Origin of the sequence: Dietzia sp. KRD202 (assembly GCF_017168155.1) — a bacterium.
Lineage (GTDB): Bacteria > Actinomycetota > Actinomycetes > Mycobacteriales > Mycobacteriaceae > Dietzia > Dietzia kunjamensis.
Genome location: NZ_JABFAN010000018.1, coordinates 261,575 through 314,025 on the forward strand (window position 1 = coordinate 261,575; position 52,451 = coordinate 314,025).

At 70.6% G+C, this 52,451-nt stretch carries 50 protein-coding genes, 4 tRNA genes and 1 riboswitch; of the genes, 29 read left to right on the plus strand and 25 right to left on the minus strand.

Going from position 1 to position 52,451, the window contains the following annotated elements; translation table 11 throughout:
* Positions 1–99: 99 nt before the first annotated feature.
* Both rph and J1M64_RS15100 read left to right on the plus strand, forming a co-directional pair.
* Positions 100–900: a ribonuclease PH gene (gene rph, locus J1M64_RS15095; protein ID WP_206474615.1), complete on the plus strand. Its 801-nt coding sequence runs from the start codon at positions 100–102 to the stop codon at positions 898–900.
* A 2-nt stretch (positions 901–902) separates the two neighbouring features.
* Positions 903–1,556 carry a non-canonical purine NTP pyrophosphatase gene (locus J1M64_RS15100; protein ID WP_067719897.1) on the plus strand — a complete coding sequence of 218 codons (654 nt, stop codon included), beginning with the start codon at positions 903–905 and terminating at the stop codon, positions 1,554–1,556.
* 58 nt (positions 1,557–1,614) lie between these two features.
* Here the strand turns inward: J1M64_RS15100 and J1M64_RS15105 are convergent, their stop codons facing one another.
* The 5 genes from J1M64_RS15105 to J1M64_RS15125 form a co-directional block, all read right to left on the minus strand.
* Positions 1,615–2,136 carry a response regulator gene (locus tag J1M64_RS15105; RefSeq protein ID WP_067719896.1) on the minus strand — a complete coding sequence of 174 codons (522 nt, stop codon included), beginning with the start codon at positions 2,134–2,136 and terminating at the stop codon, positions 1,615–1,617.
* A complete protein-coding gene (locus J1M64_RS15110; protein WP_206474617.1) occupies positions 2,133–4,181 on the minus strand; it encodes an ATP-binding protein in 2,049 nt (682 codons plus the stop codon). Before J1M64_RS15110 ends, J1M64_RS15105 begins: the two co-directional genes overlap by 4 nt.
* A complete protein-coding gene (locus J1M64_RS15115; protein WP_096905844.1) occupies positions 4,178–5,590 on the minus strand; it encodes a DASS family sodium-coupled anion symporter in 1,413 nt (470 codons plus the stop codon). Before J1M64_RS15115 ends, J1M64_RS15110 begins: the two co-directional genes overlap by 4 nt.
* Before the next feature lie 68 nt (positions 5,591–5,658).
* Entirely contained in the window at positions 5,659–6,033 is a 375-nt protein-coding gene (locus J1M64_RS15120; protein ID WP_206474619.1) for a DUF3817 domain-containing protein, read from the minus strand.
* A complete protein-coding gene (locus J1M64_RS15125) occupies positions 6,030–6,608 on the minus strand; it encodes a hypothetical protein (RefSeq protein ID WP_206474621.1) in 579 nt (192 codons plus the stop codon). The genes J1M64_RS15120 and J1M64_RS15125 overlap by 4 nt, the downstream gene beginning before the upstream one ends.
* Positions 6,609–6,667: 59 nt before the next feature.
* Here J1M64_RS15125 and J1M64_RS15130 point away from each other — a divergent pair.
* From J1M64_RS15130 to J1M64_RS15140, 3 genes are all read left to right on the plus strand, one after another.
* Positions 6,668–6,749, plus strand: a tRNA-Leu gene (locus J1M64_RS15130).
* 43 nt (positions 6,750–6,792) lie between these two features.
* Positions 6,793–7,338 (plus strand): CAP domain-containing protein, encoded by a 546-nt coding sequence (locus J1M64_RS15135; RefSeq protein WP_206474623.1) that lies wholly within the window; start codon positions 6,793–6,795, stop codon positions 7,336–7,338.
* A gap of 31 nt (positions 7,339–7,369) precedes the next feature.
* Positions 7,370–7,894: a DUF421 domain-containing protein gene (locus J1M64_RS15140; protein WP_206474624.1), complete on the plus strand. Its 525-nt coding sequence runs from the start codon at positions 7,370–7,372 to the stop codon at positions 7,892–7,894.
* 40 nt (positions 7,895–7,934) lie between these two features.
* Here J1M64_RS15140 and J1M64_RS15145 read toward each other — a convergent pair whose 3' ends face one another.
* Both J1M64_RS15145 and J1M64_RS15150 read right to left on the minus strand, forming a co-directional pair.
* Positions 7,935–8,441: a gluconokinase gene (locus J1M64_RS15145; protein WP_256820736.1), complete on the minus strand. Its 507-nt coding sequence runs from the start codon at positions 8,439–8,441 to the stop codon at positions 7,935–7,937.
* Positions 8,442–8,455: 14 nt separating this feature from the next.
* Positions 8,456–9,331, minus strand: coding sequence for a maleylpyruvate isomerase family mycothiol-dependent enzyme (locus J1M64_RS15150; protein WP_206474626.1), 876 nt, complete (start codon positions 9,329–9,331; stop codon positions 8,456–8,458).
* 45 nt (positions 9,332–9,376) lie between these two features.
* Between J1M64_RS15150 and J1M64_RS15155 the strand changes: the two genes are divergently transcribed.
* Positions 9,377–10,762 carry a glucose-6-phosphate dehydrogenase gene (locus J1M64_RS15155; RefSeq protein WP_206474628.1) on the plus strand — a complete coding sequence of 462 codons (1,386 nt, stop codon included), beginning with the start codon at positions 9,377–9,379 and terminating at the stop codon, positions 10,760–10,762.
* 54 nt (positions 10,763–10,816) lie between these two features.
* Here J1M64_RS15155 and J1M64_RS15160 read toward each other — a convergent pair whose 3' ends face one another.
* Both J1M64_RS15160 and J1M64_RS15165 read right to left on the minus strand, forming a co-directional pair.
* The gene (locus J1M64_RS15160) at positions 10,817–10,963 is read right to left on the minus strand and encodes a methionine/alanine import family NSS transporter small subunit (protein ID WP_082924111.1); all 147 of its coding nucleotides are present in this window, start codon (positions 10,961–10,963) and stop codon (positions 10,817–10,819) included.
* Positions 10,964–10,966: 3 nt separating this feature from the next.
* Entirely contained in the window at positions 10,967–12,601 is a 1,635-nt protein-coding gene (locus J1M64_RS15165) for a sodium-dependent transporter (RefSeq protein WP_206474630.1), read from the minus strand.
* A gap of 170 nt (positions 12,602–12,771) precedes the next feature.
* Here J1M64_RS15165 and J1M64_RS15170 point away from each other — a divergent pair, with 170 nt between their 5' ends.
* The 3 genes from J1M64_RS15170 (at position 12,772) to J1M64_RS15180 (ending at position 23,724) form a co-directional block, all read left to right on the plus strand.
* Entirely contained in the window at positions 12,772–13,341 is a 570-nt protein-coding gene (locus tag J1M64_RS15170) for a hypothetical protein (RefSeq protein ID WP_069389772.1), read from the plus strand.
* A 327-nt stretch (positions 13,342–13,668) separates the two neighbouring features.
* On the plus strand, positions 13,669–23,154 hold the full coding sequence (locus J1M64_RS15175) for a type I polyketide synthase (RefSeq protein WP_206474631.1): 9,486 nt from the start codon (positions 13,669–13,671) through the stop codon (positions 23,152–23,154).
* A gap of 24 nt (positions 23,155–23,178) precedes the next feature.
* Positions 23,179–23,724 carry a holo-ACP synthase gene (locus J1M64_RS15180; protein WP_206474633.1) on the plus strand — a complete coding sequence of 182 codons (546 nt, stop codon included), beginning with the start codon at positions 23,179–23,181 and terminating at the stop codon, positions 23,722–23,724.
* Positions 23,725–23,993: 269 nt separating this feature from the next.
* Here the strand turns inward: J1M64_RS15180 and J1M64_RS15185 are convergent, their stop codons facing one another.
* Entirely contained in the window at positions 23,994–24,782 is a 789-nt protein-coding gene (locus J1M64_RS15185) for a TetR/AcrR family transcriptional regulator (RefSeq protein ID WP_154830494.1), read from the minus strand.
* A 7-nt stretch (positions 24,783–24,789) separates the two neighbouring features.
* The gene (locus J1M64_RS15190; RefSeq protein WP_120286354.1) at positions 24,790–25,296 is read right to left on the minus strand and encodes a peroxiredoxin; all 507 of its coding nucleotides are present in this window, start codon (positions 25,294–25,296) and stop codon (positions 24,790–24,792) included.
* A 151-nt stretch (positions 25,297–25,447) separates the two neighbouring features.
* Between J1M64_RS15190 and J1M64_RS15195 the strand changes: the two genes are divergently transcribed.
* Positions 25,448–25,723, plus strand: coding sequence for a DUF3618 domain-containing protein (locus J1M64_RS15195; protein WP_067719851.1), 276 nt, complete (start codon positions 25,448–25,450; stop codon positions 25,721–25,723).
* 304 nt (positions 25,724–26,027) lie between these two features.
* On the opposite strand, the gene J1M64_RS15200 is transcribed toward J1M64_RS15195, so the two are convergent.
* A tRNA-Lys gene (locus J1M64_RS15200) sits at positions 26,028–26,100 on the minus strand.
* A gap of 201 nt (positions 26,101–26,301) precedes the next feature.
* On the opposite strand from J1M64_RS15200, the gene J1M64_RS15205 reads away from it, so the two are divergent.
* Both J1M64_RS15205 and J1M64_RS15210 read left to right on the plus strand, forming a co-directional pair.
* Positions 26,302–27,534 carry an Ig-like domain-containing protein gene (locus J1M64_RS15205; protein ID WP_206474634.1) on the plus strand — a complete coding sequence of 411 codons (1,233 nt, stop codon included), beginning with the start codon at positions 26,302–26,304 and terminating at the stop codon, positions 27,532–27,534.
* Between the two features lie 4 nt (positions 27,535–27,538).
* Positions 27,539–27,751 carry a hypothetical protein gene (locus tag J1M64_RS15210; protein ID WP_182634137.1) on the plus strand — a complete coding sequence of 71 codons (213 nt, stop codon included), beginning with the start codon at positions 27,539–27,541 and terminating at the stop codon, positions 27,749–27,751.
* Positions 27,752–27,839: 88 nt separating this feature from the next.
* Here the strand turns inward: J1M64_RS15210 and J1M64_RS15215 are convergent, their stop codons facing one another.
* The gene (locus J1M64_RS15215; protein WP_206474636.1) at positions 27,840–29,087 is read right to left on the minus strand and encodes a cation:proton antiporter; all 1,248 of its coding nucleotides are present in this window, start codon (positions 29,085–29,087) and stop codon (positions 27,840–27,842) included.
* A 109-nt stretch (positions 29,088–29,196) separates the two neighbouring features.
* Between J1M64_RS15215 and J1M64_RS15220 the strand changes: the two genes are divergently transcribed.
* Positions 29,197–30,186, plus strand: coding sequence for a DUF2804 domain-containing protein (locus J1M64_RS15220; protein ID WP_206474638.1), 990 nt, complete (start codon positions 29,197–29,199; stop codon positions 30,184–30,186).
* Between the two features lie 73 nt (positions 30,187–30,259).
* Positions 30,260–31,117, plus strand: coding sequence for a hypothetical protein (locus J1M64_RS15225; protein ID WP_241261580.1), 858 nt, complete (start codon positions 30,260–30,262; stop codon positions 31,115–31,117).
* A 121-nt stretch (positions 31,118–31,238) separates the two neighbouring features.
* On the opposite strand, the gene J1M64_RS15230 is transcribed toward J1M64_RS15225, so the two are convergent.
* The 3 genes from J1M64_RS15230 to cmrA form a co-directional block, all read right to left on the minus strand.
* Positions 31,239–31,311: transfer RNA gene (locus J1M64_RS15230), tRNA-His, on the minus strand.
* Between the two features lie 98 nt (positions 31,312–31,409).
* Positions 31,410–32,078 carry an oligoribonuclease gene (gene orn, locus J1M64_RS15235; RefSeq protein WP_096905813.1) on the minus strand — a complete coding sequence of 223 codons (669 nt, stop codon included), beginning with the start codon at positions 32,076–32,078 and terminating at the stop codon, positions 31,410–31,412.
* A gap of 45 nt (positions 32,079–32,123) precedes the next feature.
* Positions 32,124–32,942: a mycolate reductase gene (gene cmrA, locus J1M64_RS15240; protein ID WP_206474640.1), complete on the minus strand. Its 819-nt coding sequence runs from the start codon at positions 32,940–32,942 to the stop codon at positions 32,124–32,126.
* Positions 32,943–33,062: 120 nt separating this feature from the next.
* Here cmrA and J1M64_RS15245 point away from each other — a divergent pair, with 120 nt between their 5' ends.
* Complete coding sequence (locus J1M64_RS15245) at positions 33,063–34,469, plus strand: MFS transporter (protein ID WP_206474778.1); 1,407 nt, start codon at positions 33,063–33,065, stop codon at positions 34,467–34,469.
* An 18-nt stretch (positions 34,470–34,487) separates the two neighbouring features.
* Here J1M64_RS15245 and J1M64_RS15250 read toward each other — a convergent pair whose 3' ends face one another.
* Complete coding sequence (locus J1M64_RS15250; RefSeq protein WP_206474642.1) at positions 34,488–35,165, minus strand: HAD family hydrolase; 678 nt, start codon at positions 35,163–35,165, stop codon at positions 34,488–34,490.
* Between the two features lie 133 nt (positions 35,166–35,298).
* Between J1M64_RS15250 and J1M64_RS15255 the strand changes: the two genes are divergently transcribed.
* Entirely contained in the window at positions 35,299–36,288 is a 990-nt protein-coding gene (locus J1M64_RS15255; RefSeq protein ID WP_067719842.1) for a TIGR03557 family F420-dependent LLM class oxidoreductase, read from the plus strand.
* Positions 36,289–36,366: 78 nt separating this feature from the next.
* On the opposite strand, the gene J1M64_RS15260 is transcribed toward J1M64_RS15255, so the two are convergent.
* Positions 36,367–36,996, minus strand: a complete 630-nt coding sequence (locus tag J1M64_RS15260) for a cysteine hydrolase family protein (protein WP_119192386.1) — start codon at positions 36,994–36,996, stop codon at positions 36,367–36,369.
* Between the two features lie 118 nt (positions 36,997–37,114).
* Here J1M64_RS15260 and J1M64_RS15265 point away from each other — a divergent pair, with 118 nt between their 5' ends.
* The gene (locus J1M64_RS15265; protein ID WP_163376849.1) at positions 37,115–38,068 is read left to right on the plus strand and encodes a GlxA family transcriptional regulator; all 954 of its coding nucleotides are present in this window, start codon (positions 37,115–37,117) and stop codon (positions 38,066–38,068) included.
* A 119-nt stretch (positions 38,069–38,187) separates the two neighbouring features.
* Here the strand turns inward: J1M64_RS15265 and J1M64_RS15270 are convergent, their stop codons facing one another.
* The 3 genes from J1M64_RS15270 to J1M64_RS15280 are packed head-to-tail and all read right to left on the minus strand — an operon-like array spanning position 38,188 to position 40,804.
* The gene (locus J1M64_RS15270; RefSeq protein ID WP_206474643.1) at positions 38,188–39,243 is read right to left on the minus strand and encodes an ABC transporter substrate-binding protein; all 1,056 of its coding nucleotides are present in this window, start codon (positions 39,241–39,243) and stop codon (positions 38,188–38,190) included.
* Entirely contained in the window at positions 39,240–40,019 is a 780-nt protein-coding gene (locus tag J1M64_RS15275; RefSeq protein WP_206474645.1) for an ABC transporter permease, read from the minus strand. The genes J1M64_RS15270 and J1M64_RS15275 overlap by 4 nt, the downstream gene beginning before the upstream one ends.
* Entirely contained in the window at positions 40,016–40,804 is a 789-nt protein-coding gene (locus J1M64_RS15280; protein ID WP_307872456.1) for an ATP-binding cassette domain-containing protein, read from the minus strand. Before J1M64_RS15280 ends, J1M64_RS15275 begins: the two co-directional genes overlap by 4 nt.
* 33 nt (positions 40,805–40,837) lie before the next feature.
* A riboswitch (TPP riboswitch) is annotated at positions 40,838–40,935 on the minus strand.
* Between the two features lie 311 nt (positions 40,936–41,246).
* Between J1M64_RS15280 and J1M64_RS15285 the strand changes: the two genes are divergently transcribed.
* The 10 genes from J1M64_RS15285 to J1M64_RS15330 all read left to right on the plus strand — a co-directional run bounded on the left by J1M64_RS15285 (position 41,247) and on the right by J1M64_RS15330 (position 47,705).
* A complete protein-coding gene (locus tag J1M64_RS15285) occupies positions 41,247–42,401 on the plus strand; it encodes a site-specific integrase (RefSeq protein WP_206474648.1) in 1,155 nt (384 codons plus the stop codon).
* 251 nt (positions 42,402–42,652) lie between these two features.
* The gene (locus J1M64_RS15290) at positions 42,653–42,853 is read left to right on the plus strand and encodes a helix-turn-helix domain-containing protein (protein WP_206474650.1); all 201 of its coding nucleotides are present in this window, start codon (positions 42,653–42,655) and stop codon (positions 42,851–42,853) included.
* 2 nt (positions 42,854–42,855) lie between these two features.
* Positions 42,856–43,119 carry a hypothetical protein gene (locus J1M64_RS15295; RefSeq protein WP_206474652.1) on the plus strand — a complete coding sequence of 88 codons (264 nt, stop codon included), beginning with the start codon at positions 42,856–42,858 and terminating at the stop codon, positions 43,117–43,119.
* 2 nt (positions 43,120–43,121) lie between these two features.
* Positions 43,122–45,206: a bifunctional DNA primase/polymerase gene (locus J1M64_RS15300; RefSeq protein ID WP_241261644.1), complete on the plus strand. Its 2,085-nt coding sequence runs from the start codon at positions 43,122–43,124 to the stop codon at positions 45,204–45,206.
* On the plus strand, positions 45,199–45,447 hold the full coding sequence (locus tag J1M64_RS15305) for a hypothetical protein (protein WP_206474655.1): 249 nt from the start codon (positions 45,199–45,201) through the stop codon (positions 45,445–45,447). Before J1M64_RS15300 ends, J1M64_RS15305 begins: the two co-directional genes overlap by 8 nt.
* Complete coding sequence (locus J1M64_RS15310) at positions 45,444–45,737, plus strand: WhiB family transcriptional regulator (protein WP_206474657.1); 294 nt, start codon at positions 45,444–45,446, stop codon at positions 45,735–45,737. Before J1M64_RS15305 ends, J1M64_RS15310 begins: the two co-directional genes overlap by 4 nt.
* A 112-nt stretch (positions 45,738–45,849) precedes the next feature.
* Positions 45,850–46,029: a hypothetical protein gene (locus tag J1M64_RS15315; protein WP_206474658.1), complete on the plus strand. Its 180-nt coding sequence runs from the start codon at positions 45,850–45,852 to the stop codon at positions 46,027–46,029.
* Positions 46,026–46,265, plus strand: a complete 240-nt coding sequence (locus tag J1M64_RS15320; protein WP_206474660.1) for a hypothetical protein — start codon at positions 46,026–46,028, stop codon at positions 46,263–46,265. The genes J1M64_RS15315 and J1M64_RS15320 overlap by 4 nt, the downstream gene beginning before the upstream one ends.
* Positions 46,258–46,728, plus strand: a complete 471-nt coding sequence (locus J1M64_RS15325; protein ID WP_206474662.1) for a hypothetical protein — start codon at positions 46,258–46,260, stop codon at positions 46,726–46,728. The genes J1M64_RS15320 and J1M64_RS15325 overlap by 8 nt, the downstream gene beginning before the upstream one ends.
* 128 nt (positions 46,729–46,856) lie before the next feature.
* On the plus strand, positions 46,857–47,705 hold the full coding sequence (locus J1M64_RS15330; RefSeq protein ID WP_206474664.1) for a phage major capsid protein: 849 nt from the start codon (positions 46,857–46,859) through the stop codon (positions 47,703–47,705).
* A gap of 715 nt (positions 47,706–48,420) precedes the next feature.
* Here J1M64_RS15330 and J1M64_RS15335 read toward each other — a convergent pair.
* The 4 genes from J1M64_RS15335 to J1M64_RS15350 all read right to left on the minus strand — a co-directional run bounded on the left by J1M64_RS15335 (position 48,421) and on the right by J1M64_RS15350 (position 49,734).
* Positions 48,421–48,657, minus strand: coding sequence for a hypothetical protein (locus J1M64_RS15335; RefSeq protein WP_206474665.1), 237 nt, complete (start codon positions 48,655–48,657; stop codon positions 48,421–48,423).
* Between the two features lie 53 nt (positions 48,658–48,710).
* Complete coding sequence (locus J1M64_RS15340) at positions 48,711–49,241, minus strand: hypothetical protein (protein ID WP_206474666.1); 531 nt, start codon at positions 49,239–49,241, stop codon at positions 48,711–48,713.
* On the minus strand, positions 49,238–49,516 hold the full coding sequence (locus J1M64_RS15345) for a hypothetical protein (protein WP_206474667.1): 279 nt from the start codon (positions 49,514–49,516) through the stop codon (positions 49,238–49,240). The genes J1M64_RS15340 and J1M64_RS15345 overlap by 4 nt, the downstream gene beginning before the upstream one ends.
* Positions 49,517–49,661: 145 nt before the next feature.
* A tRNA-Arg gene (locus tag J1M64_RS15350) sits at positions 49,662–49,734 on the minus strand.
* Positions 49,735–49,842: 108 nt separating this feature from the next.
* Between J1M64_RS15350 and J1M64_RS15355 the strand changes: the two genes are divergently transcribed.
* Complete coding sequence (locus J1M64_RS15355) at positions 49,843–51,873, plus strand: cytochrome c oxidase assembly protein (protein ID WP_206474669.1); 2,031 nt, start codon at positions 49,843–49,845, stop codon at positions 51,871–51,873.
* A 169-nt stretch (positions 51,874–52,042) separates the two neighbouring features.
* Positions 52,043–52,451, plus strand: a 409-nt coding sequence (locus J1M64_RS15360) for a single-stranded DNA-binding protein (protein ID WP_206474671.1), incomplete at its 3' end; no start/stop codon positions are given.

Sequence of the window (52,451 nt, forward strand, 5' to 3'; positions counted from 1 at the left end):
TCGAGCGGGCCACCGGGGCCGGCCCCGGGATCGACATCGAGCGCGACGTCGCGCTCCGAAGTCGCACCATCGTCGAGGCGAACCTCAAGGATGCCGACGATGTGGCGACGGTGCTCGACCTCATCGAGCATCAGCAGAGCAGACGGACGCGGCGACGCCGACCTGCGGGACGTGACCATCACGCGGGGGTTCACCTCGCACCCGGCGGGGTCGGTCCTCGTCACCTTCGGGCAGACCCGCGTCATGTGTACGGCAAGCGTCACCGAGGGCGTGCCGCGGTGGCGCAAGGGTTCGGGCCTGGGGTGGCTCACGGCGGAGTATGCGATGCTGCCGGCCGCGACCCACGAGCGCTCGGGCCGGGAGTCGGTCCGCGGCAAGGTGGGCGGTCGCACCCACGAGATCAGCCGTCTGGTGGGCCGCTCCCTGCGGGCCTGCATCGACCTGTCCGCGCTGGGGGAGAACACGATCGCCCTGGATTGCGATGTCCTGCAGGCCGACGGCGGGACACGGACCGCGGCGATCACCGGCGCGTACGTGGCCCTGGCGGACGCGATCACGTGGCTGCAGGCCAAGGGCGCGGTCACCGGCAACCCGCTCACCGGGGCGGTCGCCGCGGTGAGCGTCGGCGTCGTCGACGGCCGCGTCCTGTGCGACCTGCCCTATGAGGAGGATTCGCGGGCCGAGGTGGACATGAACGTGGTGTGCACCGACGGCGGCAAGCTCATCGAGGTCCAGGGGACCGCCGAGGGCGCGGCGTTCGGCCGCGACCTGCTGGACGCGATGCTCGACTCGGCGCAGGCCGGCTGCGAGCGACTGTTCGAGATGCAGCGCGAGGCCCTCGCGGCGCCCTACCCGGGCGAGTTGCCGTCGCCGCCGGCTGCACGGAACCGAGGGCGGTAGTCGTGACCGTTCGCCTGGTGGTCGCGAGCCGCAATGCCAAGAAGCTGGCCGAGCTGCGCCGGGTGCTGGAGTCGGCGGGGATCGTCGGCATCGAGCCGGTGGGACTGGACGAGGTGCCGGAGTACCCGGAGGAGCCCGAGGACGGCGCCACCTTCGCGGACAACGCGCTGATCAAGGCCCGATCCGGTGCGCAGGCGACCGGCCTGCCGTGCCTGGCGGACGACTCGGGACTGGCGGTGGACGCCCTCAACGGCATGCCCGGGGTCCTGTCGGCGCGCTGGGCCGGGCGGCACGGCGACGACGCCGCGAACAACGCGCTCCTGCTCGCGCAGCTGGCGGATGTGCCGGAGGAGCGCCGGGGAGCGGCGTTCGTCTCGGCGTGCGCGCTGGTCGGTCAGGGCGTCCCGCACGCTGCGGGCTCGCCTGCTGCTCAGGACGGGGTGGGCGAGATCGTGCAGGAGGGCCGCTGGCCGGGCCGCGTGTTGCGGCAGTCGCGTGGTGAAGGCGGGTTCGGGTACGATCCGCTGTTCATGCCCGAGGGGTCCGACCGCGCCGCCGCCGAGCTCAGCCCGGAGGAGAAGGACGCGGCCTCGCACCGTGGCCGGGCCCTGCGCGCCCTGGTGCCGGCGCTGCGGGTACTCGCCGAGCGGGCCTGACGGCGGCATCCGACCGGCGCACGCTGGCCGACGCGCGCCGGTCGGATGCCGGTGCCGACTAGAGCTCGCTGCGTCCGCGCACGGCCTCCAGTGCCCGCTCGGTCTCGAGCACGCGCAGGTGGGGGACCGGGTCGGCGCCCGACCACAGGACGTACTCGGTGAGCTGCCGACGTACGAGTGCTCGTAGGTCGTCGGGGTTCCACGGCTTGGCGACGTAATAGTCCAGCCCGCCTTCGTTGACCGCGCGGATGGTGTCGGCGTGGTCGGCCTGGCCGGTCACCAGCACGGTCCGCACGTGTGGGTGCCGGCCCGAGGCCATGAGCTCCACGAGGAAGTCGGTCCCGGAGCGTCCGGGCAGCCGGTGGTCGGCCAGGACCAACGCGAGCACGTCGCCGTCAGCCGCGACCTCGTCCAGCACGGCGTGGGCGTCGGGCACGTCCTCGGCGGGTTCTACGCGGGCGATGTCGGCGAACGGCGCGAGATCGGCCTCGAGTGCCTCGCGGACCTCGGGTTCGTCCTCGAGGACCAGGATCGTGAGTCGCGGGTCGGGGACGGCTCGGGCGGATCGGGCGTGCGTCACGTCAGGGGCTCCTCGCTGTGGTCGGCGGCGGGCAGGGTCACCCGGAATGCGGTGTGCCCCGGCCGGGAGTCGAGGTCGATCACGCCGTCGTGGTCGAGCACGATCCGGTGGCTGATCCCCAGCCCCAGGCCCAGCCCGAAGCGTATGCGTCCGGATTTGGTCGTGAAGTGGGGCTCGAAGATCTTGTCGCTGATCTCGTCCGGCACGCCGGGGCCGTTGTCCGTGACGGTGACGATCACCTCGCCGCCGTTCGAGGCCCCGGCACCGATCCGGACCCGGGGGTCGGGCGGGGCCTGCGGGCCGGTGAGGACGTCGGCGGCGTTGGTGAGCAGGTTGATCCACACCTGGGTCAGCTGGCCTGGGTGGGCGGTGACGTCCGGCAGGCCCTCGGCGATGTCGCGGACCACCTGGACCCCGGGCAGACGGTGGGCGGTGATGCGCAGCGCGTCGTCGATGGTCGTGGCGACGTCGGTGGGGACGTAGGCGGCGTCGAGCGGGCGCATGGACGAGCGCAGCGAGGACACGAGGTCGGCGATGTGATCCACCGCGAGGTCGAGGTTGCGGGCCGCCGAGCCGATCGCCGCCGCCGTGACGACGGCCTCGCGCGTACCGGGTGACGACGACGAGAGGGCCCGGAGCGTCTCGTCGTCGTCCAATCCGGCGGCCACCACCCTGCGGGTGGTCTCGGCGTCCGGCAGCACGGCACGGACCCGCCGGCGCGCGCTGCGCAGTTCGGCCGTGGGGCGCGCCTTCGCGGTCCGCGCGCGGCGGAGCGCCCTGGTCACCAGCTCGGCGTCCCCGCCGCGGGCGACGAGGGTCTCGAGGTCGGCCAGCAGGTGGTCGCGGGCGCCCTCGAGGGCGGCCAGCGGGTTGTTGAGCTCGTGGAACAGCCCGGCCGCCATCTGTCCGATCGCGGCGGCGGAGGCCTGGCTCATGAGCTCGACGCGGGCCTCGGACAGGGCGTCGAGGGCGTCGGCGAGCCGCTCGCGCTCCTCGTGCAGGCGCACCGCGAGTTCGGTCTCGGTGAGGCGCTGTGACTCGGCGTGGCGGAGCCGGTCGTCGAGTCCGTGGACGGCGGCCACGCCCAGTGCGGTCCCGACGCGGGGGCTGCGGGTCAGGGCGGTGACGAGTTGTTCCTCGGACAGGTGCACGAGCGCGCAGTCGGTGAGGGTCCGGGTGGTGTGCAGGGCGGTGCGGTCGCCGACGAAGCCCGGCAGCCCGATCAACGGGCCGCCACGGTAGGGGTTCTGGCCCTCGGGGAAGGGGCGGCCCGGGATGAGGACCTCGACCTCGCCGCGCAGCAGGATGTAGAGCCCACCGAGCCGGGCGTCGCGGCGGGACAGGACGACGCCGGGCGGAAGCTCGATCCGCGGGCGGGGGCCGAGGGACTCCTCGAGCGCGTCCACGAGTTCGGCGACGGCGGTCCGCCGCGAGCCCCGCAGCGACGGCAGCAGTTCGGCGGCCCGCGGGTGCACTCCGGGTATCCCGGTGGGGGCGCGGTGGCGCAGGGCGGCGTGCTCGGGCCCGCCCTCGGCGTCCCGGCGGCGCCCGGCGTCCAGCCTGGCCCACCAGGTGAGGATCCGCGGGCCCAGTTCGCCGGGCGCCCACGGCACCGCCACGACGCCGTCGAGCAGGCCCGCGTCGACCGCCCGCTCGATCCCGGTGACCGTGGCGCCGGAGGTGACCACGAGCAGTCGCGGCGGCGGATCCTCCGGCCCGGAGGCGGAGACGACCGCGCTGAGGATCGCGTCGGGATGGTGCTCGTCGCCTACCGCGACCACCACCTCCGGACCGGCGGCGGTGCCGCCGAGCGCGGCGACGAGCCGGGACGCGGCCGCGGGATCGTCGGCGCGGTGGACGATCACCTCGGCCGCATCCGCGCCGGCCGGGCTGGCCGTACCCGCGCTGGCCGCGCTGGCCGCGCTGTCGATCTCGCGGGCGACGGCGGCGGCGACCGGGCCGTGGCCCACCACCAGAATCGGCCGGAGGGGCCGGCCCTCGTCACGGGTGATCGGGCGCGGCGGGGTCGTGTCGCGGGCGGTCATGTCAGGCCTGTCAGGGACCACCAGGCGGGCATGACGAACGCCACCAGCACCAACCCGACCACGCCGACGACGATGCCGATCGCGGCCATGTCCTTGGTACGGATCTCGCCGGTGGCGTAGGCGATCGCGTTGGGCGGGGTGGACACCGGCAGAGCCATACCGAGGCCGCAGACGACGGCCAGGGCCACGGCCAGGATCACCGAATCCGAGCCGACGGTCACCGCCAGGCCCGGCACCAGCGGGATGAGCAGATTGGCCGTGGCGGAGTTCGAGATGAGCGTGCCCAGGAGCAGGGCCAGGGTGAGCAATCCCAGTGTGACTGCCAGCCCCGGCAGGGTCGCCCAGTCGACCAGCCCGATCATCCACTCGTCGAGCCCCGTGGCGGCGACCCCGCTGCCCAACGCGATCCCGCCGGCGACCAACCACAGCACCGGCCACTGCAGGCGCCGCAGGTCCTCGCCGGTCATCACAGAGGTGGCCAGCAGCACGGTGACGGGCAGGAACGCCACCGTCGCCGCCGGGATACCGTGCGCGGCCTCGGTGAGCCACAGCACCACGGTGAGTCCGGCGACCACGTAGAACAGGACCGCCCGGGGACGCGTGTCGAGGTCCACTCGCACGTCGATGTCCACGGCCACGCCACGGTCGAGGTAGCGGACCGACAACACGGCCCATGCCACGACCAGCAGGACCATGACCAACGGTCCGGTCGCCAGCAGCCAGTCGACGAAGGTGATGCGGATGCCCTGGTCCGCGAGGGTGCCCACCGCGATCGCGTTGGGCGGCGAACTGACCGGGGTGAGCAGGCCACCCACCGTGGCGGCGACGGGGATGCTCAACGCCAGCCCCGCACGGGCGGCGGGGGACGGGGACACCGCCAGGACGGGGATGAGGACCGCGAGCATGGTGGCGGTGGTGGCGGTGTTGGACATGAACGCCGAGAGCACGGCGGTGATGAACATCAGTCCGAACACGGTGAGCCGGAGGTTGCCGCGGAACGGCCGCAGCATCACCGCGGTGAGGTTGCGGTCCAGTCGGTATTTGGCGGCGCCGTCAGCCAGGAGGAAGCCGCCCAGGAACAGGATGATGACGGGGTGGGCCAGGGTGGCGTAGATCGACTCCGCCGTGGGTGCCTCGAACGCGGTGTCACCGAAGCCGACCAGAGCCTCGTCGGAGATGAGCAGGACCTGCAGGAAGATCACCAGGACCGCCGTGGCGACCAGGGGGATCGCCTCGGTGACCCACAGGATGACCGCCACGGAGAACACCGCCAGCATGCGCTGGGCGGGCGGGTCGAGGCCCGGGAGATCGGCGAACAACACCGCGACCGGGACCAGGACGGCGAGCGCCAGGCCGACGCGCTGCACCGTAGTCCCGGGCAGGCGCCTGGCCGCGGCGATCACAGGCATGTCAGACCAGCACCGTCATCTGAGGTCACGGTCACGGCTGGTCGGCATCGCGTCAGATCACGGGCGGATCAGACCGCGTACTCGGCGTGGACGTCGCGGGTCCGCTTGTTCTCGAACCAGAACGACAGGAACGGGATCGTCCCCGCCAGCGCGGTGAGCAGGGTGCGCGACGCGGGCCAACGGGCCTTGATCGCCAGGTCGAGCGTCATGAACAGGTACAGGATGTAGAACACGCCGTGCGCCTGCCCGATGTAGGTGAACCAGTCCGGGGCGTCCGACGAGTTCTCCAGGATCAGGTACTTGTAGATCATCTCCACCGTGAGCACCAGGAGCCAGACACCGGTGATCCAGGCCAGCACACGGTAGCGCTTGAGCGCCCCGGCGATCTTGCCGCCGGGATCCGGCTTGCGGTTGTCGGTCTGCTGGGTGGCTGCGGCGGTCATGAAGCAGGCTTCTCCTGGTGAGTGCCGTCGACCCGGTCTCTCCGGGCGAGTTCGGCGAGATAAGAGTTGTAGGCGTCCAGGCCCTCGTCCCGGACCGCCTCGTCCCGGGCGGGTCGACGCGTCGGCAGCAGGTCCGAGGGGATCTCCGTCATGACGGGGCCGCGGCGCCGGCCGGTTCGGTTCTTCCCGGTGGTCGCAGTGACCCCTGAGGGCCGGCCGACCTCGTCGTCGCCGTCTTCGTCGTCTTCCGCGTCGTCCCCCGCGCGGTGACCCCCGTCGACGCCGTCCGCGGCGGCGATCCGGTCACCCTCGTCGGCCTCCATGCGCACGTACTTCAGGTACGCGTAGACGAGGAACCCGGCGAGGAACGGCCACATGAACGTGTACCCGAGGTTCTGCGCGGTCCCGGTGGCCTCCTGGTAGCGGGCGAGCTGCCACAGCCCCATGCCCATGCAGAAGATCGCCCCCAGGACGACGAACGCGATCCACGCCGGGCGGTGCTTGACCCTGGTCCGCGCCGGGTCGCCGGAAGCCGTGGCACTTCCGGTCGCGTGGGAGCCAAGGGTGTCGGACACGCCTCCACGGTACCGCTGACCACACGGTAAACTCATCTCGCCCGGTACCCCCGGGTGACGCGCCCGTGGCGGAATTGGCAGACGCGCTGGATTTAGGTTCCAGTGTCTACGGACGTGGGAGTTCAAGTCTCCCCGGGCGCACTGGTCTTTCCACTCGGATCGGGTGATCAGGATGAGGAACCGGATGGCCGCGAGAGCAGCGGCCGCGTCGCTGATCCTGGCGGTCTCGATGGCGGTGGCCGGCTGCGCGCAGGTGGATGTCGCGGTGGACCGGGGCCTCTCGTCGAAGGCCCCCGGGGATCAGGCTGCGGTCGAGCCCCCGGCGGAGCCGTCCCCGGTGGAAGCGGAGACGAACGTACAGCGGAGCGAGAACGGCCTTCCGCCCCTGGACGCCAGCGAGAGGCTCCGCGACAGCGCCTGTGCGAAAGCGGACGACATGATCGCGAGGGACTACTGGGGGCACACCGCGCCTGACGGCAGCGGCGGCCCGTCCACGTTCTTCCGGGAGGCCGGTGTCGACTACTCCAGAGCTGCCGAGAATCTGTTCTATTCGTCCACGGGCGGTCCGGATCCGGTCGCCAACTGGATGCAGAGCCCGGGCCACAGGGAGAACATCCTCGACCCGGACCTCACCCGCGTGGGTGTCTGCCTGCGGACGGCCGCGTACCAGGGTCTCCCGGAGGCTCATCTCTACGTCCAGCACTTCGCCACTCCGATGTCGGAGAGGTAGAGGGAACCGTCGTGGTCGGTACGGTCCGGGCATGTGGTTCGACAACTGGTCCGACATCCTCCGGATACTCCTCGTGGGCACCGCGGCGTACATCTTCCTCGTGGTGGCGATCCGGGCGTTCGGCAAGCGCACCCTCGCGCAACTCAACGCCTTCGACTTCATCGTCACCGTCGCGCTGGGTTCGACGCTGGCGACCATCATCCTCAGCTCCGACGTGTCGTGGGCCGAGGGCGCGGTCGCACTGGCGCTGCTCGTCCTGCTGCAGTACGTCGTCTCCCAGCTGAGGCGACTGCCGGGCGGGCGTAAGGCCCTGACCGCACAGCCGACTCTGCTCGTCCGCGACGGGGTCATCCTCGACGACCAGCTGGCGCGGCACCGGCTCACGCACGCCGACATCCGCCAGACCCTCCGCTCCTCGGGAATCGGGGACCTCGGCGAGGCCGTCGCCGTCATCCTGGAGAGCGACGGGAGCAGGAGCGTCATCACCGGTTCGCAGCTGGGCAACGGCTCCGTTCTCGACGACGTCCCGGGGTGGCCGCGACGCGACGCGGACTGACCCGCCGGCGAGGGGGCGCGCCAGCGGGCCAGAACAGGGGTCAGAGAGCGGCGAGGACCTCGTCCGCGATCTCGGACGCCGGCAGCGTGATCGGGCAGACGAGCCCGTTCTCGTCGGCCTCGAGTGGCTCCACGGTGCTCAGCTGGGACTCGAGGATTCGCCGGGACGCGAAGTGCCCCCGGCGGGCGGCGAGTCGGGCCGCGATGAGCTCGGGGTCGGTGCCGAGTTCGACGAAGAACACCGGGCGCTCCACCTGCCGCAGCGTGTCGCGATAGGCACGTCGCAGCGCCGAACACGCGACGACGAGCCCCGGGCCGCTGCCCGTCGACCGGTCGCGTTCCCGCATGCCGTCCCGGACCGCGGCCAGCCAGGGCGCGCGGTCATCGTCGGTCAGGGGCTCACCGGCGCTCAGCTTCCGGCGGTTGGCGGGCGGATGCACGTCATCGGCGTCGAGGAACGGCGCACCGAGGCGTTCGGCGATCACACGGGCGACCGTCGACTTCCCGGCGCCCGAGACGCCCATGACGACGATGTGAGGTCCGGACACGGGCGACGACGGCGTCAGATGGTGAAGGCCAGCGACCCGAGGATCGTCCGGCCCAAATCCTCGTCGCCACTGATCTCCACGCCGCTGCCCGGCTCGGCGACGATCCGGCCGGTCGCCGCGCGGACGAAGGTCGGGGTGTCGAAGACCAGTTCCACGGTGGGCTGCGCGGTGTCGTCGACGTCGGCGAGGGCTGCGCGTCCGTCCACGACGACATCGGTGGCCAGCGGCAGATCGGTGCCCGCCTCACCCGTGACGCGGAACCGGACCCGGGAGCCGTCCGGCGCGGCGGCCTTCTTGCCGACGATGCGGGGCAGGGCAGTCACGATCTCCCCGACCGCGAACCGGCCGATGTCGCCGCCGAGGTGATGCTGCATCCCGATGGCCTGCCGGATGTCGTCCTCGTGGATCCAGCAGTCGAAGACCCGCACGCCCATGAAGCGGCGGAACGGGACGCGGCCGACGGGGGAGTCGGTCTCGGCCTCGAGGTCTGGGGCGCTCATCTCGGAGAGCTGCTCCGTGCGCTCGGCGACGACGTCGCGGAAGTCCTCGAATGCGTCCTCGACAGCCAGCGGGCGCGCCTCCTGTACGAACTTCTCGTTGAGCTCCGCGATCGGGTTGAGCACGTACTCGCGGGCGGAGGCGGGCAACTCGATGTCCGGGACCGCCTCACCGGCGAGCATGTGCTCGGTGCCCGCCACGTGTGCCACGACATCTCGGACGGTCCACCCCGGCAGAGGGGTCGGTGCGATCCAGTCGTCTCTCTTGAGCCCGGCGAGCAGTTCGTCGAGGCGCTTCCACTGCTGGATGAGGTGACGGATCTCCTCGGGGGCCTGCCCGGCGGGCGCGGCGGCGGGGGCGTCGGTCGTGACATCGGGGCTGTTGGTGTCCATGGTCACACGCTACTGCGGCGCCGCCCCGCGGGTAGCGTCTGCGGCATGTCGCCGACCACGACCGACCGTCCCACCCTCGCGATCCTGGGAGCCGGTGGCGACCTCACCGAGCGACTCCTGCTCCCCGGGTTGGGGACCCTGCTCGCCACGGATCCCGACCGTGACGTCACCGTCATCGGCTCCGGGCGTTCCGGGATGGACGACGGTGACTGGCGCGACCTCGTCCGCGGTGCGTTGCGCGCCGGAGACCGCTCCCCGGAGCAGGTCGACGGGATCGTGGACTCGACCCGGTTCGTCGAACTGGACGTGACGGACGCCGAGGCCTTCTCCGACTTCATCGACGGGCTGGACGGACCGGTGGTGCTGTACTTCGCCCTCCCACCGGCCGTCACGGCCGCAGCGTGTGAGGGCCTGCGCGGGCGCCCACTGCGCGACGACGTGCGGTTCGCGCTGGAGAAGCCGTTCGGCGACGACCTCGCCTCGGCGCGCAGGGTGAACGCACTGCTCACCGACCTCGTGCCCGAGGACCGCGTGTACCGGGTCGACCACTTCCTCGGGGAGGCGACCGTGCTCAACATCCTCGGCATGCGGTTCGCCAATCGCATCATGGAGCCGGTGTGGACAGCGGAACACGTGGAGCGCATCGACGTGGTCGCGGACGAGACGCTCGCCCTCGAGGGCCGCGCCGGGTACTACGACTCCGCGGGCGCGCTCGTCGACATGCTCCAGTCCCACCTGCTGCTGGTGATGGCGCTGGCGACGATGGATGCACCCGCGCGCCTCGACGCCACCGAACTCCACGACCTCATCGTCACCACGCTGCGTGCGACGCGCGTGTGGGATGGCGATCCGCTCGTCTCCTCGCGCCGGGGCCGCTACACCGCCGGGCGGGCGGGTGGCAGGGACGTGGTGTCCTACGCGGATGAGGACGGCGTCGACCCGGCTCGGGGGACCGAGACGTTCGCCGAGGTCGTCCTGGAGATACGGAACCAGCGGTGGGCCGGGGTGCCGGTGTTCCTGCGGTCGGGCAAGGCGCTGGGTGAGGACTCGATGCGGGTGACGGTGGCGTTCCGGCCGCCGCGCCACGTGCCCGGGGCGTTCTCGGGGGGTGTTCCGCCGACCCGGCTGACGATCGGGATCGCGCCCGACCGGGTGTCCCTCGACCTGGCGACGAACGCGGCCGACGACCGGTTCACGCTCGAGAGCACCCGCCTGGCCGCTGACCTGGGGGACAGCGAGCTGCTGCCGTACGGGGAGGTCCTCGGACGCATCCTCGACGGCGACCGACTGCTGACGGTCCGCGGTGACGTGGCCGAGGAGTGCTGGCGGATCCTCACTCCGGTGATCGAGGCGTGGGAGGCCGGCGGGGTCCCGCTCGAGGAGTACGAGGCGGGTTCCGACGGCCCGGCGGTGGGCGACCGCCGGGAATGACCCGGCCCCGGGTCCGTGGGCGGAACCGGGGCCGGGAGCTGCGGTTGGGCGGGGTCAGCCCCTGCCGCGTTCCGCCGCTTCTCGGACGGCACCCTCGTCGACCCCGTCGGGGTGGCTCACGTAGTGGACGATGCTGGCGACGAGTCCGCCCCAGATCACGAGCAGGAACAGGACCATCATGATGATCGCGGGAGCATCCATTGCTCAGGCCTCCTTGGTCTTGCGGGGGGACGCCGTCGCACCGGACGGGCGGTCGGCGGCGGGAGGGGTGAGGCCCTCCTCGTAGGCGAAGTCGCTCGGATCGTCGTCGACCGTCGGGGGGCCGTCGAGCTGACGGGACCCGCGCCACGGCAGGAGGGACAGGACCACCGACAGCACGAGGATCGTGGCGATCATGCCCCAACCCCAGACGCCGAGGACGGATGCCTCGTACCCCTCGTACGGTTCGGAGATCAGGGTCATGATCTCGCGGATGAGGGAGTAGCCGAGCACGAGCGGCGTGATGACGGCCAGGCACACGATCCAGAACGTGCCCACCCTCCACGAGGACACCGAGTTGAGGTGGTCACGCAACTGCGGGGCGAGGCGCATGCCGAAGATCACCACGACCAACGCGATGAGCGAGATGCCGACGATGCCCAGACTGTTGACGAACTTGTCGAGGATGTCGAGATTCTGCAGGCCGGTCTCTGTGGGCATGAGAAGCAGGGAGATGGCGGCCATCGGGACACCCACCGCCAGCGTGGCCGCGGTGCGCGAGGACCCGATCTTGTCCTGGAAGGACGAGATGACCACCTCGGTGATGGAGATCAGGGACGTGAGGCCCGCCAGGATGAGGCAGACGAAGAACACGACGCCCCAGATCGGCCCGCCCGGCATCTGCGAGATGAGGGCGGGGAAGGCGATGAACGCCAGGCCCGGGCCGCCCCCGACATCGTCCCAGCCGGCTCCCGCCGACGTGGTCACCAGGAAGCCGAGGGTGGCGAAGACGCCGATGCCCGCGAGGACCTCGAACGCCGAGTTGGAGAAGCCCACGACCAGACCGGAGCTGGTGAGGTTGGTCTTGCGCTTGAGGTAGGACGAGTAGGTCAGCATGATGCCGAAGCCGACCGACAGGGAGAAGAAGATCTGACCGTAGGCGGCGATCCACACGGACGGCTCCGTGAGGACGCCCCAGTCGGGCGTGAAGAAGTTGTTGAGACCCTCGAGCGCGCCGTCGAGGAAGAGGGAGCGGACCACCAGGGCCGCGAACAGAGCGACCAGGAGCGGGACGAAGAACATCGCGGTTCGTCCGATGCCCTTCTGCACGCCGGCGAGGAGGACGCCGAGGGTGACGATCCAGACCACCGCGAGGACGATGGCGATGCCCGGCACGAAATCGATGCCGAACCCACTGCCCGCGCGGAGGAAGTCCTCGGCGAAGAAGGTCGCGGACTCCTCGTAGGTCGAGCCCCACCGCTCATCGACGGAGAACCAGGCGTAGCTGGCGGCCCAGGCGATGATGACCGCGTAGTAGACCGCGATGACGAAGGAGACCAGGACCTGGATCCACCCGATGGGTTCGGCGAACCGGTTCATCCGCCGGAAGCTCAACGGGGCGGATCCGCGGAAGCGGTGACCGATGGCGTAGTCGAAGAACAACAGGGGGAGACCCGCGGTGAGAAGTGCCACCAGGTAGGGCAGCAGGAAGGCGCCGCCACCGTTGTCGTAGGCGACGAACGGGAAGCGCCAGATGTTGCCCAGGCCGATGGCGGAGCCGATGGCGGCGAAGACGAAGACGGAGCGACGGGAGAACGTCTCCCGCGGCTTCACCCCGCTTCGGGTGGTTGGTCGTGTCATGGGACGACTCCTTGTCGACGGGCGGGCCCGCGGGCCCGCGCGGTCCTGTCATGGGACGGTGCGTGCGTCCCCGGCGTGTACCAACTTCTAGCCCGGCCGTTGCGTGTTGGTGACCGGATCGACGCAATCGCTGCATCGAGATGTGTGACTCGTGGGAATACGGTAAGCCCATGAGGACCGATATCGGCACACGAAGCGCGGAAAATCGCACGTCTGCATTCCGCGCGGTGGCGTCGGCGGTCGTCGCCGGTGTCCTCGCGGTGGGGGCGGTGAATCCGGCGATCGCCTCCGCTCCGAGCCCGACAGGCCCGGCCGGCTCACCGGCCCCCGTTGCGGCGCAGGATCCCGTGGTGGCGCCGGTCCCGGTGCCGGCCGACCTCGTGGAGGAGACGGGGTCGTGGTTCGCGCACGGATACACCCTGGATCTTCGCGCGGACGGGACGGGAACCTTCGCGGTGTGGGTCGGGGCCTTCGACGGGACCCGGATCGACGTGAGCCTCATCCCCGCTCCGGGGCCCGCCACCGTCGCAGAAGTGGTGGGTGTCGAGACGGTCGGCGCCGGCGCCCTGGGGCCGGACGGGACACCGGGCATCGGGGGACTGGTGACCATCGCCTTCGGCGCTCCGGTGCGGACGGCGCATGTCGAGTGGACGTCGGGGCCGCGACGCCTCTCCGCCGATCTGTGTCCCACGGAAGGCCTCGACGCGGTCGCCATGGCGATCCTGCGCTGCGGCGCCTGACGCAACCGGTCGCTGTCCGCGACACGCCGTGGGGGGCGTCCGCGACACGCCGTGGGGGGTCGAGGAACGCCTGAGAACTAGATAACGATCAGGTAACGGGACCGTCGGCAAACCTGAGGCCCCCCTCACCTGTTGATATGAGGCTCGCGTCATGTCCGGATGTGACACGGATCACTTGGCGCGCGGTCACCGGGTCGCGTGTTTCGGTCGCGCGTACCCCCTCAAGCTGAGGAACCCCTCAAGTTCGTGTGGCAATCTGTGTCCTGCGCCGTAACCGCTGGCCGGCCGACGCGATGTCCCTGACGCAGTGCCCAAGGAGTTCCCCACGTGACGATCGATGACCGCGACCTCACCCCCCGCCCGCTCGAGACCGGCTTCGCCGCCCGCCGCGGCGCCCCCGCTCTCGCAGACGAGCTCCGTGAGGGCACGGCCTATGCGCTCGCCTTCGGTGGACAGGGCATCGCGTGGCGCGACGCGCTGAGCGACCTCATCGACGGCACGGGTATCGGACCGGAGCTCCAGGACCTGGTCGACGCCTCCGTCGCGTTGACCGAGCCCGTCCACGACGAGATCGCCGTCGTCCGCACGCACGGCTTCCGGCCCATCGAGTGGGCCAACACCACCACCGGTGAGGACGAGGACGGCGCGGACCTGCCCGACGACGCCTCCCTCTCCGCTGCCGCGGTCTCGCTGCCCGCGGTGCTGCTCACGCAGATGGGTGCCCTGCGGGCTCTCGCCGCCGAGGGCTTCGACGTCAATGACACGACCCCCGCGGCCGTGGTCGGCCACTCCCAGGGCATCCTCGCCGTCGAGTCGGTGGAGACCTTCGGGTCCATCGACGACCGGCTGCTGGCCGTCGCCGAGCTCATCGGCGCCGCCGCCACCCTGGTCGGACGGCGCGTCGGTCTGTTCCGCCGCGGCGAGGCGAGCCCCATGGTGGGCGTGTCGGGGATCGACGGCGAGGACCTGCGCACGCTGGTCGACGAGCTGTTCGCCGGCGTCGACGCCACGATCCGCCCCACCGTCTCCATCCGCAACGCGCAGCGCCGCCACGTCGTGGTCGGTCGACCGGACGATCTCGAGGAGCTGCGTCGCCACTGCGCCGACCTCGAGGCCGAGTCGCGTCGTCGTCGCGAGGCCAAGCTCACCGGCGGCGAGATCTTCGCCCCCGTCTTCGACCCGCTCGACGTCGAGGTCGGGTTCCACCACCCCGCGATGGCCCCGGCCGTCGACGTCGTTTCCCGCTGGGCGGAGCGTTGTGGCCTGGACGCCGACCGCGCCGCCCACCTCGCCCGCCAGGTCTTCGCCGAGCCGGTCGACTGGGTCGAGGAGATGGCCGAGACCCTGCACGCCGGGGCCCAATGGATCCTCGACATGGGCCCGGGCGAGGCGCTGACCCGCCTCAACCGCTCCGTGATCCGCGGCCAGGGCGTCGGCGTGGTCGCCGCCGCCACCCGCGGCGGCCTGCGCAACCTCTTCACCCCGGGTGCGACCCCGCCGATCGAGCGGCCGTGGACCGCGTTCCAGCCGCAGCTGGTCACCCTGCCCGACGGCAGCGTCCACGTGGAGACCTCCTTCACCCGCCTCACCGGTTGCTCGCCGATCCTTCTCGCCGGAATGACGCCCACCACCGTGGATCCCGCGATCGTCGCGGCCGCGGCCAACGCCGGCCACTGGGCCGAGCTCGCCGGCGGCGGCCAGGTCACCGAGGCGATCTTCGCCGAGAACACCCAGCGCCTCACCGAGCTCCTCGAGCCCGGACGCAGCGCCCAGTTCAACTCCCTGTTCCTCGACCCCTACCTGTGGAAGCTGCAGGTCGGCGGCAAGCGCCTCGTCCAGCGTGCCCGCGCCGCGGGCGTGCCGTTCGACGGCGTGATCGTCACCGCCGGCATCCCCGAGCTCGACGAGTCGGTCGCCCTCATCGAGGAGCTCACCGAGGCCGGACTGCGGCACGTGAGCTTCAAGCCGGGCACCGTCGCCCAGATCCGCCAGGTCGTGCGCATCGCCGCCGAGGTCCCCCACATGCCGGTGATCGTCCAGGTCGAGGGCGGCCGCGCCGGCGGACACCACTCGTGGGAGGACCTCGACGCCCTCCTGCTGGCCACCTACGCCATGCTGCGCGAGCGGCCCAACGTCGTCCTCTGCGTCGGCGGCGGCATCGGCACCCCCGAGCGGGCGGCCGACTACCTGACGGGGTCCTGGGCCAACGCCCATGGCTACCCGGCCATGCCCGTCGACGGCATCCTCGTCGGCACCGCGGCCATGGCCACCCTCGAGGCCACCACCAGCCCCCAGGTCAAGCAGATGCTCGTTGACACCGTGGGCGTCGACGCCTGGGTCGGTGCCGGCCAGGCCGACGGCGGCATGGCCTCCGGCCGCAGCCAGCTCGGTGCGGACATCCACGAGATCGACAACACCGCCGCGCGCACCGGGCGCCTCCTCGACGAGGTCGCCGGTGACGCCGACGCCGTCGCCGCCCGCCGCGACGAGATCATCGCCGCGATCAACGGCACCGCCAAGCCCTACTTCGGCGACCTCGACTCCATGACCTACGAGCAGTGGCTGCGCCGCTTCGTCGAGCTCTCCCTCGCCCCCGGCGCCTCCGTCGACGGGTCGAGCACCCACACCACGGACGACTTCGACCTGGGCGCCGACTTCGGCGGCGACGTGGCCGACTGCACCCGCTCGGTGTGGCTCGACCCCACCATCCGCGAGCGCTTCCACCGCATGGTGCAGCGCACCGAGGCACGACTCGACGCCGCCGACACCGGTCGCATCGTCTCGGCGTTCCCTCGCGAGGAGTCCATGGAGCGCCCGGCCGAGGTGATCGCCGCCCTCGCCGCCCGGTACCCCGGGCTCGCCGACGCCGTGCTGCACCCGGCCGACGCCGCCGAGTTCTTCGACATCTGCCGTATGCCCGGCAAGCCCGTGCCGTTCGTGCCCGTCATCGACGGTGACGTGCGCCGCTGGTGGCGCTCGGACTCGCTGTGGCAGGCCCACGATCCGCGCTACGACGCCGACGCCGTGTGCATCATCCCCGGCACGACCGCCGTCGCCGGCATCACCCGCGTCGACGAGCCGGTCGGTGACCTCCTCGACCGCTTCGAGGCCGCCACCGCCGAGCGCGTGTCCGGCTACATGCCCTCCACCGAGGCCGTGAGCAGCCGCCGCCGCGGGATCGTCACCACCGCCTCCGGGCCCGTCGCGGACGTGCTCAACAGCCCCGACGTCACCTGGGCCGGCCGTCTCGTCATCAGCCCCGTCCACCGCCTCGGCGTGCTCCACGCCTGGGAGATCGACGCCGACGGCGTCGGCCGCCACCCGGTCTCCGGCGCCGTGCTCACCCCGGCCGCCGACGGGCAGACCGTCGACCTGACGCTGCCCATCGGCCCGACCGAGATGACCATCACCATCACCCTCGGCGACGCCGTGGCCACCGGCGCCGCGCCGGTCGTCACCGACGCCGCCGCCGAGGCGGCCATGCGTACCCTGCTCGCCACCGCCGCCGGCGTCGGCCGCGGCGGTGCGGGGGGTGCCGCGATCGACGCCCTCCCCGAGGTCGACGGCAACATCGCCACGGCCCGCTTCACCTTCGAGCCCACCCTCGCAATCGACCACACGGGCGTCACCGCGGGCAGCCTGCCGACCTCGGTCGTGCCGTCCGCCGGCGTCCCGGACGCCCTCGTGGGCGCCGCGTGGCCGGCCGTGTTCGCCGTACTCGGTGAGACGCGCCGCGCGCGCGGCACCGGCACGGTCGTCGAGGGGCTGCTCGATCTGGTCCACCTGGACCACGGCGTCCGCATGCACGCGGCGCTGCCCCAGCAGGAGACCGACCTCGTCGTCGTCGCCCGGTCCGGCGGTGTCCGCGACACCGACCTCGGCCGCGTGGTCGAGGTGTCGGTCGAGGTGGCCACGGAGGACTCCGACGGCACCCGCACCCCGCTGTGCACCCTGTCCGAGCGGTTCGCGATCCGCGGCCGCACCGGTCGCGCCGAGGTGGGCGACCCCCGCCCCGCCGGTGGCGCCCTGGTCACCCCGTCCGGTGGCGTCGCGGAGCCCGCCGAGACCTCCCGCCAGCTGCGCGTGTCCACCACGCTCACGGCACCGCACGACATGACCGCGTTCGCGCTGGTCTCCGGCGACCACAACCCGATCCACGTCTCCGACACCGCGGCCGAGCTGGCCGGACTGGGCGGAGTGATCGTCCACGGCATGTGGCTCTCGGCCGCCGCGCAGCACGCGGTACAGGCCTCCGACGGCAAGACCCCTGCCCTCCGGATCGCCGGCTGGACCGCCCGCATGCTCGCCCCGGTCCGCCCGGGCGACCACATCAAGGTCCGCGCCGTGCAGACCGGCCGCCACGCCGGCGGCCAGGTCCTCGAGGTCACGTGCACGGTCGACGGGGCCACCGTCATGGCCGCCACCGCGCTGACCGAGGCCCCGCGCACCGTCTACGCCTTCCCCGGCCAGGGCATCCAGGCCAAGGGGATGGGCATGGAGGGCCGCACCCGCTGCCCCGCCGCCCGCGAGATCTGGGACCGTGCCGACAAGCACACCCGCTCCGCCCTCGGCTTCTCGATCCTGGCGCTCGTCCGCGAGAACCCCACCGAGGTCACCGTCCGCGGTGAGGTCCACCGGCACCCCGACGGCGTGCTCTACCTGACGCAGTTCACCCAGGTCGCCATGGCCTGCCTGGCGGTGGCGCAGCGCGCCGAGCTCGAGGCCGACGGCCTGCTCATCGAGGACGCCTACTTCGCGGGTCACTCGATCGGCGAGTACGACGCCCTGGCCGCCATCTCCGGCGTGCTGGCGTTGGAGCCGCTGCTGGAGATCGTCTTCCAGCGCGGGTCGACCATGCACCAGCTGGTGCCGCGTGACGCCCACGGCCGTTCGGACTACCGCATGGCCGCGATCCGCCCGTCCCAGATGGGGATCTCGGACGACGAGGTCGCCGACTGGGTGGCCGGCGTGTCCCGCGAGTCCGGCGAGTTCATCGAGATCGTCAACTACAACCTGGCGGGCTCGCAGTACGCGCTCGCCGGGACCGTCGCCGGGTGCAAGGCACTGGAGAAGGCCGTGGAGCGGGAGCTCGCGGTCTCGGGCGGCAAGAACGCCTTCATCCTGGTGCCCGGCATCGACGTGCCGTTCCACTCCACCGTCCTGCGCGGAGGCGTCCCGGACTTCCGGGCCACCCTCGACGAGCTGATCCCGCACGACATCGACATCTCGGTGCTCGTGGGTCGCTACGTGCCGAACCTCGTGCCGCGCCTGTTCAGCCTCGAGCGCGACTTCGTGCAGGAGATCGCCGATCTCGTGCCGGCCGAGTCGCTGGCCGAGGTCCTCGCGAACTGGGACGAGTGGGCCGCCACCCCCACGCGACTGGGTCGCCTGCTGCTCGTGGAGCTGCTGGCCTGGCAGTTCGCCAGCCCGGTCCGGTGGATCGAGACCCAGGAGCTGTTCTTCACGCCCGTAGAGCGTGGCGGACTCGGTATCGAGCAGTTCATCGAGGTCGGTGTCTCCAACGCCCCGACCGTCGCGAACCTCGCCTCCAAGACCCTCGACCTGCCCACGCACCGCGGCCCCCGGGCCCAGGTGATCAACGTCGAGCGCGACGCGGCGACGTTGTACGGCACCCTGCCGCCCAGCGTGGAGGTCGACGACGACGAGCTGGACGCCGGCGACGGCTCCGCCTCCACCGGATCCACCACCACTGGTTCGACCAACACCGCGGCTGCCGACCAGGCAGCCCCCACAGACCCCGCACCGGCCGTCAACACCCCCGGCACGGCCGGTGCGGACCGATCAGACGCGGCTCCGGCCGCGACCGCCGCCCCCGGTGCACCCCGCCCGGACGACCTCGAGTTCGGCGCGCCCGCCGCCACCCGCATGCTGGTGGCGCTGCGCACCAAGGTCCGTCCCGAGCAGATCGCGTCCGGCGACTCCATCGAGACGCTGTGCGACGGCGTGTCCTCGCGCCGCAACCAGCTGCTGCTGGACCTGGGCACCGAGCTGAGCCTGGGCGCCATCGACGGCGCCGCCGAGGCGGACTTCCCGACCCTGGCCGACCAGGTCTCACGACTGGCGCGCGGGTACGCCCCGTTCGGCCCCGTCCTGTCCGACGCGGTCGGCGAGGCGCTGCGCGCGGTCCTCGGCCGCACCGGCAAGCGGGCCGCCTACATCACCGAGCGCGTGACCGGCCCCTGGGAGCTCGGCTCCGGCTGGGCCCAGCACGTGATCGCCGAGATCGCGCTGGGCACCCGGGACGGCGCCTCCATCCGTGGCGGCGACCTGGCCACCCTCGACGCCTCGGGCGTCAAGGACGTGGCAGGCCTGGACTCGCTCATCGACGCCGCCGTGTCGGCCGTCGGTGCCGCGCACGGTGTGGCCGTCGCGATGCCGTCGTCCGGCGCCGGAGGCGGGGGAGTCGTCGACTCCGCCGCGCTGACCGAGTTCGCCGACGAGATCACCGGCGTCGACGGTGTCCTGGCCCGCGCCGCACGCGGCGTGCTCACCCGCCTCGGACACCTCGAGCCCGAGACCGTCGACCTGCTCGCCGAGGCCGACCCGGACTCCGAGCTGGCCGACCTCGTGGCCGCAGAACTCGGCGCCGACTGGCGCCGCGTGGTGGCCCCGGCCTTCGACGCCGGCCGCGCCGTCCTCATGGACGACCGCTGGGCCTCGGCCCGCGAGGACCTGGCCCGCCTGTGGACCCGGTCCGACGTGCCCGCCGACGCGGCGGACGCCTTCCGCGGTGCCGGCGAGATCGTCGCCGAGCAGGCCCGCTGGTGGGCGGCCCGGGCGACCGATGCCCGCCGCGACGCCCTGGCGAGCGCCTACCGGGAGATCTCGGAGGTCGCGGCCGAGGAGTTCGTCGGCGAGTACGCGGGTGACGTCGCCGTCGTCACCGGCGCCGGCAAGGGCTCCATCGCCGCCGCCGTCACCGGACGCCTCCTGGCGGGCGGCGCCACCGTGGTGGCCACCACCTCCAACCTGGACCAGTCCAAGCTGGCCTTCTTCAAGGACCTGTACCGCAGCAACGCCCGTGGCGGCGCGGCGCTGTGGGTCCTGCCGGCCAACCTGACCTCCTACTCGGACGTCGACGCGCTGGTCGAGTGGGTCGGATCCGAGCACGCCGAATCGGCCGGTGGCCAGACCACCGTGCTCAAGCCGGCCCTCACCCCGACGCTGCTGTTCCCGTTCGCGGCCCCCCGCGTCCAGGGCTCGATGGCCGACGCCGGCCCGCGCGCCGAGACCGAGATGCGCGTCCTGCTGTGGGGCGTGGAGAAGCTCGTCGCCGGACTCGGTGCGATCGGTGCCGACACCGACGTCGACTCCCGACTGCACGTGGTCCTGCCGGGCTCGCCCAACCGGGGCATGTTCGGCGGCGACGGCGCCTACGGCGAGGCCAAGGCCGCGCTCGACGCCATGATCGCCAAGTGGGGCTCGGAGAAGTCCTGGTCGGAGCGCGTGACCTTCGTCCACGCCATCATCGGCTGGGTCCGTGGCACCGGACTCATGGGTCACAACGACCCGCTCGTCGAGGCCGTCGAGGCCGCGGGCGTGTCCACCTGGTCGACGGCCGAGATGGCTGCCGAGCTGCTGCGCTGGTGCACCCCGGACTTCCGTTCCGCGGCCGGTGACGCCCCCGTCACCGTCGACCTCACCGGCGGACTCGGCACGGCCGACCTGGACATGTCGGCCCTCGCGGCGGACCGTCCGGCCGCCCCCACCGAGGCCTCGACCGAGGACGCCGCGGGCACGATCGCCGCGCTGCCCTCGCTGCCGACGGTCACCGCCGATGAGCGTCCCGAGTGGGGCGAGGTCACCCAGCAGCTCGAGGACATGGTCGTGATGGTGGGCGCCGGCGAGGTCGGCCCCTACGGCAGTGCCCGCACCCGCTTCGAGGTGGAGACCACCGGCGACCTCACCGCCGCCGGCGTGGTCGAGCTGGCCTGGTCGACCGGGCTCATCACCTGGGAGGACTCGCCGCGCGCCGGCTGGACGGTCACCTCCTCCGGTGACCCGATCGACGAGGCCGACATCGCCGAGCGTTTCCATGACGAGGTCCTCGCCCGGGTGGGCGTGCGCACCTACGCCAACGATTCGCGGGCGGAGATGTTCGACAACACCTCGCCGCAGCTCACCTCGGTGTTCCTGCCGGAGGACCTGTCCTTCGTGGTGGACGACGAGGCCCAGGCTCGCGCCTACCAGTCCGACGACCCGGAGAACACCGTCGTCACCCAGAGCGAGGACGGCGAGTGGACGGTCACCCGCAAGGCCGGCACCGAGATCCGGGTGCCGCGCCGCGCCACCCTGACCCGGGTGGTCGGCGGGCAGATCCCCACCGGCTTCGACCCCACGGCGTGGGGCATCCCGGCCGACATGGTCTCCGGCATCGACCGGGTGGCGGCGTGGAACCTCGTCGCCACCGTGGACGCCTTCATCTCCTCGGGCTTCACCCCGGCGGAGCTGCTGGCCCACGTCCACCCGGCCGACGTCGCCAACACGCAGGGCACCGGCATGGGCGGCATGACGAGCATGCGCTCGCTGTACATCGACGGCATCCTCGGCCGCAGCCGCGCCAACGACACGCTGCAGGAGGCGCTGCCCAACGTCGTGGCCGCGCACGTCATGCAGTCCTACGTCGGCGGCTACGGCTCGATGGTCCACCCGGTGGCGGCCTGCGCCACCACCGCGGTGAGCGTCGAGGAGGGCTTCGACAAGATCCGCGCCGGCAAGGCCGAGTTCGTGGTGGCCGGCGGGTTCGACGACCTGTCCACCGAGGGCATCCAGGGCTTCGCCGACATGTCCGCGACCGCCGACTCCGCGGCCATGGCGGCCAAGGGGATCGACGAGCGGCACTACAGCCGGGCCAACGACCGGCGGCGCGGCGGGTTCGTCGAGTCGCAGGGCGGCGGCACGATCCTGCTGGCGCGCGGCGACGTCGCGGCCCGCATGGGCCTGCCGGTCACGGGCGTCGTGGCCTGGGCCGGGTCGTACGCGGACGGTGCGCACACCTCCATCCCGGCCCCCGGCCTGGGTGCGCTCGGTGCCGGTCGCGGTGGGCAGCGCTCGCCGCTGGCCCGCGGGCTCGCGCAGCTCGGCCTGACCGCCGACGACGTGGCCGTGGTGAGCAAGCACGACACCTCGACCAAGGCCAACGACCCCAACGAGTCCGACCTGCACGAGCGGCTCGCCGCCGCGATCGGTCGGTCGGAGGGCAACCCGCTGTTCGTGGTGTCGCAGAAGTCGCTCACCGGGCACGCCAAGGGTGGCGCCGCGGCATTCCAGCTCATCGGGCTGACCCAGATGCTGCGGTCGGGCACGCTGCCGCCGAACCGCGCCCTGGACTGCGTCGACGACGTCCTGGACCGCCACCGCCACCTGGTGTGGCTGCGGGAGACCCTGCAGCTTGGCGGTGACCTGCCGCTCAAGGCCGGTCTGCTGACCTCGCTGGGCTTCGGCCACGTCTCGGGCCTCATCGCCGTCGCCCACCCGGAGGCCTTCCACCGGGCGGTCGCCGCGGAGTACGGGCAGGACGAGTCCGAGCGCATCCGCGAGGCCGGCCTGCGGCGCGAGCGTGAGGGCGCCCGTCGCCTGACCGATGCCATCTACGGCGGGGAGGCGCTCTACGCCCGTCCCGAGGCGCGTCGACTGGGCGAGGGTTCGGCCGACGAGGTCAAGGAGCGCGAGGCCGCGGTCCTGCTCGATCCGGCCGCGCGACTCGACGCCGACGGCATCCTCGCCGCTGCGGGGTCCACGGACACCGGGTCCGCGGAGACAGCCGCGTCTGCGCAGACCGCCGGCCGGTGACGGCCGGGCAGTGACGGCAGAGCAGTGACGACCGGGGTGAGAGGCGTCGGGGTCGACATCGTCGACCTCGGCGCCTTCGCCGCGTCTCTGGCCGAACCCGGCACGCGGCTCACCAGGGCGTTCTCGGCCACCGAGCGCAGGCAGTGCCGCGAACGCGCCGAATCCCGCGGGGCGAGACCGGGGGAGGCCACGGTGTCGTCGTCGTCAGGTGCGTCGGGGGCCTCGGCGCCTGGGACCTCGGCGCCAGCGACCTCGGGGCCGGCGCCCGCCCGCCGGGAGGACCCGCTGGCGCGTCACCTCGCTGCCCGCTGGGCGGCGAAGGAGGCGGTCGTCAAGGCATGGTCGGCGGCGCTTTATGGCGAGCCCCCGCCCATTGCTCCGGACCTGCTGCGGTGGTCCGAGATCGAGACCGTGTGCGATAACTGGGGTCGACCCTCCGTGCGGCTCGGGGGAGAGGTGGCCCGTCAGGTGGCCGCGACAATCGGCGAGGGCGCTCGTTGGAACGTCTCACTCAGTCACGACGGTGGATCGGCGATCGCGTTCGTGGTGCTCGAGGGCCCGGGCGGCTAGTAGCGCGGCCGCCAGCCGCTGTGCGCGCCGGGCTGCCGTTTGCGTCCGGCCACCGCCTGCGCCCGGCCACCGCCTGCGCCCGGCCACCGCCGCGCCGGCGACTAACGCGTCCTCTTCGGCTTGTGCGTCCGGTCTGCTCGCAGATGGAGGGGCCGTGCGCTCTGAATAATCCATTCCGGGCGCGCACCTGTCGGTGGAGTCGGTGCGACGCCACCGGGTCGGTAGCGCCCACCCGCGGGAACAGGCCCGTCGGGCCGCCGCCAGGCGGGTCAGTCGCTCTGGGCTGCTTCCTTCTCCGCCAGCCAGAGGTAGGCGGTGAGCATCCGCTTGAGCTCGGTGACGGTGGCGTCGTGGATGTCCTCGCCACCGGCCGAACCGCTGCTCGCGCCGGAGGAGACCCCGCTGCCATCCCCGGGGTCCGCGCTGGTGACGGGGCCCGGGGGGACGTGGCCGGCGCTGACCGAGAAGTTGAGCATCGAGTACGCCACGTGGACCAGGACCTCTGCCATGAACGCGCGGCGCTCACGCTCGGTGGCGGGCATGAGCGGTGCCAGCACGCTGGCGATCATCCGGGCGATCTCGCGCTCGTTCACCGCCGCCGTGGCGCGGGTGGCGGGAGTGGCCTGCGTCGCGAGCCAGACCGCCCGACGGGAGGGGTCGCGCAACCACAGGTCGGCCAGGTGGTCCAGGAAATCGTTGAGCAGCTCGGGCCAGTCCAGCGCCGGGATCTTCTGGGCGAACCGCTCGACCTCCTCGATCACCCCGTGGGCGTCCTGGCGGTCCAGCTCGCACACCAGCACGTACTTGTTGGCGAAGAACTGGTAGAGCGTCCCGATCGGAACGCCCGCACGTGAGGCGACCTCCTCGCAGGTGAACGAGTCGAATCCCACCTCGACCAGCACTTCCCGGGCCGAGGACAGTAGCGCCTGGAATTTCTTGCGGCTGCGCTCCTGGATGGGCCGGCGGCGGGGGACGAGGATGTTCGGTTCGTCCTGGACGGCCTCGTCGGTGGGATCCTGCGGCGGCTCCTGCGCGCGTTCGGACGAGTCGGTGGTCATGGGTGGGTCAGCCCTCCGCGGGATCGGATTCGGGCAACTCGATCTCGAGCAGCTTGGCGACCATCGCCACGTGGCCCTTGGCGCGGACGTTGTACCGGGCCATCGACACGGTGCCGTCGGAGTCGACGACAAAGGTCGAGCGGATCACGCCCATCACCGTTTTGCCGTAGTTCTTCTTCTCGCCGAAGGCTCCCCACTCGGTGAGCATCGTCTTGTCCGGATCCGACAGGAGGGGGAACGTGATGCCGTACTTGTCACGGAACCGCGCCAGCTTCTCGGGGGCGTCGGGGGAGACGCCGACCACGCCGAGGCCAGAGTCGTTCAACTGTTGCAGCGCGTTCTCGAAGTCCACGGTCTCAGTGGTACAGCCCGGTGTCATCGCGGCCGGGTAGACGTACACGAGGACCTTCCCGTGCTCGGCGAGGAGCTCCCGGAGCGACGTGGGTGTGCCGTCGGCGTCGGGGAGGGTGAAGGCGGGGGCCGTCTGGCCCACCTCGAGCCGTGGTGCGGTCACCGGTGCTCCTGGGGGTCGGGTCGGGGCGGCGGACCATCCCAACCTATCCGATGCTTCGGCGCACGGGCGCGGATCCACGCCGGGTGCAGTAGCGTGGGCGGGGTCAAGAACCCGCGGGGCGCCCCGCGGACGAGCGATCGACGGAGGTCTCGTGTCCAGGAGTTACGACAGCATCGAAGGCGACATCGCCAAGGCGCGTGACGATCTCGCGACGACCTTGGACGAGATCATCGACCGGGTGAATCCGAAGAACCTCGCGTCCGAGGGCAAGGAGCGCGCCACCGCGGCACTCAAGGACCCGCGCGTCCTGGCGGTGCTCGGGGGTATCGCGACGTTGGTCGTCGGCGGGATCACCGTGTCAATGGTCAACAAGCGCAAGGAGCGTCAGCGCATCGAGGCCTACCTGGCGGCCCGTCGGGCCCTCTGAGTCGACCGGCCTCGCCCGGGCGTCCGGAGCCCCGCCCGGGGACCCTGCGCGCCCGGGCGTCCGGAGCCCCGCCCGGGGACCCTGCCCCGGCGGAGTCGTCGCCGCCCGACTCCCGAGAGCGTTCCGCCCACCCCCGTCACCGGGGGCGTGTGCGGGACGCTCTCGCCGTTTCCTCTCGGCTTCCCCGGTCGTCCCGTCCGACCGGCCACCCGTTGAGCCCCGCTCTGACAAGCGATCCGGTGCGGGGGAGGCGGCCCGGCACACGAGAAAGCCCCGGGTCGTGGACCCGGGGCTTTCTCTCTTGTGCGCCATCAGGGACTCGAACCCCGAACCCGCTGATTAAGAGTCAGCTGCTCTGCCAATTGAGCTAATGGCGCTTGCTTGGTGCGAGAGAAACAGTAACAGCAGCCGGGCTGGTTCACGAAATCGCCTGGTCAGAAGGGGTGAGACGGGGTTGAGGTCCCTGCGGCCCCAGGAGTTTCGATATGGAGTGCGGCCATGTGACCAGGCATACTGGAGGGGACATCTTCTCGGCCGCGGCTGCGTCCGGGGGGAAGCGCACGTCGGAAGGGGCATCAGTGAACGTGAGCACAACGGATCGGACGGGGCGGCGAGCGACCGGAATCTGGTCGAAGGCCCGCCTCGGACTGGCCGTGGTGTTCACGGGGACGCTCCTGCTCACCGGCTGCACCATCGGCGACGGCGGTGCGCAGGACACCCAGGTTGCCGAGGCACCGGCGGAGCCCTCCGCCGTGATCGACCTGTCGGTGGCGGAGGGTTCCACCGACGCCAACCCGGTCGAGCCCATCGTGCTCACTGCGACGGACGGCCGGTTCGATTCGGTGGTGATGCGCAATCCCGAGGGCCTCCAGGTCGAGGGCGAGTTCAACCCCGAGTTCACCGAGTGGCGCACCACCGAGGAGCTCGGCTACGGCCGCCAGTACACGCTGGAGTCGACCGCCACGGACGAGGCCGGCCTGGTCACACGGAGGAACGCCAGCTTCACCACGCTGACGCCCACCATCATGACGGCGGCCTACCTGACCACGGGTGAGGGATCCGTGGTGGGCATCGGACAGCCGGTCGCGGTGATGTTCGACGAGCCGATCGCGGACCGTCGGGCGGCTCAGGACAACATCCACATCACGACCGAGCCCGCGGTCGAGGGCGCGTTCTACTGGGTCTCCGACCAGGAGGTCCGCTGGCGTCCGGCCGAGTACTGGGCGCCCGGCACCAAGATCGACGTCCACGTCGACATCTACGGCCAGGACCTCGGCGGCGGGATGTACGGCCAGCAGGACGCCCAGAGCAGCTTCGAGATCGGCGACGCCGTGATCTCCCGGGTGGACGACTCGACCAAGCAGATCGTCATCGAGCGCAACGGCGAGGTCGTCAAGACCATGCCCACCTCGATGGGCAAGGCCGCCACCCCGACCCCCAACGGGGTCTACGTCATCGGTGAGAAGCACGCCTCGATGATCATGGACTCGTCGACGTACGGCGTGGCCGTGGACTCGGCCGAGGGGTATCGCACCCCGGTGCAGTACGCGACCCGGATGTCGTACAGCGGCATCTTCGTCCACGCCGCGCCGTGGTCGGTCTGGGCGCAGGGAAGCCAGAACACGAGCCACGGCTGCCTCAACGTCACTACGGCGGACGCGAAGTGGTTCTACGACAACGCCAAGCGCGGCGACATCTTCGAGGTCACCGGCACGGTGGGCGACACGCTGCCGGGCTGGGACGGCCTGGGCGACTGGAACGTCCCGTGGGAGACCTGGAAGGCCGGCAACGCCGATCAGGGCGCGGCCTGAGCCGATGGATTCCTCCCGGCTGGGCCTGTGGATCGGCATCGGGATGGGGATCGGCGTGGCGTTCGGGGCCGCGCTGGACAATATCGGGCTGGGCGTGGCCCTGGGCCCGTCGGTCGGTGTCATGATCTGGGCGGTGGAGGCCGCCCATCGCGAGTCGCGCGGCCCCGGTGGTGACGAGCTCGACGCGGGGACCGGCGACAGTCGGGACCTCGAGTAGAACCCCCGGGTGACCGGCGGGCCCCAAGTGCAGAGGTGAGAACCGCGAGGGCAGTGGTGAGAACCCCGTGGCGGGGTTCAGGACGACTTCAGGACGACGACGACGACGACGAGGTGGGCGACCTCGGATCGCGCTCTGCGGCAGCCCGGTACAGCGCGCGTCCGGGTGCGGCGGTGAGGCCGTGCGCGACGGTACTGGCCACGACGATCAGCGTGCCCGCACCGAGCAGTACCGGGTCCGCACCCGCTCGGGATGCCTCCTCCGTCAGGTAGAAGACCGCCGCGACGCCGACGGGCCCGAACCAGCCGAGGTAGGCGGCGCCGCGCGCCTTCAGCCCCAGCGGTTTCATCACGGCGAGGATCAGCGGCGGCCGGCGCAGCAGCAGCACCGCGGCCGTGAGCCACACCGCCCCCCATCCGAGCCGGCCCCACTCGGCCCACGGGATCATCGCGCCGAGAGCGACGAAGAAGGGGATCACGGCGAACTGGTTGACGGCCTCGTCGATCTCCACCTCGGTCCGGCGTTCACTGCCGGAGCTGGCGACGTTGAACGCGAGTCCGGCGACGAACGCGCCGAAGATGCCGTTGACCCCGATGATGCCCGATACTCCCAGGACGAGCAACGCCAGGAGGAGTGTGTACAGCAGAATCGGCCCGGTCTCGGTGTCGTGGTGTCGTTCCGAGAAGTGCAGCGCTGTGGCGGCCGCCACGCCCGCGACGATCCCCACGATGAGGGCGCCCGCGATCTGCCAGGCGGCCTCACCGGCCGCCTGCCCGGCGGTGAGCGGGGTGGCGACGGCCAGCGCGACCAGGACGAGGGGGAGGGCGAGCCCGTCGTTCGCGCCCGACTCGAGCGACAGTAGTTGGCGGTCGTGCTCCGGCAGGTCCTCCTCGGCCTCCTCTCCGGTGACCGCGCTCGACGCGAGGACGGGGTCGGTGGGGCAGATGGCGGTTCCGAACAGCAGGGCGAGTGCGAAGGGGATGCCGAGCACCCACATCGCCAGCCCGGTGGAGACGAGCGCCATCCCGGGCAGGACGAGCACCAGCAGCAACGCGAGTCGACGCCAGTGGGTCCTGATCGCCGAGAAGGGGTACCGCAGGGCCACGCCCATCACCGAGATGGCCAGGAGGATCTCCGCGCCGTGGTGGATGGTCGAATGTTCGGCGACGATGTCGGGCACGTCGAGCACCCCGAGGACCGCCGGCCCCAGGACGATCCCGGCGACGAGCGCGAGCAGTGGCTCCGTCACGGGCCACTGGCGTAGTCGCGCGGAGAAGGCCACGATCACCACCCCGAGCGCCCCGACAATCGCCAGCAACACATCGAGCGTGGACAACGGTTCCTCCCCGGGTCAGTCGGATCACCCCGCACCATAGGAGAGCCCGGGCGCTTCCGCATCCGTGCTCTCCGCCCGCCGCGGCGCAGGCACCTGCAAGAGTGATCCCATGACCGAGCGCGAGATCACCCGGCCCGTCGACCTGGCCTGCGGCCGCCGGCTCAACCCGGAGGCGGTGGGGTGGTCCCGGTCGCCCGTGCACCGCACACGGATCGCCGGTTGGGGCCGCACCAAGCGCTGGGAGTACTGGGGGATCGTCACCGACCGGTTCGTGATGGGGCTGACGGTGGCGGGTCTGGACTACCTGGCCAACTGCGCGGTCTATGTGCTGGACCGCCGGACGGGCGTGGAGACGACCCGCAGCGGCATCCGGCCCCTGCACCGGCCCCGCTTCGGCGACGACCCCGGTGACGGGACCCTTCACGCGTCGGCCGGCGTGGGTGCGGGGCGCGTGGGGATCGAGGTCGACGACGACGACGAGGGGCGCACCTCCATCCGTGTGCAGGCGCGGGGACTGCAGGTGAGCCTGGAGGTCGAGCGCGCGGGCCATGACAGTCTCGCGGTGGTGGTGCCGTGGAGTGAGCGCCGGTTCCAGTACACGCTCAAGGATCCCGCCAATCCCGTCACCGGCACGGTGACCCTGGACGGCACGACGCACGACCTCGGCACGGGGTGGGCGGTCCTGGACCGCGGGCGTGGCCGCTGGCGCTATGCGACCACCTGGAACTGGGGCGCCGGCAGTGGGGTGGTGGACGGCTCGACACGCGCGATCCAGGTCGGTGGGAAGTGGACGGACGGCACAGGGTCCACCGAGAACGGGATCCTGGTGGACGGCCGGATGCACAAGCTCGGCGAGGACCTGCGGTGGAGCTACGACCTCACGGATCCGGCGGGGCCCTGGCGGGTGCGGGGCGAGCGCCTCGACGCGACGCTCACGCCGTTCCATCTGCGCCGCGACATCACCGAGTTCGGTGTGCTGGCGGTGAAGACGCACCAGGCCTTCGGCGTCTGGAGCGGCACCGGGGTCCTGGACGACGGGTCGCAGGTCTCGCTCGACGGGCTGGTCGGCTGGGCGGAGCAGTCCCGCAACCGCTGGTAGCGCTCTGCTTTGGTCCTGATGTCATCGGCGTTTCAGCGTGGTACGAATAGATTTCCTCGACGTAAGGCTGCTCATGCGCTCGATCCTCGCTATTGCCGCCGTGGCAATTCTTGCCCTTGCTGGATGTTCCAGCCCGAGTGCCGAGCCCGAAGCCACGCAGACCACAGAGGTGATCACCACCGCTCCAGTTGAGCCCACCGAGACCTCGATCGCGCTAGGTGAGCCGTTCACCGTCAACGGCCCGAACTACACCGCGGACGTCACGATCGAGCGCGTCTACCTTCCCGCACAGTGCGGCGATTACCCGAACACCAATATCGCCCTCGAAGTAGACGTGGAAGTCGTGACCGGAGACGGAACGAGGGAAGTGTTGAACACGGGGACCATTCGCGAACGGGATCCGGACGGGTACATCACGCGGGATCGGACGGTGTCGACTACCTGTGGGGACATTGAGGAGTTGGATGCCCGGAACGTACAGAGTGGTGACAAGTTCCGTGGGGTGCGGTGGCTCCACGACGACGTCAACCCTGAATCGGAGATCCTGATAAACACCCCGACACCGCAGGGCGGCCCGATCGCTGAAGTCTTCGTCCTCGACCTTGCTGAGATCGACATACAGTCGGCGTCATCGACCCCTGATCCGCCAGCAGCGCCTGTACCTCCAGCAGCAGCACCTGCTCAGTCATCCCCGGCTGCTGCTGCCGAACCGTACGTCGTTGAATGCCTCTTCGGTACTCCTGGGCCGTCCCGGATGTCGGATGGGACGATTCAGAGCACCGATTACTGCGCCAATCAGCCAGGCGCAGCCGAGAGCCGGTACTTGGAGGGGAACTGCTCAGATATGGCGTGGCGGCAGGGGATGGGACTTGAGGGTGATCGCCTCTGCGGATCGTCTCTCTTCGAAGACGGCGCCCTGGGCGGCAACTAGGTTCGAAATGACGAGAAGCCGCCCCCGCCAAGCTAGGTGGGGGCGGCTCCTTCATCTCTTGCGGCGAAAGGCGAATGGCGGGTGACGCGCACGAAGTGCGCGTCACCCGCCATTCAGTCGGGGTGGCTGACGGGGCTCGAACCCGCGACATCCAGAATCACAATCTGGTGCTCTACCAGCTGAACTACAGCCACCACCGCCGTCCTCGCGGACAGCGCTGACGACTTTACCCCGTGGGGCCCGTCGCCGAGAAATCCGCAGGTGGGGTCAGTAGCCGCGACCCGGACGGGCGTCAGTCGACCGCGGGCAGATCGGCGGCGGCCTGCTTGACCTCGTCACTGGTCGGGCCGGGCTGGGGGACGAACGCGGTGGCCCGGTAGTACGCGAGCTCGCGGATGGATTCCTTGATGTCCGCCAGGGCCCGGTGCGACATGCCCTTCTCCGGCTGGCCGAAGTAGATGCGGGGGTACCAGCGGCGGCACAGTTCCTTGATGGAGCTGACGTCGATCATCCGGTAGTGCAGGTACGAGTTGAGCTCGGGCATGTCCCGGGCGAGGAACCCGCGGTCGGTGCCGATCGAGTTGCCCGCCAGGGGAGCGGACCCCGCCACCGGGACCCACTCGCGGATGTAGGCGAGGACCTGCTCCTCGGCCTCGGCGACCGTCACCGTGGACTCGCGGATCTCCTCGGTCAGGCCGGAGGAGGCGTGCATGTCGCGCACGACCGGCACCATCGCGTCGAGCTCGGCGTCGGGGGCGTGGATGACGATGTCGATCCCGTCGCCGAGAACGTTGAGCTCGGAGTCGGTCACCAGCGCGGCGATCTCCACGAGCGCGTCGGACTTGATGTCGAGGCCGGTCATCTCGCAGTCGATCCAGACGATGCGGTCGTTCTTGGACTCCTGGTGGGGCGTCGGCGAGGACGTGGGGGCAGGGGTCTCGGCGGAGGTCGGCTCTGGCATCACTCGACTATATCGCCGCAGGATCGCGGCCCCCGCGCGGGACGATCAGCCCTCCTGCTGACCCTCGCCGAGCTTGGCGTAGAATTTTCCGACGATCGGCGCCATGATGCCGCGCGGGGTGTAGTTCCCGGCCACGGACATCGCCTGGCTCAGCGGGCCGGGGACGATGCGCATCTTGTTGCGGGCGAGCGCGTCTAGTGAGACGCGGGCGGTGTACTCGGTGTCCACCCAGAGCCGGTCGGGGACGAGGCGGTCGACGAAGGTCTTCTCCTCCTCGGCGATCTCCTCGGTGCGCACCGGGCCGGGCGCGAGCAGCGTGACGTTGACGCCGGAGCCCGTGAGCTCGCCCCGCAGCGACTCGGAGAAGGTGTTGAGGAACGCCTTGGATGCGGCGTAGGTGGCGTTGTTGGGGATCGGCATGTTGCCGGCCGCGGAGCCGACGTTGAGGATCGCCCCGGAGCGCCGCTCGACCATCCCGGGCAGCACCGCCAGCACCAGGTCGTGGCACGCCACGGCGTTGACCTGCACCTGGTGCTTCTCGTACTGCGGGTCCAGCGAGGCGACGGGGCCAAAGGTGGCGATGCCGGCGTTGTTGCACAGGACCGAGATCTCGCGCCCGGCCAGCTCGTCCAGCAGCGGCTGCCGTGCGGCGGGGTCGGCGAGGTCGCACGCGCGGACCTCCACGGCCACGCCGAATTCGCCCTCGAGCCGGGCGGCCAGCTCCTGCAACACGGCCTCGCGTCGGGCCACCACGATCAGCGAGTGCCCACGCCGGGCGAGTTCGGTGGCCAGGGCCATGCCGATCCCCGAGGAGGCGCCGGTGACGACTGCTCGGTTCGACGCGGTGGGCGTGGGCAGGGACATAGGGCTCCTCGGGTCTTCCACTCGGCTCGCCCGCGTACGGCGGGTGTGGCAGCGCTGACCTTACCCGCGTGCCGCCCTCCGGAGCGTGGTGGAGGTCCTAGCCTGATCGGCGTGAGCAGCATCGGAACACCGCCGCCGTCAGCGACCACCTCGTCGTCGTCACCATCGCGCCGTGGCGTCGCCCGCCGGCAAGTCCTGGCCTGGGGGACGTGGGACTGGGGGTCGGCGGCGTTCAACGCGGTGATCGTCACCTTCGTGTTCTCCGTCTACCTGACCGACTCGGTGGGTGCGGACCTCGACGGGCCGTTCTCGGCCGCCACGTGGCTGTCGATCTCCATCGCCGTGGCCGGGCTGGTCATCGCCCTCACCGCGCCGGTGATGGGCCAACGCGCCGACCGCGGGGGCCGGCGCCGCCGCGCGCTGGGCCTCTGGACCTACGCGACGGTGCTGCTCACGGCGCTGATGTTCCTCGTCGACTCCGACGCGCCCTACCCGTGGTTCTTCGTCGGCCTGGTGCTGCTGGCGGTCGGGTCGATCACGTTCGAGTTCGCCGAGGTCGCCTACTTCGCGATGCTGCGCCAGGTCTCCACGCCGTCCACCGTCGGCCGCGTGTCCGGGTTCGGGTGGGCGATGGGCTACTTCGGCGGGATCTTCCTGCTGCTCGCGGCGTTCGTCGGCTTCATCTACGGTGACGGCCCCGTGCGCGGGGTGTTCGGCGTCACCACCGACGGTGGCCTCAACGTGCGGCTGGTCTGCCTCGTCGCCGCCGTGTGGTTCGCCCTGTTCGCTCTGCCGGTGCTGCGGTCGGTGCCCGAGCACCGCCCGGGGGCGGGGAGGAGCGACGACAACGCCCTCGACAGCGACGACGACGAGCCCGGCTTCCTCGAGTCGTACCGCATCCTCTGGCGCGACCTCAAGGCTCTTTGGCGGCGGGATCCGCGGACGGTGAGGTTCCTCCTCGCGAGCGCGATCTTCCGGGACGGGCTGGCGGGGGTGTTCACCTTCGGGGCGATCCTGGCCGTGACGGTCTACGGGCTCGCGCCGGGGGACGTCCTGATCTTCGGTGTGGCGGCCAACGTCGTCGCGGCGCTGGGGGCGGCTGTCGCGGGACTGGTCGACGACACGGTGGGACCCAAGGCGGTGATCATCGGCTCGCTGGTGGCGATGATCGCGACGATGACCGTCCTGCTGTTCGTCGACGGCACGGGCATGTTCTGGATCTTCGGGCTGCTGATGTGCCTGTTCGTCGGGCCCGCGCAGTCCGCGTCCCGGTCCTTCCTGGCGCGGCTGGCCCCGCCGGGCGGCGACGGCCAGATGTTCGGGCTCTACGCCACCACCGGCCGTGCGGTCTCGTTCCTCGCACCCGCCCTGTTCGGGCTGTTCACGTGGGCTTTCTCGGCCGACCGCGCGGGCATCGCGGGGATCGGGCTGGTACTGCTGGTGGGGCTACTCCTGCTGCTGCCGGTGCGCACCCCGAGCCGCGCCGAGGCGGAGGGCACCTGGGTGGACGCGGAGCCCGCACGCTGAAAGGGCCGGGGAGTGCGGTCAGAGCCGGCCGGCATTCAGCAGGTCCAGCACCGCGGCGGCGTCGTCGACGATCTCCGAGAACCCGGCGTCGCGGAACTCCGAGTCACCGATCCCGCCGGTGCGCACCGCCACCGAGCGGATGCCCAGCTTGGTCGCGGCGATCGCGTCCCAGGTCGCGTCGCCGACCATGACCGCGTCCGCGGCGTTTACGCCGGAACGCTCGAGGGCGATCGCCACGATCGTCGGGTCCGGCTTGGCCTGGTCGACGTCCTCGCCGGTGGTCACGGCGTCCACGACGTCGTCGATGTCGAGCAACGCGCGGGCCTCGGCGAACTCCGACGGCGGCGCGGACGTGGCCAGCACCGTGATCCACCCCTGCTCCTTGGCGCCGCGCACGAGGTCGCGGGCCCCCGGCAGAACCCGCAGTGACCCGGCCTGATCGGCGTAGTACTCACCGTGCAGGTCCTTGGCCCGGCCCGCGATGCTCTCGCGCTCCTCGTCGTCGTCGATCCCCGCGATGTCGAGCAGCTCCTCCACGATCGTCGAACCGTCCTTGCCGATCCGGCGGTGGACCTCCACGAACGGCACCGGCGCACCGGCCTCGGCGAGAGCGCGGACCCAGGTCCAGACATGTACGTAGGTCGAATCCACGAGAGTGCCGTCGACGTCGAGGAGAAGAGCGCGCTGGGTAGTCATGTGTTCGACGGTGCCGCGCCCCGGGCCGGGCGGCAACCGCTTGGGGGTGTGGGGAGCCAGGCACGTGCGGCGGCGTCGATCCGACGCGGGGACCGGTGGCATCGCGGGACGGCCGCGCGCACGATCGATAGGCATGACGCGATTCGGATACACCCTCATGACCGAACAGTCCGGCCCCAAGGAACTCGTGCGCTACGCGGCCAAGGCCGAGCAGGCGGGGTTCGACTTCGAGGTGGCCTCGGACCACTACTTCCCCTGGCTCAGCTCGCAGGGGCACGCGCCGTACGTGTGGAGCGTGCTCGGGGCGGTCGCGCACGTCACCGAACGGGTCGACCTGTGCACCTACGTGACCTGCCCGATCCTGCGCTACCACCCGGCCGTGGTGGCGCAGAAGGCCGCGACGATGCAGATCATGTCCGACGGTCGGTTCATGCTCGGCATCGGCGCGGGGGAGAACCTCAACGAGCACGTCGTGGGGCAGCGCTGGCCGTCGGTGGATGAGCGCCACGAGATGACCGTCGAGGCGCTGGAGATCATCCGCGAACTGTTCGACGGCGGGTTGGTCACCTACTCGGGCGAGCACTTCCGCGTGGACTCCGCCCGACTGTGGGACCTACCAGATAAGCGCGTGCCGATCGGCGTGGCCGCCGGCGGCGAGAAGGCCCTCGCGCACCTCGGACCGCTGGGCGACCACCTCATCGCCACCGAGCCCGAGAGCAGCTACATCGAGAAGTGGAACGGCCTCGAGGGCCAGACCCGGATCGGTGACGGCGCCCGCGCGATCGCGCAGATCCCCATCAGCTGGGACCCCGACTCGGAGTCCGCCGCCGTCGAGCGCGCGCACGACCAGTTCCGGTGGTTCGCCGGCGGGTGGGCCATGAACTCCGACCTGCCGACCACCGCCGGGTTCGCCGCCGCCACCCAGTTCATCCGCCCCGAGGACGTGGGGGAGCAGCTGGCGTGCGGGCCCGACCTCGACGCGATCGTCGAGAAGGTGCGGCCCTACTGGGAGGCCGGGTACACCGACATCGCGCTGATCCAGATCGGCGACTCCACCCTCGACCGGTTCCTCGAGGAGGCGGCCGAGCCGCTGCTGGCGCGGCTGCGGGAGGCCGCGGGCTGATCGCGGGGCCACGCAGTGGCTGTCCGGCCGGCCGGGGCGAGTGCCTCGGTCGGCCGGGCCCTTCGCGACGTCCCGCGGTCAGTGCTCGGCGCGGCCCTGCATGGCGGAACTGCCCAGATCGCTGCCGGTGAGCTCGGCCCCCGACGAGACGGACTCGACCCAGGCGTCGGTCGTGGCGACCGCGGCGAGATTCGAGTTGAGCACTGCCATCAGCGTCTCGTGGACCTGCTGTGCCGGGACCGACCCGGCGGAGTTGGAGATGTGGATCGCACCGGTGGCGTCGGAGAGGACCTCCACGGCGATGCCCAGCGGTTCCGCGGTCACGGCGGTGCCGAGAATGCAGTTGTTGGTCATGTAGCCGACGAGCGTCACCCGGTCGACGCCCTGCTCCCGAAGCCAGTCGACCAGCCCGGTGCCGTCGAAGACGCTGGCATAACTCTTGGTCACGCGCTTCCACTGCGGCTGGAGGCGGCTCTCGAGGTCCGCGTGCAGGGACCACCCGGCGCTGCCGTTCGCGAACACCGGAGCGCCCTCCGGCAGGTCGTGCTGGACGACCACCACGGGCATGCCGGCCTCGCTCGCCGCGTCGACCGCACGGACGATCTGGGCGAGCGACTCGTCACGGGGTGGGTACTGGATCTCGAGCGGACCGTCGAAGTACTCCTGCTGTACGTCGACGACGATCAACGCGCGATTCTGCGAACTCATGTGGATCCTCCGGATAGGCGGTACGGCCGGGAACTCGGCCGTTACCCCGATCCTCGCGGACCGACTGCGCTACCGTGAGCGGCACAAAGGAACACTTTCGATGGAAATGGGCCAACCTGTGCGTATCGCCGTTCACGTCTTCGACGGCATCACGATGTTCCACCTCGCGGCGCCCCTCCTCGTCTTCGGCGAGGTGACCCGGCTCGGACTCGCGGACGGGTGGCAGGTCGACACCTGGAGCACAGACGGCGGAGACGTCAACACCGCCGAGGGGATCGTGCTCGGCGACCTCGACGGGCCCGCGACGGCGGAGCAGGCCGACATACTGGTTTTCCCCTCATGGTCTCCGGAACTCCCCGACCGGGATCCGTGCCTGTTATCGATCGTGCGTGGCGCCCATTCCCGGGGCAGCCTGGTGGCGGGGTTGTGCCTCGGTGCCTATCCCGTGGTCGCGAGCGGAGTGCTGGACGGTCGTACCGTCGTCACCCACTGGGAGGGTGCGGCGGAGCTCGCCCTGCGGTACCCGGCGGTCGACGTCCGCTCGTCCGACCTGTACATCGACCACGGGGATGTGATCACCTCCGCGGGGACGGCCGCCTCGCTCGACGCGTGCGTCCACATCGTCCGATCCCGGCTCGGTGCCGCGAAGGCCGCCGTGCTGGCCCGCAGGATCGTGGTGGCGCCGCACCGCGAGGGTGACCAGGCGCAGTACGTGGAACTGCCGGTGCCCGACGGGGGAGACGACGGGGAGATCGGGGAGACGATCGACTGGGCGCTGGCCAATCTCGACCGGCCGCTCTCGGTGGACGACCTCGCCGGACACGCCTGCATGAGCAGACGCAGCTTCGCCCGGAAGTTCCGGGCGACCACCGGCGCGAGCCCCGGGCGATGGGTGCTGTCGCGCCGGCTCGACCACGCGCGGACGCTGCTCGAGACCACGACCCGCTCGATCGAGGACATCGCCCGCGACTGTGGGTTCGGCAGCGCGGTGACGTTCCGGCAGAACTTCGACAGGAAGTACTCGACGACACCGTCGTCCTACCGCGCCCGGTTCGGGGAGGCGCAGGAGTGAGTTCCACCAGGCCCGTCGCCCCGGACCATGCGGACGCGTCCCGACCGGTAGGAACGGCGCCTGCCCGGTGCGGAACGCGGCCGCAGACGTCATGGCCACGATCTACGTGACCAGACCATCTAGCCGCCGGACAGGGGCAGGTAGTCGTTGGTCATGGCAGCGGCGCCGTCGACCTCGGTCTCCAGCAGTCCGTTGTCATGCATCCACGACGCGTAGGCCGCCCAGTCCCGGGCTGTCTGCCGCCCGAAATCCTCCTCGGGTAGAAGCGCCAGCGTGGCGTCGATCATCTTCTCCAGCATGTCGGGCTCGTAGGAGCCCTCGGTCACCGGGGTGAGGGACTCGAGGGCAATACGGCGGTCCGCCAACGCGGCCTGCTGCCCGGCCCCGGTTCCGGCGAGGAAGTCGCCCACGCGCTCGGCATAGTCGGCGTCGCCGGCGAGCCGGTTCGGGTTCGCGATGATCACCAGTTCCGCGTAGTCGGGCACCCCGAGTTCGGTGACCGGCATGATCTCGACATCGCCCCGGGCGCCGAGTTCCACGCCTTCGATGTTGCGGAACGCCCCGAAGATCGCGTCCACCTGGTCGGTCAGGAGCGCCTGGTTGAGACTCTGCTGCACATTGGGGGTGGATATCGAGTCAGGATCGATTCCGGCCTCACGGGCGATGAAGTCGAGGGTCGGTTCCTGGGAGGCCAGCCCCGACAACCCCACGGTCTTGCCCTCCAGATCGGCTGCGGAGGTGATGCCGGACTCCGTCCTGGCGATCAGGGAGGTCAAGGACGTCGGGATCAGTGCCGCGACCGAGATCACGTCGAGTCCCTGTTCGAGGGCGATGAGCGTGTCGGGCTCGTAGGAGATGGCCAGGTCGACCCGCCCCAGGGACACCTCCCGGGCGGCGTCGGCCGTGTTGGACGGCGTCGTGAACGTCACGTCCACGCCGGCGTCGGCGTAGGTGCCGGTGTGCTGCGCGGTGTACAGGGCCACATGGTCGGGATTGGGGCTCCAGTCGAGCAGAACACTGACCGGGGCGGCGCCGGTCTCGCCTGGCTCGGCGTTGTCCGAGGATGCCTGGCAGCCGGTCAGAGCCACCGCGGCTGCGGCCACCATCGCGAGCATGCGGGCGCCGGGGCGCGTGAGAGTCCGGCGTCGGATCCTGCTGGGTCGTGTTTCCGTCATGATGGGTTCCTTTCCCCGGTGGGTGTGTTCCACGGGCAGATCAGGCGTTCGAGCATGGTCACGCTGGCGAGGAGGACGCTGGACATGATCGTCAGCACCGCCACCTGGGCAAAGACGAAATCGGTCTGGAGCCGGGGGATCGCCTGGAGCATGAGGTAGCCCAGGCCGTTGGTGGAGCCGGTGTACTCGGCGAAGACGGCGGCCACCGGCGCGAAGGTGACCGAGACGCGCAGCCCGGCGAAGCCGCGAGGCGCGGCGAAGGGCAGACGCACCCGCCAGAAGAGCGACCACCTGGTGGCGTGCAGACTCCGCAGGGTGTCGATCATCCGGGCGTCGACCGAGCGGATTCCGGAGAGGAGATTGAGGGCGACCGGGAAGAAGCACAGCAGGGCCACCACGATGACCTTCGGCGCCATGCCGTAGCCGAGGGAGATCGTCAACAGTGGGCCTATCACGATGACCGGGATGGCCTGGGAGGCGACCAGCAGGGGGGTCATGGCGTGACCGACGGCGGGCACGAATCCGCTGATGACGACCACGGTCACCGCGACGACCACTCCGAGGACCACCCCGACGACGGTCTCCGTGGCGGTCAGCAATGTGGCCGAGCCCAGCCGGTCGGGCCAGGTGGATACGAGCGAGTCGAGCACGGCGAGGGGTGAGGGAATGACGTACTCGGGCACGAGCTCGAGCGTGGTGACCGTGATCCACGCGGCGAGGACCAGCAGGAGCGTGACGCAGGCAGGGCCGGCGGAGCGGAGGAATCGCACGGTCATGGGGCGGTGCCGCCTCCGGTCAGGTGGGATTCCCGGGCCAGTGCCCGGAGCACTTCCCTGCGGGCTGCCGCGAACGCCTCGTCGCCGAGGAGGACCTCGCGGGGCCGGTCGTCGCTGAACCATCCCGGCCAGGTGCGGACCACACGCGCCGGGGCGTCGGCTTCGTCTCGTGCCAACAGGACCACGCGTTCGGAGAGGAGCAGTGCCTCATCGACGTCGTGCGTGACCATGACGAGGGTGGCCGAGGTGTGGGTGATGGTGTCGCGGAGCCACTGCTGGACCTCCGCGCGGGTGATCGCGTCGAGCGCTCCGAGCGGCTCGTCAGCCAGCAGCACGGGTTTGCGCGCCAGCAGAGCGCGCGCGAGCGCTGCGCGCTGGCGCATGCCCGCGCTGAGAGCTGAGGGACGGGCATCGGACCAGGCGCCCAGTCCCACACGGTCCAGCATGCGCTGGGCCTCGGATCGGGCCACGCGCCGGCCCACTCGTTGGTTACGGAGACTGATCGCGACGTTGTCGAGCAGGGACAGCCAGGGCAACAGGCTGTCGCCCTGGGGCATCAACGCGCAGGATTCCAGGCGTCGTGCGGGCCGGCGTTCATCGAGGACGGCGGCGGTCCCGGTGGTCGGTTCGATGAGGCCGGCGATCACCGACAGCAGCGTGGACTTACCGCATCCGCTGCGCCCGACCACCGCGACATGCTTGCCAACCGGGACGGACAGGTTCAGGTCCGCGAGAACCGGGCGGAGCGCGCCCGAATAGGCGTGCCCCAGTCCATCCAAAGCCACTGCCGTGGTTCCTGGGTGGCTCACGAAAGCGCATGCCAGCGCATCTGACATCCCTCCGCTCGTGTGAACGAGTTCAGGTTCAGCGGGTGTGATCTCAGCCCCGTCCGGTAGGGGCACCCCGTGTCATCGATGCTGATCTTGCGAATCAGCTCGAAGTCCGAACGTACCACCGGCACATCTCGGGATCTGATGTGCGTCCATGGCTGGAGCGAGGAGCGGGCGGGCCGCCTTCTGTAGCGTGCGGACTGTCGGCTCGTGTCGGCGTGAGTGCGCCCCCGAGAGGATTCGAACCCTTCGTGAACTGGCCCGGTTTGCTGGCCGTGACCTGCGCTGATAGTTGATTGTGCTGGTCAGAGACGTTATCGCCTCTTGCGCATACGATAGCATGAGTGAACACAAGATCGGATAGGTCTTGCATGCGAGTTGCACGAGAGGGGCCACGATGGGCAACAAGCGGGGTGTCAGACGAGGGTTCGGAGCGATCCGCAAACTACCGTCGGGCCGCTACCAGGCCCACTACGTAGGCCCAGACGGGGTCAAACACTTAGCGCCCGCCACGTTCCACGCCCACGACGACGCCGCCGCATGGTGCGCCCACGAACGGCGACTAGTCGACCTCGACGTATGGACTCCGCCCGCCGACCGGGCCAAGACGCAGGAAGAGGCCCCGGCCGTACTGCTGGCCGACTACGCCCGAACCTGGCTCGACGAACGCAACCTGAAACCGTCGACCAGGACCGCGTACCGGTCCAAGCTCGAGACGCGCATCCTGCCCGAACTGGGAGACCTCGACCTGACCACGATCACCCCGGCCGTCGTCCGCAAGTGGCACGCCGCCCTCGTCGCCACCCCGTCCGCCCCGAACGGTGGCCGCGACCGCAGCGGCGCCACACGCAACGCCCACTGTTACGCGCTACTGCGAACCATCCTGGGCACCGCCGTCGACGACGGACTGATCGAGGCGAACCCCTGCCGAATCCGCGGTGCATCGCAGACCAAGCGTGTCCACGAGATTGAAGTGTTGCCCGCAGGAGAGCTGGACCGCCTCGCTGCCGCTATGCCCGACGAGATTCGTCTTGTGGTGCTGCTGGCCGCGTGGTGCGGTCTACGGCGTGGGGAAGTGCTCGCGCTGCGCCGCCGTGATGTGGCACCGGACGGCACCGAGGTCTATGTGCGCCGCGGGGTCACGTTCATCAAGTCAAAGCCGGTGTTCTCGACCCCGAAGACCGACGCCGGGGTGCGTGACGTGACGGTGCCGCCGCACATCGTGCCCGCCGTGCTGGACCATCTCGAGCGGCACGTCGGCAGGGGCCGTGACTCGCTGTTGTTCACTGGCAAGGCTGACGGGGTACTCGACGAGTGGACCCTGCGCCGCACGTTCAAGGCCGCTGCCGAGACCATCGAACGGCCGGGGCTAAGGTTCCACGACCTACGGCACCAGGGCGCCGTGCTCGCTGCCCGCGCCGGTGCCACAACCAAGGAACTCATGTCGAGGTTGGGCCACACCACGCCGGCCATGAGCATGCGTTACCAGCACGCTGCGGCCGGCCGTGATGCCGAGATCGCCGCCCGAATGTCTCAGATGATGGGGGAGTAGTAGCGCACGGTTGCGCACTTAATCACATGGGTGTAACTTCAGTGGCACGGGTAGTAATACCCGCGCATAACGTCGAACGCTAGTCGAGGGAGAATCGCCGGCCACCAGGCCGAGCCGCACGGCACGCGATGAAGGTCTCGACGAACGGCCAGACAGCCCCGTAAGACACGGGAACCCCGCATGGGACGCCGAGCACAGACACCGAACTAGGTGGCTGCCGCTTGGCGTTTTGCCGTTTCACGGGAGTTTCTGTGTCTCAGTCACCAGAACGCCGGTACGTGTCGATCAACGACGCTGCCGAGTACGTCGACGCCCACCACCAGACCATCCGCCGATGGATCGCCGAGGGTCGGATCACCGGGTACCGCCTGGGGCCGCGCATGATCCGCGTCGACCTCGACGAGCTCGACGCCATGATGCGCCCCCTCGCCGCTGTGAAGCGGGGTGCGTGAGCGTGAGCGCAAAAGAGAACGCCCCCGCTGTGAACGAGGGCGCCCCAAACCATCCGACTGCTGACGATTCTACCCCGCGCCACGACAGTGTGCTCGCCGCCGCAGCCGGGTACGCCGTCCTCGTCGAAACCGGTGAAGGCCGATACCGGCGCCGCCTGTTCCTGACCCTCGCATCGGCTGAACGGGCCGTCACACGAGCCCGCGAACGGGGCAAGTACGCATACCTCGTCCTCGTCACCCTCACCCCGCAGGCGGTGATCCAGTGACCATGCTCGACCACGCCCTCGCCTACGCCGCCCAGGGGCTCGAGGTGTTCCCCCTCGTCCCTCGCACGAAGCGGCCGGCAACTGCCCACGGCAAAGACGACGCGACCACCGACCCGGCCACGATCCGCGCATGGTGGACCGCAACCCCCGACGCGAACATCGCCGCCCGACCCCCGGCCGGTGTCGTGGTCCTCGACGTCGACCCCCGGCACGGTGGCACGCTCGACGCGCTGGGAGACCTCCCGCCCACCTATCGGACCAAGACCGGCGGGGGCGGCTGGCATGTGTGGGCATGGTTACCCGAGGGGATCGAGGACCGGGTCCGCGGCAAGCTCGACGGCGCCGAGGGGATCGACGTCAAGACCTCGAGCGGGTACCTCGTCATGCCGCCGAGTGTTCACCCTGACGGGGGCCGGTACGTCCTCGAGGATGACACCGAACCGGCAGACCTACCCGCCCACCTGCTCGACCGGGTCGTGCGCCGCCCGGTGGTCCGCGAGAGGCCCGCAGTAGCCCCCAGGATCAACGGTGACGAGCGCGGGGGCCGATACTGGGCCGCCGCCCTCGCCGCCGAACTGGACGCCGTAGCGGGCGCCCCAGAAGGGTCGCGTAACGACACCCTCAACCGGGCCGCCTACAACCTGGGAACCCTCGTCGTCGCAGCCGGTGCCGACGCCAACGACGTCGCCGACCAGCTCGCCGCCGCAGCGCGGGGAATCGGACTGGACGACCACGAGGCCACCGCGACGATCCGATCCGGTCTGACGGCCGGCATGGACTCGCCCCGCGACATACCAGAGCGGGAAGCCCCGGCACCGGTGGTGAAGGCAACCAACCGGCGCGGCACCCTCGACGAGCTCGACGCCGCAGCACGCCGCTGGCTAGGGGCCGATTACGACCTCGATGCGATGCACGCCGTACTCGCCGCCGCCGCAGTCGAACGCCTCGACGGTGACCCGGTGTGGATGCTGCTGGTATCCGGCAGCGGCAACGCGAAAACCGAGACCGTGCAAGCCCTCGACGGGGCCGGCGGCATCATCACCTCGACGATCTCGTCCCAAGGTGCGTTGCTGTCCGCGACCAGCCGCAAGGAACGCGCCAGCGATGCCACCGGAGGACTACTGCGCAAGATCGGGGACCGCGGAATCCTCGTCGTGAAAGACGTGACCTCGATCCTGTCCATGAGCCGCGATGCCCGCGCCGAGGTACTCGGAGCACTCCGCGAGGTGTACGACGGACGCTGGTCACGCAACGTCGGCACCGACGGCGGAAAAACCCTCGACTGGGCCGGCCGCATCGTTGTCATCGGCGCAGTAACAACCGCGTGGGACCGGGCGCACGGCGTGGTCGCCTCAATGGGGGACCGGTTCGTCCTGGTCCGCATGGACTCGTCAGTTGGCAGGCAGGCCGCCGGCCGCCGCGCAATCGGCAACACCGGATCGGAAACCGAGATGCGGGCCGAACTATCCGAGAAAACCTGCGCGGTGCTTAACACCGTGGACGGGCCGGGAATCAACGTCACCGACGACGAAACCGACCGGCTACTCGCCGCCGCCGACCTCGTCACCCTGGCACGCACCGCAGTCGAATCGGACTACCAAGGCACCCCCGAATACGCCCACCAGCCCGAGATGCCCACCCGGTTCGCCAAACAGCTCGCCCAGATCGTCCGCGGGTCCGTGGCGATCGGCCTGGACCGCGACGAGGGGATGCGGCTGGCGATCCGATGCGCCCGCGACTCGATGCCGCCGCTACGCCTGGCGATCGTCGACGACGTCGCCGCCCACCCCGACGCCGCCACCAGAGAGGTGCGTCAACGCCTGGACCTACCGCGCAACACCGTCGACCGGGGATTGCAGGCGCTCCACATGCTCGGTGTGTTGACGGTCCGTGAGGACACGAGCGACCGGCGGGGAACCGTGTGGCGGTACTCCCTCGCCGAGGGAATCGAACCGGACGCCCTCAAATACGTTCCAGAAATGGCTTTACCCCCCCTCAACCCCCAGGTAAGAGATCCGCAGGGACAGATGTGCCGGGGTACCGCCAAACCTGGAACGTTCCCGGCCGGGGGTGGTCCCGATGCGTGACAACCGACCACTGTGGCCCCTGGTCGCTGACGAGATGAGTTCCGACGACCTCGACCGCCTCGACGCCACCCTGACCGAGTGGGCCGGAGTGTCGCTGTACACCGCCACGATGGACGACCTCACCCAAGCGCAGCACGCCCTGGGCTTGTTCCACGAGGCCGCGGTGAAGGTGTACGCCAGCAAGCTCACCGACGCCGGCATCGACGCAGTAGAGGCCCACGCGAACGGGGGCCGCAAATGAACCCGTTGACCCGCATGCTCGCCGAGATTGTCGACCACCGCCTCGAGGGCGCCGCCTGCGCCGGAGAGCACCACCTGTTCGACCCGCGGGACGAGAACGAACCCGCAGACCTTTACGCCCTGCGCAACGAATACGCGCGCGCAATCTGCGGTGTCTGCCCCGTCCTCGAGCGGTGCCACGAAACCGCCATGAACATGCGCCCCTCTGACCGCACCGGCACCTGGGCCGGAATCACGTTCGACCACCGCGGCCGACGGGTCCGCATCCACCAGAAGGGAACCGCCCAGTGAACGACTACAAGCTCAGGCTCATTGCCATGTACCGGGCACCGATCCGCAACGGGGACACCTGGCCGACACACAAGGCCCGCGACCGACGCCGCCGCCGACGCAAGGGGAAGAAATGATGACCGGCCACATCACCCGCGTGAGGATCGCGCCCCGGTTCGCCGACCTCAACGTCGAACCCACCAGCAAGGGCGCCCGCCTGTCCGTCGGCAACGTGCATGTCCACCTGTCACCGAGGGACGCCCGCCGGCTCGCCGACGCCCTCGTCGACACCGTCGAGAAGGGAACCGAATGAACGACGAGCACGACATCAACGACCTACGCCGGCTCATCGCCGACCGGGCCGACCGCCGAACCCGACCACCGGCCACCGACCGGGTCGACCTCGCAACCGGCTGGGAACTCGCCCAGCACACCGAGGTGACCGTCACCGAACTCGACGCCCACGGCGTCACCACCACCACCGAAACACTCGCCGTTAGCCCGCTGCTACTCGGCATCGAACCCCCAGAAGGGAACCACCATGAGTGAGACCACCGACCCCACCCTCGAGGCCCCCGACACCGTCCTTGACGACCAGGCCCCCGACGTGGACCAGCACGACGACGAGCCCGACAACCCCAACCACGAGGCCGCCAAGTATCGGCACCGCGCCAAGGAAGCCGAGGCCGCCCGCGACCAAGCGACCGCCCGCGCCGACGAGCTCGCCGCACACGTCACCGACCTACGGCGGGCACTCGTCGAAACCGAGGTCGCACGGTTCGGCATCAAATCGGACGCGTTCTGGGCCGCCGAACCGGACCTCGACACCCTCGTCGACGACACCGGCCGGCTAGACCTCGACGCCGTCACCGAGGCGGTCCGCGCCACCCGCGACCGGTTCGGCATCAAACCGCAGGGATACCGGCGGGGCGGCCGTGCATCCGGCGCCACCGCAACCGGGGACACCGTCACCGCCTCATGGTCCGACGTGATCCGCCCCGGCAGAGGGTAGAATGAGCGGTGACGGCCCACCACCCGGCGGGCAGCGCGGGCCGTCACCGCAGCCCCAGGAGGGCAACCAAGGGACCGGCAGGACCGGACCAGGGACACCCATTCACGCACTCCTGAGAGGCAAGCCTCATGGCTCTTTACACCACCACTTCCGACGTCGGCGGCATCCTGCCCGAGCAGTACGGGCCGCTCATCGTCGACCCCGTCACCCGCGCCGCGCTCGCGTTCGACCCCACCGTCGCCGCGACCGTCCGCACCGCCGGAACCAACTTCCACGTCCCGGTCGTCACCGAGGACGCCGGCGCCGCATGGGTCGCCGAGGGCGCCGAGATCACCCCGGACGATCCGACCATCGACGAGATCATCGTCACCCCGGCCAAGGTCGCCGGCCTGACCATCCTGTCGCGTGAGCTGGCCGAGGACTCGAGCCCCGCCGCCGCCCAGATCGTCGGGGAAGGCTTGGCCCGCAGCATGGCCCGACAGGTCGACGCCGCGTTCTTCGGCAACCTGTCCGCACCCGCGCCGGCCGGACTCGGCAGCCTGACCGCAACCGCAACCGCGACCGGTGAACTCTCGAGCGTGGACGTGTTCGCCGACGCGCTCGCCGAGGCCGAGGCCGCAGGCGCAACCGTCACCGCGTTCGTCATGCATCCCGACGACGCGCTCGCACTCGCCAAGGTGAAGGTCGGTACCGGATCGGCGCAGCCCCTACTGGGCACCGACGCCACCGCCGGCACCTCGAGGCAGGTCCTGGGCATCCCCGTGCATGTCTCGTCCTCGCTCACCGCGGGAACCGCCTGGGCCGTCGACTCAAGCCGAGTCCTCACCGTCCTGCGCGACGACGTCCGCCTCGAGACCGACTCGAGCCGCTACTTCGACTCCGACCGGGTCGCCGTCCGCGCCACCATGCGCGTCGGATTCGCGTTCCCCTCGCAGGGCGCCCTCGTGAAGATGACGCTCACCACCCCGGCCGAGTAACACCCGCCGGCCACGATGCCCCCGGCCACCACGGTCGGGGGCGTCACCAGCCGGAGAGGGGTGGGGGGTGACCCCCAGACACCCCACGGTGGCCCCCACGGCATTGCTTCCAATACCCCCCCGAATCGAAATAGGGCCGTGCCAGCGTTTTTCGGGGCCGTTACTTTTCGCGTGAGGATGACCGATGGATCGCCAGTGTGACGAGTGTTCGGCGGGGTTTGTGGCCCGGTCGCCGCGGCAGCGGTTCTGTTCTGACCGGTGTAGGTACCTCGAGAAGGACCGCCGGCGGATGCTGGCGTGTTCGGTGTGCGGTGAGCCGATGCACCGGGGGCCGACCGTGAGGGTGGACGGGATGCAGCGTCACAATCGGTGCTGTGGTGTGGCCGGCGGGTAGTGGTCACCGCTACGGCCAACGGAGTCCCCTACGGGGACCGGTGGCCTTGCTGACCCCTCCCCACGGTTTCCCACGAACCAAGCCCCGATATCGCGTCACGGCACGACGAGTAGCCCGCCCCGAATGGGTGCGAGCTTTGTCGTGACCCCCGGTAGCGTCCGGCCGGACACCGCTACGGGAGCGCCCACGCCGGTTCGTGGGATTGAGAACACCGGGACGATCTTTTTAGGGGTGGACCGCCTCAAACACCCGTCTGTACGGCACGCTGAGCGCCGATCCCGCCCCGCCCGACCGACTACGCCGGATGAGGGGGAACCGCGCTCAGGGCCGCGTCTGGGCCGTCTTTACGGCGTCGATGATTGCCAGCGCGAACCGTTCGGCCTCGTCGGGCGTGAGGTCGCACTCGGGATCGAACACCCGAATGAAGGTGGGGCCGGCGTCGAGGCCGTCGAGACTGAGACGGTCCTCCGCGAACAGGCCCACGTCCCAAGTGACGCCCGTGGGGGCGAAGTACCGCGCCCAGGTGACGATCTGCGCGCCGGTGGCCCGTTCGATCATGGGTTCTTCCGGTTCGGGTGCTTGGCACCATGCGGGCCGTTGGCCGGGCGCCCTCATCGCAGGGACTCCTGGAGGTAGGCGTCAACCTCGTCACTCGTGACGGTCGCCCCGGCCATGAGTCGTGCCGCGACCTCGCAGATGGCCGGCCACGCCTGCTGCAACTCGATCTGCCACACGGATTCGCGGGCCGTGGCGATCTGCTGCAACTGGTCCGCGATACCCGGCGCATCGGCTTGCACGCCCATTTCGGCAGCGATTGAGTCGATGCTCAACCCCTTGTCGATCACGGTGGAATCGTCTGCCCCGCCGGATAGTAGGCAACCCCCGAGGACGTCCTCGAACGTGAACTCGTCGTCGTCAAGGTCGTCTAGCGGTCGGTCGCCCCACTGGTACCGGGATTCGGCCCACGGTCCCGCGTAGGCGATAAACGCTTGGTCCCAGACATGGGAGCGGTGCCACGTGATGCCCGCCCCGTGGGTGTCGGACAGTGTGACGGACAGGAGCGAGCTACCGCCCCGCATCAGCGCGGCGACGGCGTGCCCTGCCTCGTGGTACGCCGCGAGCGTGCGTGCGTCGGTGCTCATCGGAGGGACTCCCAGTAGGACTTGAGAGCGACCTTATACGCCGCCTGGCCACGCTCGAGCGCGTCGGCAATCTCGACGGCTTGGTCGGTGCCCATGTCGAGCTCGCCGTGAACCGAGAGGATTGGCGGGGATGCCTCGCCGTTGTCGACCAGGCTGACGACCTCGACGGTGATCTTCTGCCGGTCGTTGCCCGGTCCGCCGGCGATGATGCGCCGGAAATGAGTGATGTCGTCGCCTGTGAGCGGTGGCGGTGTGGGATGCTGGCTGTTGGCCATGACGCTTACCTCGTCTTGGTCGCTGGCCCCGAGCGTTCCCGTGCTACGGGGCCATTTCTATTGACCAACACAAGGCAACTTGTACGCCAGTTGCACGACCTGCGGATCGCACAGCATAAATGCCGTTTGACCTGCGTAAACCTTGCGCCCCCGAGAGGATTCGAACCCCTGACCAGCCGGGTAGAAACCGGATGCTCTATCCACTGAGCTACGGAGGCCTGCGACGCGCGCGTGGGGCGTCGCCGGGAGAATGGTAGCCGATCCGGGGGGTGGGTCGGACAGTGGCGAATCGGCCCGGGGGCGTCCGGGTTCCTACGATGGTGGTCATGACGTCGTCGAAGACCGCCCCCGCCACCGCCGGGCGGTTCGGAACCCGCAACATCGTCGCCCTGGTACTGCTCCTGGCGGCGGTGGCGGCCGCGGTGGTGATCCCACTGTCGGCCATGTCCGCCGAGGTGGCGCTCGAGCTGGTGGGCGTGCCCGATCCGGGTCCGCTCACCACGGCCGGCCTCCCGGCGCTCCGGTCGATCGCCGAGCTCCTCGCCGCCGTGGCCGTGGGGGCGGCGCTGTTCGCGGCGTTCTTCACCCCGCCGCAGAAGGACAAGACCCTCGACGTCGACGGCTACCGCATGCAGCAGATCTCGTCGTGGGCGAACATCGCCTGGGCGATCGCCGCGGCACTGCTCATCCCGCTGACCCTGTCGGACGTCTCCGGGCGCACTTTCCTCCAGTCGCTCCCGCCGGGCCAGTGGTTGGTCGCGATCAACCAGATCGACATCGCGTCCTCGTGGCGGTGGGCCGCGATCATCGCGCTGGTCGCCGGGATCGGGCAGCGACTCACGCTGAGCTGGCGCTGGTCGGTCATCTGGCTCGGCGTCACCGCCCTCTCGCTGCTTCCGGTGGCAGCCACGGGCCACGCGTCCGGCAGCACCGCGCACGACCTGGCCACCAACTCGCTGATGATCCACCTGTTCGGCGCCGCGTTCTACGTGGGTGGGCTCATCGCGCTGATCATCCACACGTGGCGCGGCGGCTCGCGCGTCGCCCTGGCCCTGCGCCGCTACTCGGTGGTGGCGACGGTCGCGATCGTCGCCCTCGGGTTCACGGGCGTGATCAACGCGCTCGTCCGCCTGCACCCGGGTGACCTTCTCACCTCCACCTACGGATTGCTGGTCGTGTCCAAGGCGTTGGCGCTGTGCCTGTTGGCGCTGTTCGGTCTGGCGATCCGCCGCCGGATCATCGCCAAGATCGAGTCGACGGGGGCCAATGCGCCGGTCGACCGGCCCACGCTGCTGCGGATCATCGTGGTGGAGGCCGTCGTCATGGCCGGCACCCTGGGGCTGTCGGTCTCGCTCGGCCGCACCCCGCCGCCGGCGCCGCTGTACGTACCCACGAGGCAGGAGGCGCTACTGGGCTTCGAGTTGCCCGGGCCCTTCGCGTTCGGAACGGTCTTCGGCACCTGGCGCTTCGACCTGGTGCTGGGTCTGGCCGCGGTGGTCCTGCTCGGCCTGTACCTCTGGGGCCTGGTGCGGCTGCGCCGCCGCGGGGATGCCTGGCCGCTGAGCCGCACCGCGTTCTGGGTGGCGGGCTGCGTGATCCTGTTCCTCACCACCAGCTCCGGCATGGGGATGTACATGATGGCCGACTTCGCCAGCCACATGGTGGGCCACATGCTCATCTCGATGCTGGTGCCGGTCCTCCTGGCGCTCGGTGGCCCGTTCACGCTGGCCCTGCGCGCGCTCCGGGCCGCCGGTCGCGGCAACCCTCCCGGGCCCCGCGAGTGGCTGGTGGAGTTCATCAACAACCCGCTCTCGCACTTCCTCACCCACCCGATCGTGGCGTCGGTGCAGTTCGTGGCCGGTTTCTACCTCATCTACTTCGGCGGGTTCTATCAGACGTTGGCCTCGGAGCACCTGGGCCACATGTTCATGAACGTGCACTTCCTCATCAGCGGCTACCTGTTCTACTGGGTGATCATCGGCGTGGACGCGGCGCCGCGGCACTTCTCGCCGATGTACAAGCTCATGGTCCTGCTGAGTTCGCTGCCGTTCCACGCGTTCTTCGGCATCCTGCTCATGAACACCAAGACCGTGCTGGCCGAACCCTGGTACTCGGGCATCGGCCTGCCGTGGATCCCGGATCTACTGCAGAGCCAGCAGGTCGGCGGCGGCGTCGCCTGGGCGGCGGGGGAGATCCCGCTGGTGATCGTCATGCTGGCCCTGGCGTGGCAGTGGTACCAGAGCGACATGCGCGACGCGCGGCGCGGTGAGCGGCAGGCCGACCGCGACGACGATGCCGAGCTCAAGGCCTACAACGAGATGCTCCGGGAGATGTCCCGCGCCGACCGCCGGCCCTGAGTCCGAACACCTCGTCGTCGTCACAGACGCCGGTTCTCCACACCCCCCGCCCCCCTCCACAGGGCCGCCACCGCGGGCGGTGGGAACGAGGGGTGACGACGACGAGGTGAGGCACGCTGCAAGTCACGAGGCCGACGCACGGTCGGCCGAACGTGACAGGAGTGAGCCCATGAACGAGACCCACACGACCGTCCGCGGAACCGTGATCACCGATCCCACCACCCGGAGGGTGGGCGACGACCAGGTCTTCACCTTCCGGGTGGCCAGTAACAGCCGCTACCAGGACCGGCTCACCGGCGAGTGGAAGACCGGCGGCACGCTGTACTTCTCGGCCAACTGCTGGGGACGCCTCGGGCAACGGGCGTCCGGCGCGCTGTGCAAGGGCGACGGCGTGATCCTGCACGGCCGGCTGCTCACCAACGAGTACGAACGCGACGGTCGCATCATGCGCGACCTGGAGATGCGGGTCAGCGCCGTGGGGCCCGACCTGTCCCGCATGGACGTCACCGTGCGCCGCGCCAGGACGGACGCGCCGGCCGAGGGGGCCGGCGTCGACGGGGCGGGTGTCGACGCCGGCC

Coding starts and splice junctions, on each gene's coding strand:
- rph (WP_206474615.1), top strand. CDS start 100: ATGTGGCGACGGTGCTCGACCTCATCGAGCATCAGCAGAGCAGACGGA.
- J1M64_RS15110 (WP_206474617.1), bottom strand. CDS start 4,181: ATGACCGCCCGCGACACGACCCCGCCGCGCCCGATCACCCGTGACGAG.
- J1M64_RS15115 (WP_096905844.1), bottom strand. CDS start 5,590: ATGCCTGTGATCGCCGCGGCCAGGCGCCTGCCCGGGACTACGGTGCAG.
- J1M64_RS15120 (WP_206474619.1), bottom strand. CDS start 6,033: ATGACCGCCGCAGCCACCCAGCAGACCGACAACCGCAAGCCGGATCCC.
- J1M64_RS15135 (WP_206474623.1), top strand. CDS start 6,793: ATGGCCGCGAGAGCAGCGGCCGCGTCGCTGATCCTGGCGGTCTCGATG.
- J1M64_RS15140 (WP_206474624.1), top strand. CDS start 7,370: ATGTGGTTCGACAACTGGTCCGACATCCTCCGGATACTCCTCGTGGGC.
- J1M64_RS15150 (WP_206474626.1), bottom strand. CDS start 9,331: ATGGACACCAACAGCCCCGATGTCACGACCGACGCCCCCGCCGCCGCG.
- J1M64_RS15155 (WP_206474628.1), top strand. CDS start 9,377: ATGTCGCCGACCACGACCGACCGTCCCACCCTCGCGATCCTGGGAGCC.
- J1M64_RS15160 (WP_082924111.1), bottom strand. CDS start 10,963: ATGGATGCTCCCGCGATCATCATGATGGTCCTGTTCCTGCTCGTGATC.
- J1M64_RS15165 (WP_206474630.1), bottom strand. CDS start 12,601: ATGACACGACCAACCACCCGAAGCGGGGTGAAGCCGCGGGAGACGTTC.
- J1M64_RS15170 (WP_069389772.1), top strand. CDS start 12,772: ATGAGGACCGATATCGGCACACGAAGCGCGGAAAATCGCACGTCTGCA.
- J1M64_RS15185 (WP_154830494.1), bottom strand. CDS start 24,782: ATGACCACCGACTCGTCCGAACGCGCGCAGGAGCCGCCGCAGGATCCC.
- J1M64_RS15210 (WP_182634137.1), top strand. CDS start 27,539: ATGGATTCCTCCCGGCTGGGCCTGTGGATCGGCATCGGGATGGGGATC.
- J1M64_RS15220 (WP_206474638.1), top strand. CDS start 29,197: ATGACCGAGCGCGAGATCACCCGGCCCGTCGACCTGGCCTGCGGCCGC.
- J1M64_RS15225 (WP_241261580.1), top strand. CDS start 30,260: ATGCGCTCGATCCTCGCTATTGCCGCCGTGGCAATTCTTGCCCTTGCT.
- orn (WP_096905813.1), bottom strand. CDS start 32,078: ATGCCAGAGCCGACCTCCGCCGAGACCCCTGCCCCCACGTCCTCGCCG.
- cmrA (WP_206474640.1), bottom strand. CDS start 32,942: ATGTCCCTGCCCACGCCCACCGCGTCGAACCGAGCAGTCGTCACCGGC.
- J1M64_RS15250 (WP_206474642.1), bottom strand. CDS start 35,165: ATGACTACCCAGCGCGCTCTTCTCCTCGACGTCGACGGCACTCTCGTG.
- J1M64_RS15255 (WP_067719842.1), top strand. CDS start 35,299: ATGACGCGATTCGGATACACCCTCATGACCGAACAGTCCGGCCCCAAG.
- J1M64_RS15260 (WP_119192386.1), bottom strand. CDS start 36,996: ATGAGTTCGCAGAATCGCGCGTTGATCGTCGTCGACGTACAGCAGGAG.
- J1M64_RS15270 (WP_206474643.1), bottom strand. CDS start 39,243: ATGACGGAAACACGACCCAGCAGGATCCGACGCCGGACTCTCACGCGC.
- J1M64_RS15275 (WP_206474645.1), bottom strand. CDS start 40,019: ATGACCGTGCGATTCCTCCGCTCCGCCGGCCCTGCCTGCGTCACGCTC.
- J1M64_RS15285 (WP_206474648.1), top strand. CDS start 41,247: ATGGGCAACAAGCGGGGTGTCAGACGAGGGTTCGGAGCGATCCGCAAA.
- J1M64_RS15300 (WP_241261644.1), top strand. CDS start 43,122: ATGCTCGACCACGCCCTCGCCTACGCCGCCCAGGGGCTCGAGGTGTTC.
- J1M64_RS15305 (WP_206474655.1), top strand. CDS start 45,199: ATGCGTGACAACCGACCACTGTGGCCCCTGGTCGCTGACGAGATGAGT.
- J1M64_RS15310 (WP_206474657.1), top strand. CDS start 45,444: ATGAACCCGTTGACCCGCATGCTCGCCGAGATTGTCGACCACCGCCTC.
- J1M64_RS15315 (WP_206474658.1), top strand. CDS start 45,850: ATGATGACCGGCCACATCACCCGCGTGAGGATCGCGCCCCGGTTCGCC.
- J1M64_RS15320 (WP_206474660.1), top strand. CDS start 46,026: ATGAACGACGAGCACGACATCAACGACCTACGCCGGCTCATCGCCGAC.
- J1M64_RS15325 (WP_206474662.1), top strand. CDS start 46,258: ATGAGTGAGACCACCGACCCCACCCTCGAGGCCCCCGACACCGTCCTT.
- J1M64_RS15330 (WP_206474664.1), top strand. CDS start 46,857: ATGGCTCTTTACACCACCACTTCCGACGTCGGCGGCATCCTGCCCGAG.
- J1M64_RS15335 (WP_206474665.1), bottom strand. CDS start 48,657: ATGATCGAACGGGCCACCGGCGCGCAGATCGTCACCTGGGCGCGGTAC.
- J1M64_RS15340 (WP_206474666.1), bottom strand. CDS start 49,241: ATGAGCACCGACGCACGCACGCTCGCGGCGTACCACGAGGCAGGGCAC.
- J1M64_RS15345 (WP_206474667.1), bottom strand. CDS start 49,516: ATGGCCAACAGCCAGCATCCCACACCGCCACCGCTCACAGGCGACGAC.
- J1M64_RS15355 (WP_206474669.1), top strand. CDS start 49,843: ATGACGTCGTCGAAGACCGCCCCCGCCACCGCCGGGCGGTTCGGAACC.